36 protein-coding genes (1 of these 36 cut by a window edge) are annotated in these 47,268 nt (G+C 40.2%); 24 read left to right on the forward strand and 12 right to left on the reverse strand.

What is annotated here, in order from left to right; translation table 11 throughout:
* The 15 genes from AACZ87_RS11475 to AACZ87_RS11545 all read left to right on the forward strand — a co-directional run.
* Positions 1–1,176: the 3' portion of an oligosaccharide flippase family protein gene (locus tag AACZ87_RS11475; RefSeq protein ID WP_339867276.1), read on the forward strand. The gene continues 330 nt to the left of window position 1, outside the view; 1,176 of the gene's 1,506 nt are visible here — the last part of the coding sequence; its start codon lies beyond the left edge, outside the window; its stop codon occupies positions 1,174–1,176.
* 159 nt (positions 1,177–1,335) lie between these two features.
* Positions 1,336–3,063 carry a tetratricopeptide repeat protein gene (locus AACZ87_RS11480; protein ID WP_339867278.1) on the forward strand — a complete coding sequence of 576 codons (1,728 nt, stop codon included), beginning with the start codon at positions 1,336–1,338 and terminating at the stop codon, positions 3,061–3,063.
* A complete protein-coding gene (locus AACZ87_RS11485) occupies positions 3,056–3,796 on the forward strand; it encodes a DUF4292 domain-containing protein (protein WP_339867280.1) in 741 nt (246 codons plus the stop codon). The genes AACZ87_RS11480 and AACZ87_RS11485 overlap by 8 nt, the downstream gene beginning before the upstream one ends.
* 5 nt (positions 3,797–3,801) lie before the next feature.
* Positions 3,802–5,049 (forward strand): peptidoglycan DD-metalloendopeptidase family protein, encoded by a 1,248-nt coding sequence (locus tag AACZ87_RS11490; protein WP_339867282.1) that lies wholly within the window; start codon positions 3,802–3,804, stop codon positions 5,047–5,049.
* A 111-nt stretch (positions 5,050–5,160) separates the two neighbouring features.
* The gene (locus AACZ87_RS11495) at positions 5,161–5,361 is read left to right on the forward strand and encodes a twin-arginine translocase TatA/TatE family subunit (RefSeq protein ID WP_111322719.1); all 201 of its coding nucleotides are present in this window, start codon (positions 5,161–5,163) and stop codon (positions 5,359–5,361) included.
* 18 nt (positions 5,362–5,379) lie between these two features.
* Positions 5,380–6,807, forward strand: a complete 1,428-nt coding sequence (gene gatA, locus AACZ87_RS11500; protein ID WP_339867286.1) for an Asp-tRNA(Asn)/Glu-tRNA(Gln) amidotransferase subunit GatA — start codon at positions 5,380–5,382, stop codon at positions 6,805–6,807.
* A gap of 14 nt (positions 6,808–6,821) precedes the next feature.
* Positions 6,822–8,210 (forward strand): LysM peptidoglycan-binding domain-containing protein, encoded by a 1,389-nt coding sequence (locus tag AACZ87_RS11505; protein ID WP_339867288.1) that lies wholly within the window; start codon positions 6,822–6,824, stop codon positions 8,208–8,210.
* Between the two features lie 123 nt (positions 8,211–8,333).
* Entirely contained in the window at positions 8,334–9,431 is a 1,098-nt protein-coding gene (locus AACZ87_RS11510) for a DUF4837 family protein (protein WP_339867290.1), read from the forward strand.
* A gap of 22 nt (positions 9,432–9,453) precedes the next feature.
* Positions 9,454–11,724, forward strand: coding sequence for an NADP-dependent malic enzyme (locus tag AACZ87_RS11515; protein WP_339867292.1), 2,271 nt, complete (start codon positions 9,454–9,456; stop codon positions 11,722–11,724).
* Positions 11,721–12,317 (forward strand): Holliday junction branch migration protein RuvA, encoded by a 597-nt coding sequence (gene ruvA, locus AACZ87_RS11520; RefSeq protein ID WP_339867294.1) that lies wholly within the window; start codon positions 11,721–11,723, stop codon positions 12,315–12,317. The genes AACZ87_RS11515 and ruvA overlap by 4 nt, the downstream gene beginning before the upstream one ends.
* 141 nt (positions 12,318–12,458) lie before the next feature.
* Entirely contained in the window at positions 12,459–19,460 is a 7,002-nt protein-coding gene (gene sprA / locus AACZ87_RS11525; protein WP_339867339.1) for a cell surface protein SprA, read from the forward strand.
* A gap of 56 nt (positions 19,461–19,516) precedes the next feature.
* Complete coding sequence (gene gcvH / locus AACZ87_RS11530) at positions 19,517–19,894, forward strand: glycine cleavage system protein GcvH (RefSeq protein WP_339867296.1); 378 nt, start codon at positions 19,517–19,519, stop codon at positions 19,892–19,894.
* A gap of 10 nt (positions 19,895–19,904) precedes the next feature.
* Entirely contained in the window at positions 19,905–20,273 is a 369-nt protein-coding gene (locus tag AACZ87_RS11535; RefSeq protein WP_339867297.1) for a VanZ family protein, read from the forward strand.
* 69 nt (positions 20,274–20,342) lie between these two features.
* Complete coding sequence (locus tag AACZ87_RS11540) at positions 20,343–21,020, forward strand: energy transducer TonB (protein ID WP_339867298.1); 678 nt, start codon at positions 20,343–20,345, stop codon at positions 21,018–21,020.
* Positions 21,021–21,177: 157 nt separating this feature from the next.
* Positions 21,178–21,849 carry an energy transducer TonB gene (locus tag AACZ87_RS11545; RefSeq protein WP_339867300.1) on the forward strand — a complete coding sequence of 224 codons (672 nt, stop codon included), beginning with the start codon at positions 21,178–21,180 and terminating at the stop codon, positions 21,847–21,849.
* Positions 21,850–21,895: 46 nt separating this feature from the next.
* Here AACZ87_RS11545 and AACZ87_RS11550 read toward each other — a convergent pair whose 3' ends face one another.
* The 3 genes from AACZ87_RS11550 to AACZ87_RS11560 are packed head-to-tail and all read right to left on the reverse strand — an operon-like array spanning position 21,896 to position 27,147.
* A complete protein-coding gene (locus AACZ87_RS11550; protein ID WP_339867301.1) occupies positions 21,896–22,777 on the reverse strand; it encodes a YicC/YloC family endoribonuclease in 882 nt (293 codons plus the stop codon).
* A 14-nt stretch (positions 22,778–22,791) separates the two neighbouring features.
* Entirely contained in the window at positions 22,792–26,079 is a 3,288-nt protein-coding gene (locus AACZ87_RS11555) for a biopolymer transporter Tol (protein ID WP_339867303.1), read from the reverse strand.
* A 21-nt stretch (positions 26,080–26,100) separates the two neighbouring features.
* Entirely contained in the window at positions 26,101–27,147 is a 1,047-nt protein-coding gene (locus AACZ87_RS11560) for an FAD-dependent oxidoreductase (RefSeq protein WP_339867305.1), read from the reverse strand.
* A gap of 56 nt (positions 27,148–27,203) precedes the next feature.
* Between AACZ87_RS11560 and AACZ87_RS11565 the strand changes: the two genes are divergently transcribed.
* From AACZ87_RS11565 to AACZ87_RS11585, 5 genes are read left to right on the forward strand one after another with little or no spacing between them, the layout of a single operon-like run.
* On the forward strand, positions 27,204–27,857 hold the full coding sequence (locus AACZ87_RS11565; protein ID WP_339867307.1) for an MBL fold metallo-hydrolase: 654 nt from the start codon (positions 27,204–27,206) through the stop codon (positions 27,855–27,857).
* On the forward strand, positions 27,854–28,546 hold the full coding sequence (pssA, locus tag AACZ87_RS11570) for a CDP-diacylglycerol--serine O-phosphatidyltransferase (protein WP_339867309.1): 693 nt from the start codon (positions 27,854–27,856) through the stop codon (positions 28,544–28,546). The genes AACZ87_RS11565 and pssA overlap by 4 nt, the downstream gene beginning before the upstream one ends.
* 50 nt (positions 28,547–28,596) lie before the next feature.
* Positions 28,597–31,797 (forward strand): type IX secretion system sortase PorU, encoded by a 3,201-nt coding sequence (gene porU, locus AACZ87_RS11575; RefSeq protein ID WP_339867311.1) that lies wholly within the window; start codon positions 28,597–28,599, stop codon positions 31,795–31,797.
* Entirely contained in the window at positions 31,794–33,011 is a 1,218-nt protein-coding gene (gene porV, locus AACZ87_RS11580; protein ID WP_339867313.1) for a type IX secretion system outer membrane channel protein PorV, read from the forward strand. The genes porU and porV overlap by 4 nt, the downstream gene beginning before the upstream one ends.
* A 2-nt stretch (positions 33,012–33,013) precedes the next feature.
* Positions 33,014–34,285 (forward strand): pitrilysin family protein, encoded by a 1,272-nt coding sequence (locus AACZ87_RS11585; protein WP_339867314.1) that lies wholly within the window; start codon positions 33,014–33,016, stop codon positions 34,283–34,285.
* Here the strand turns inward: AACZ87_RS11585 and AACZ87_RS11590 are convergent, their stop codons facing one another.
* Genes AACZ87_RS11590 through AACZ87_RS11600 form a run of 3 tightly spaced genes read right to left on the reverse strand, consistent with a single transcriptional unit; the run spans position 34,286 to position 36,564 of the window.
* Positions 34,286–35,236: a glycosyltransferase gene (locus AACZ87_RS11590; RefSeq protein WP_339867316.1), complete on the reverse strand. Its 951-nt coding sequence runs from the start codon at positions 35,234–35,236 to the stop codon at positions 34,286–34,288.
* A gap of 1 nt (position 35,237) precedes the next feature.
* Positions 35,238–36,086, reverse strand: coding sequence for a hypothetical protein (locus tag AACZ87_RS11595; protein ID WP_339867317.1), 849 nt, complete (start codon positions 36,084–36,086; stop codon positions 35,238–35,240).
* Positions 36,087–36,138: 52 nt separating this feature from the next.
* On the reverse strand, positions 36,139–36,564 hold the full coding sequence (locus tag AACZ87_RS11600) for an FdtA/QdtA family cupin domain-containing protein (protein WP_339867319.1): 426 nt from the start codon (positions 36,562–36,564) through the stop codon (positions 36,139–36,141).
* Positions 36,565–36,667: 103 nt separating this feature from the next.
* On the opposite strand from AACZ87_RS11600, the gene AACZ87_RS11605 reads away from it, so the two are divergent.
* The gene (locus tag AACZ87_RS11605; protein WP_339867321.1) at positions 36,668–37,294 is read left to right on the forward strand and encodes a YigZ family protein; all 627 of its coding nucleotides are present in this window, start codon (positions 36,668–36,670) and stop codon (positions 37,292–37,294) included.
* On the opposite strand, the gene AACZ87_RS11610 is transcribed toward AACZ87_RS11605, so the two are convergent.
* The 3 genes from AACZ87_RS11610 to AACZ87_RS11620 are packed head-to-tail and all read right to left on the reverse strand — an operon-like array spanning position 37,287 to position 40,524.
* Entirely contained in the window at positions 37,287–37,886 is a 600-nt protein-coding gene (locus AACZ87_RS11610) for a 3'-5' exonuclease (protein WP_339867322.1), read from the reverse strand. The genes AACZ87_RS11605 and AACZ87_RS11610 overlap by 8 nt on opposite strands.
* On the reverse strand, positions 37,883–39,346 hold the full coding sequence (nhaC, locus tag AACZ87_RS11615; protein WP_339867324.1) for a Na+/H+ antiporter NhaC: 1,464 nt from the start codon (positions 39,344–39,346) through the stop codon (positions 37,883–37,885). Before nhaC ends, AACZ87_RS11610 begins: the two co-directional genes overlap by 4 nt.
* Before the next feature lie 50 nt (positions 39,347–39,396).
* Positions 39,397–40,524, reverse strand: a complete 1,128-nt coding sequence (locus AACZ87_RS11620; protein ID WP_339867326.1) for an FAD-binding oxidoreductase — start codon at positions 40,522–40,524, stop codon at positions 39,397–39,399.
* A 75-nt stretch (positions 40,525–40,599) separates the two neighbouring features.
* On the opposite strand from AACZ87_RS11620, the gene AACZ87_RS11625 reads away from it, so the two are divergent.
* Positions 40,600–41,079: an Mpo1-like protein gene (locus tag AACZ87_RS11625; protein WP_339867328.1), complete on the forward strand. Its 480-nt coding sequence runs from the start codon at positions 40,600–40,602 to the stop codon at positions 41,077–41,079.
* Here the strand turns inward: AACZ87_RS11625 and AACZ87_RS11630 are convergent.
* Complete coding sequence (locus AACZ87_RS11630; RefSeq protein WP_339867330.1) at positions 41,073–43,358, reverse strand: patatin-like phospholipase family protein; 2,286 nt, start codon at positions 43,356–43,358, stop codon at positions 41,073–41,075. The genes AACZ87_RS11625 and AACZ87_RS11630 overlap by 7 nt on opposite strands.
* Positions 43,359–43,576: 218 nt before the next feature.
* Between AACZ87_RS11630 and AACZ87_RS11635 the strand changes: the two genes are divergently transcribed.
* The gene (locus tag AACZ87_RS11635; RefSeq protein ID WP_339867332.1) at positions 43,577–44,092 is read left to right on the forward strand and encodes a DUF4494 domain-containing protein; all 516 of its coding nucleotides are present in this window, start codon (positions 43,577–43,579) and stop codon (positions 44,090–44,092) included.
* A 63-nt stretch (positions 44,093–44,155) separates the two neighbouring features.
* Here AACZ87_RS11635 and AACZ87_RS11640 read toward each other — a convergent pair whose 3' ends face one another.
* Positions 44,156–45,160, reverse strand: coding sequence for a DUF6515 family protein (locus AACZ87_RS11640; protein WP_339867333.1), 1,005 nt, complete (start codon positions 45,158–45,160; stop codon positions 44,156–44,158).
* A gap of 20 nt (positions 45,161–45,180) precedes the next feature.
* Entirely contained in the window at positions 45,181–45,888 is a 708-nt protein-coding gene (locus AACZ87_RS11645) for a DUF2092 domain-containing protein (protein ID WP_339867334.1), read from the reverse strand.
* 221 nt (positions 45,889–46,109) lie between these two features.
* Between AACZ87_RS11645 and AACZ87_RS11650 the strand changes: the two genes are divergently transcribed.
* Positions 46,110–47,171 carry a PAS domain-containing protein gene (locus AACZ87_RS11650; RefSeq protein ID WP_339867335.1) on the forward strand — a complete coding sequence of 354 codons (1,062 nt, stop codon included), beginning with the start codon at positions 46,110–46,112 and terminating at the stop codon, positions 47,169–47,171.
* Positions 47,172–47,268 lie beyond the last annotated feature (97 nt).

Consider the following 47,268-nt stretch of genomic DNA (forward strand, 5'->3'; position numbering starts at 1 on the left):
GAATATCCAGGACAGGCCTATTTATTCCGATGGACCGCGTTGATCTTGTCCTTTGATGCGATTCTGGCAATTCCATTTGCTAAGCTCCGCTTAGAAAACAAAGCCTTGATCTTCGCAGGAACGAAGATTTTGAATATATTAATTAACATTTTCTTCAATCTCCTTCTGATCGTTGGGTTTCCTTACTTGATCTCAACTGGAACGATTCCTGAAGGGTTTATTGGTTACCGATCCGATTGGGGAGTGGAATATATTCTACTTTCAAACCTATTTGCGAATGGCCTGATCATTCCATTTGTATGGTGGAAAGCCGGTTTCTTCAAGTTTCAGTTGGAAAAAACCATCATCAAGCCTATGTGGTCATACTCCATTCCACTCCTATTCATGGGATTAGCAGGAGTTACGAATGAGCTATTTTCCAGATTCTTGTTTGAATATGTACTACCTCCAAATTTCTATGCAGGTCTTTCTGCCCGGGAGGCAGGTGGAGTTTTTGGAGCCAATTTCAAGCTTGCAATCTTGATGAATTTGGTGATCCAGGCATTCAAATATGCTGCAGAACCATTTTTCTTCAAGCAATCTGCAGATAAAAATTCTCCTATGCTTTACGCCAAAGTAATGCATGCCTTCATTCTATTTTGTACCGTATTAATGATTGCTATTTCTGTAAATCTGGAATGGATGGGACCACTATTTTTGAGACAGCCTGGATATGAAGAAGGGCTCTACATCGTTCCCACACTTCTGATGGGTTACCTACTTCTTGGAATCTATTTCAATCTTTCGATCTGGTTCAAAATCACTGATCAGACTAAATATAGTTTCTGGATCACCTTAGTTGGAGCGATACTCACCATTGTGATAATCTTCGTTTTCGTGCCGATCTGGGGATACATGGGTGGAGCGCTCAGTACGATTTCCTGTTACTTGGTGATGTGCCTATTATGCTACTTTTATGGTCAAAAACATTACCCCATTCCTTATCAGACAGCAAAAGGCGTCTTTTATCTTTTAATCTCTTTTGCCGTGAGTTACTTGGGTTTTTATTTAAATCTGGGCGTGCCTGCATTGAATTTCTTAGCGAAAAACAGCCTTATTCTACTTTATATCGGGCTAATTTTCTTACTGGAAAAAGATCAGATTATGTCCTTTTTGCCAAAAAACAAAAAACCATAGTATTTAATTTTAGTGATTGGGATCATTTATGAAACAATTATCGTTAGCAAACCAAATGACCCAAAAAACACTTTAAGTATTTCATTCCTACTTACAAACAAACTCGAATTGCATAAAAGGCATTATGTTTGTGAATTCAAGCTGCAGTCCCTATTTCCCGTGAATTTCAAAAGAACCATCCTCATATTTCTACTTGTCGCACTAGGCTCTTCAGCAAGTTTTGCGCAAGAAAAGCTTTCCAAAAAAGAGCGTAAGGCACAATTGAACGAATCTCAAGGCACTCGCTATTTCATCGAAGGTGAGAAAAACCTAGTGCTTGATGATCTGGAGAAGGCATTTTTCTACTTTCAGAAGGCAATGGAGTTTTCCCCTGAGGAGCCAGCCATTCATTATAAAATAGCAGAGATTTTAGTGAAGGCTAATCAAGCTGAAAAAGCAATGCCTTACGCAACTAGAGCTGCTGAACTAGATCCCGAAAACAAGTACTATTCCTTAATGCTTGCTGAGATCTACACGAATCTTAAGCAACCACTCAAAGCAGCTGAAATACTTGAACAATTGACTGCTGATGGGGAAAACAATCAGCAATACAACTTAGACCTAGCTTCTATTTACCTCAATACCTCAGAGCTTGACAAAGCTTTAATTGTATTGGATCGAGCAGAAGAATTCTATGGCGTAATGGAACCGATCACGATTCAAAAGCAGCGGATTTATTTGAACAATAATAACCTGAGTAAAGCGATAGATGAAGGTAAAAAGCTCGTAGAGGCTCGTCCAGGCAACCCTGCCTATGTCATGAACCTAGTTGAGATTCTCTACAACAACAATCTTGTGGATCAGGCGTTAGACTTGGTTTTTGGTGAAATAAAAAAATATCCGAATCAACCAGAATTGCAGATGGCGGCTCACACGCTATTGAAAGACAAAGGAGACATAGAAGTATCAAACCATCATTTATATACGGCATTTGCCAGTCCTGATCTTGACCCTGAAGTCAAATCAAAGGCTTTTGTGAGCATTCTGAATGAAATAAAAACGCAGGAGCGAGAGTTTTTACTAGATAGTTTGGAGACGTTGATGACAAGCTCAACTCCAGAAAATGCAGCTATTTATGAAGCATTAGGAGAGAGAAAAATAAAAGAAGAGAGGATAGCAGAAGGATTGGAATACTTTAAAAAATCACTGTTGATCAATCCGAAAAATGCCAAATTACTGGAGCAAGTGATTTTAGGATCTTTTGGTGAAGATGCTGACTTTAATGAACTAGAGAAATTCACCATCTTGGGTGTGGATGAATTCCCTCAAAACCCTGAGTTCTGGTTTTATGATGGTGTAGTGAAATCTGCTCAAAAGAAAGATGAAGAAGCTGTAATCTCTCTGAAAAAGGCCATCGAACTTAACTCCAACAAAAATCCTCAATTAGACCAGGTAGCTTTCGGTTCCCTAGGGAATTCATTATATAATCTTGGAGAGAAGGAAGAAGCTTTTCAGAATTTCGATAAGGCTTTGGCTCTCAATCCCAATGACGAGCAGGTGTTAAATAATTATTCCTATTTCCTTTCATTGGAAAAGAAGGATTTAGATAAGGCAAAGACCATGTCTGATAAAGTTGTGAAGAGATTTCCAGACAATGGCACTTTCCTTGATACACATGCTTGGGTTCTATTCCAAATGCAGGATTACGAGGGAGCCAAGAAATTTATGGATTTGGCCATGAAGCATGAAGATCAGCCTAGCGGGGTGATGCTTGAGCATTATGGCGACATTTTATTTCACCTCGGCAAGAAGAATGAGGCACTCAGTTATTGGAAAAAAGCAGAAGGAACACCTGAAGCTTCAGATAAACTTTCACAGAAAATAAAAGAAGGAAAATACCATGAATAAACTTTTTGCAGGATTTGTACTATTCATCGGCTTAGGCCTTCTTTTCTCCTGCTCCAAAAAGACGATAGTCTATCAGGCAGATGGTAAAATGGAAGATTTCTCCCCTGTTTACACGGACTATGACTACATGAGCGCCAAAGCCAAAGTAGTGATCGAAGAAGAATCCGGGAAGATAACCCGAGGAAGTATGAATCTTCGCGCCAAAAAAGATTCAGTACTCTGGTTTATTATTTCACCAGGTATGGGAATGGAAGCTGTAAGAGGCTTAATCACTCAGGATAAAATTCAAATCCAAGACCGAATAGGAAAAGAAAATGTGAATCTCACTTACAAGGAATTTGAGTCAATCTACGGATTGAAATTATCACTTGATATATTCCAAAATGTACTTTTCGCCAATCCCCCCCATCAAGTAGATTACAAAGATCGGTTGGTACGTGTTGGCAAAGCTTTTGAACTTACTCAAGTAAGAGATAAAGTACGCTATTTCTCAAAAGTGGATGTGAACTATAGAAAAGTTTCTGAGTTGGTGAGCAACTCCTTGGATGACAGAGGCTCATTGTTAGCGAGTTACGCCACATTTCAGGATATCGAGGGGAAACCTTTTCCTTTTGAGGTTCTCTACAAACTTGCCTATCAGCTTCCTGAAGGCGGACAAAACACCATTATCCATGTAGAATGGACTTCTGTCGACCCGCGCGCAGAACCACTTAGCTTCCCATTCAAATTTTGAATTGCATGTTCCGCAAACACCTAATTCCATTTAGTTTTCTGATTGGATTACTCTTTTTTTCTGCAGTTGATCTTGCTGCGCAAACTAGCATTACACGTGAGGAACTTGAAAAACAGAAAGCTGAAGTGCAAGCTCGTCTGCAGGAATTTGATAAAATCCTGAAGCAAACCACTGCTACCAAGAAAAATTCTATCGGAGAGTTAAATGCAGTGACTCGACAGTTTCAAACTCAAAACAGATTGGTAAACACGCTTGATAGAGAAGTAAAACTGATCAATCAGGAAATCAACGAAACTGAATCGAAAATTTCCAGCTTAGAAAGTCAGCTAGTAGAATTGAAGGCAGAGTACGGACGTATGATTTATAATGCATCAAAACTGAATCGTGGACTATCAATCGTTTCTTTTGTTTTCAGTTCTGCCAATTTCAATCAGCTCTATTCTAGACTGATGTACCTCAAGCAATACACAGATAGTCGAAAACAACAGGCTGCACAGATCGAGAAATTAAGTCTGGAGCTGATCGATCAACGCGCTTTGCTGGATGATAAAAAAGTAGAGAAGGAAAAAGTACTGGCAGAGGAGCAAAAAGAAAGAGCTGCGTTGGATAAAATGAAGCGGGAGCAACAAGGGCTCGTTAATACTTTGACCAGCAAGGAGAAAGACATCAAGAAGCAGATCACTGCTACCAAAAAGCAACAAGATCAACTGAATAGGATGATCAAAAAGGTGATTGAGGATGAAATCAAACGAGCGGAAGCAGCGGCTAAAAAAGAAAATAGCACAGCTACCAAATCTTCCGGAAGTAGTATGCCAATGACCCCTGAAGTCGCAGCACTCTCCAATTCATTTGCCGGAAACAAAGGAAGGCTGCCTTGGCCTGTAGAAACTGGATTTGTGTCTCAGGGATATGGCACTTACCCTCACCCTACCCTCAAAGGTATCACTATGGAAAGTGATGGGCTAGATATACGAACACAGCCTAATTCCAATGTACGGGCGGTATTTGATGGAACGGTAACAAAAATCACAACTATGCCTGGATTTGGAGGCACAGTCATCATCAAACATGGGGAGTATTATACCATGTATAGTAAGCTGAAAACCATTACTGTAAAATCGGGACAAACTGTAAGTGCAAAAGACGTAATTGGGCAGGTTGCTACAGGTGCAGATGGCGAATCGGAAGTACATTTTCAGACATGGAAAGGCCTGACTGTAATGAATCCTTCCACATGGCTAACATCCAAGTAGCACGGAATTGCGTATATTCATAAAAAAGATGGATTGCTTACCGCTGAACTTTGTGTAAGCGGAACACAATTATATCTTTGTATCCACATTTACCCTTAAACACACACCATCATGACTACATTAGGTTTCATTCAAAACATGGGCGGTGGCTCGATCGTATTGATCGTATTGGTCGTCCTTCTATTGTTTGGTGCTAAAAGAATACCTGAATTGGCTCGTGGCCTTGGCCGTGGTATCAGAGAATTTAAAGATGCTACCAAGGACATTCAGAACGACCTAGAGGAAGGTCTGAAAGACGACAAGAAAAAGTAATCTCTTAAGCCAAGGAAATTGGAAAAATTCATCTCATTCGACGAAATTAAAAAATCGCTCGAAAAGAAGGAAAGTGACTGTCGCGCGATAGTCCAATATTATTTAAAAAACATTCAGACGAAGGCGCATTTAAACGCCTTCGTCGAAGTTTATGAGCAATCCGCTTTAGCGCAGGCTGATCTTATCGATCAGAAATTAGCTAATGGAAACGCTGGTAAACTTGCCGGAATGGTCATCGGCATCAAAGATGTACTTTGCTACTCTGGCCATGAGGCAAATGCTTCCTCCAAAATTCTTAACGGTTTCGAATCTCAATTCACCACGACGGCGATCCAACGATTGCTGGATGAGGACGCTATTATTATCGGAAGACTGAATTGTGATGAATTTGGTATGGGAAGCTCCAATGAGAATTCTGCACATGGAAAAGTATTGAATGCTGCAGATGAATCACGTGTTCCAGGAGGTTCATCGGGAGGTTCTGCTGTAGCTGTACAAGCTAATCTTTGCACCATTTCTTTGGGAACTGATACAGGTGGATCTGTCCGACAACCAGCAGCTTTTACTGGTGTGATTGGCATGAAACCAACATATTCTCGTGTTTCCCGCTGGGGGCTAATAGCTTATGCATCATCCTTTGATTGTATTGGTGTTTTTTCCAGAACGGTTAAAGACAATGCGCTTGCTATGGAAATCATGGCTGGCCACGATGAATACGACAGCACTTCTTCCAGGAAATCTGTACTTCCTTACAGTGAGCTTCTGCATTTTGACAAAAAAGCGAAAGTAGCCTACCTAAAAGAGACCTTTGAATCATCAGCTTTACAGCCAGAAATCAAAGCGAATACAGTCGCAGTTTTAGAAAACCTAAAATCAGAAGGACATACTGTAGAAGAGGTAAGTTTCCCACTTCTTGACTACATTCTTCCTACCTACTATATTCTGACTACGGCAGAAGCAAGTTCGAACTTATCTCGATTTGACGGAGTGAAATATGGCTATAGAACCCCAAATGCCCACAACTTAGAAAGCATGTATAAGCTGACTCGGAGTGAGGGATTTGGAGAGGAAGTGAAGCGCAGAATTATGCTTGGCACCTTCGTCTTAAGTGCTAGCTATTACGACGCCTATTTCACCAAAGCACAGAAGGTCAGAAGATTAATAAAAGACTTCACTGAAGATCTTTTAAATGATTATGACTATATTATTATGCCAACTACGCCATCTACGGCGTTTAAGTTTGGTGAGCATAGTGGTGATCCGGTAGCAATGTATCTGGAAGATTTATTTACAGTACAAGCTTCAGTATCTGGAGTCCCATCTATTTCTCTTCCAAATGGAAAAGATGAGCAAGGAATGCCGATTGGTTTGCAGGTTATTTGCAACTCATTCAAAGAAGCAGAGCTTTACTCATTTAGTAATTACTTGACTGAATTAACATCATAAAACCCTTTTTACCAATGAAAAGACCTTCGTTCAGAACCTTCACACTTGCGCTTACCACATGTTTGATCCCTCTGTCTCAGGCCTTTTCGCAGGACGATTCTTCGGTAGCTGCCGCTCCGCTGTTGGATGAAGAAGTCCTCCCAAATTATCATTACGAATACATTCCAGATTTCACCTATAAGGAAATTGAGACTCGTGTGAAAGCAATGGATCACGAAATGTCATTTGAGTTGAATGACCGTATTTTTTCCTTTATCCAATATTTTACTGTAAGAAATAGAGACTATACCAAAATGGTCTTGGCCCGAAAAGAGCTATTTTTTCCAATGTTCGATGAGACGATGGCAAAACATGAAATGCCACTCGAAATCAAATATTTGTCAATTATCGAATCAGGACTTGACCCGCAAATTCGTTCTCGCGTAGGTGCAATGGGACTATGGCAGTTTATGCCAGCTACAGGCAGGATGTATGGGATGAATACCAATTCAGAAGTGGATGATAGAATGGATCCAGAGCTATCTACGGAAGCAGCGGCTAAGTATTTAAAGTCCCTTTATCGAATGTTCGGCGATTGGGAAGTAGCCATGGCAGCCTATAATTGTGGTCCCGGTAACGTCAGAAAAGCAATTAGAAGATCCGGCGGAAAAAAGACCTTCTGGGGTATTTACAACTATTTACCAAGAGAAACCCGAAGCTACGTACCACAGGTTCAAGCGATGCTATACATCTTAAATCACCTGGAAGAACATAATTTCCACCCTGAAGATCCGACCTACGTAGTGGAATATGAGAAAATCCGTTTTGACAGAGCACTAAGCCTTGATAAGCTTGCTGAGCTCACCAATCTTTGTGTATCTGATCTGAAGACGCTAAATCCTGCCATTAAGAATACAAAGCTTCCGGAAAGTAATAGAACCATGGCATTGCGAATCCCTAAGTCAAAAGTGCCTTACATCAAGGAAAATTTAGCTTGGCTGAACGACTCACTAAACAATGCTCCTACTGTCCTACTTGCATCTAATGTAGCCTTGATGTCAGTAGAAGATCTTGCTCAGGAGATTAAGCAAAGTGGTACAATATATAAAGTGAGATCAGGAGATGTATTGGGATCAATAGCTCAACGACATGGCGTCTCGGTCACACAACTTAAGTCTTGGAACAACCTTTCCTCAAATTTAATCCGCGTTGGTCAGACCTTACACATCAATTCTGGCATGTCAGGGAATATTGCCTCGACCCAAACAAATGCTGCTGGGCAAACTACCTATGTGGTCCAGCCGGGAGACTCATTATGGATTATTTCAAGAAAGCATCAAGGCCTGACGGTGGAGCAAATCAAAAGGCTAAACAATCTTAATTCTAACAATATTAAGCCTGGGCAAAAGCTAATTATTGGCTAATTCTAGGCAGATTCCTCCTTAGATTGTTAATTTTTTTTAACTATTGGCTTTATTTAATCCTAAATAAGGATATCTGTTTTTATGTCATTAATTTGAGGTAACACAAGAACCAAACAACCAAAAATGAAAACCTTTTCATCTATTCTCATAGCCCTAGTTATGGGTGTTTCTCTAGTTTCTTGCGAAACTGATGGAAGCTCAACAGATAGTACAAAGCCAAAAGCGAGGGGATCGATTGGGGAAATCATCTTAGTAATCGACTCCGTCAAATGGGCCGGCCCTGTTGGCGAACAGCTTAAGGAAATCTTCGAATCCGATATACCTGGTATGTTTCGCCCCGAAGCTAGATTCAAAGTAAATACGGTAGACCCAAGAGCGATGACACGAATTCTCAAAATGTCAACGAACTTAGTTTATGTAACCACTTTTGACGACAAAGGCTCAGCTAGTCAAGTGATTAATGCGCAATTCTCAAAAGAATCCAAAGAAAAAGCGATGAACGACCCTTCCATTTATTCCTTGAGAATGGAAGATGAATATGCGATCGGTCAGGAAGTCCTTTACCTGTTTGGGAACACAGAGGATCAACTTATTCAAAATTTGAAGAAGAACAGTGGACGCCTACAAAACCTATTCGAAGTAAGGGAAAGAGGAAGATTGGAAAAAATTATTCTAGCAAGGAAAAATTCTGCAGCTGATTTTGAAGCCAAAAAGAATCTTGGAATAGAAATCAACGTACCTGCTTCATATCAGGTAGCCAAGTCGGAGGATGACTTTCTTTGGGTAAGACAAATCACTCCAACTGCTAATCGAGCTGATATCAGTTTATTTTTTTACGAGACAGATTACACTTCTGAGGAGCAGACATTTCCTGCAAACATCCTCACACTCAGAGACTCTATCACGAAACAGTACATTTTTGGAGATCCAGAAGACCCTACCTCCTACGTGGTATCTGAAAAACAAGTCCCGCCAGCTTTCAGAAACATGGTGATTAATGATAATTTTACCACAGAAATAAGAGGCGCCTGGAAAACAAACAATACAAGCATGGGTGGATCCTTTCTAGGATACATCATGGTTGATCAGAAAAAAGGAAAACTTTATTACATTGAAGGGTTCGTATTTTATCCAAATGAAATACACAGAGATGCCCTCCGTGAGATCGAGACCATTCTTCTCAACACAAATGTGAGTTGGAAAGAGGACCAGGGGGCTTAAAACCCAAATCATACTAGCTTTTATGGCAATCAAAATCCGAAAGGAAGACGCATTAAACTATCATACGCAAGGTTCACCTGGCAAAATTGAAGTAAATCCTACAAAGCCGCTTTCCAGTCAAATGGACCTTGCGCTTGCTTACTCACCTGGAGTAGCAGAACCATGTAAAGAAATCGCAGCAGATGTAGAAAACGTCTATAAATACACTGCAAAAGGCAATCTGGTTGGTGTAATATCAAATGGCACAGCAGTGCTCGGTCTTGGGGACATAGGCCCAGAGGCGTCAAAGCCAGTGATGGAAGGCAAAGGAGTACTCTTCAAAAAGTTCGCTGGTATCGATGTGTTTGACATTGAGATCAATGAAAAAGATCCAAAAAAGATAATACAAATTATAAAATCCCTAGAACCTACTTTTGGAGGGATAAATCTTGAGGACATCAAAGCACCGGAATGTTTTGAAATAGAAACAGAGCTTAAAAAGGAAATGAACATTCCTGTCATGCATGATGATCAGCATGGCACCGCAATTATCTCGGGAGCAGCATTACTTAATGCCCTTGAAATTGTAGATAAAGATATTTCCAAAATCAAATTAGTCGTGAATGGTGCAGGTGCTGCAGCTATTTCATGTACTCGCTTTTATATTTCCCTCGGCATTCTAAAAGAAAACATTGTCCTGTGTGACATTGTAGGGATTCTGCGATCTGACAGAACTGATCTGGATGAGATTAGAAGAGAATTTGCTACAGATAGGGATCTGCATACACTTTCTGATGCCCTTAAAGATGCTGATGTGTTTTTGGGCCTTTCTGCAGGAAATATTGTGAACCAGGATCAATTGAGATTGATGGCTCCAAATCCTATTGTGTTTGCCTTAGCAAATCCAGACCCTGAAATCTCCTACGACCTAGCAATCGCAACCCGCGAAGATATTATCATGGCTACAGGCAGATCGGACCACCCTAACCAAGTGAATAATGTATTGGGCTTCCCATACATTTTTCGTGGAGCTCTAGACGTGCGTGCTACAGGAATCAACGAAGCCATGAAACTTGCCGCCGCACACGCCATCGCTAAACTTGCTAAGGAACCCGTTCCAGATATTGTCAATAAAGCTTACGGTGAGGATAAACTCGGCTTTGGTAGACTATATCTAATTCCAAAACCACTTGATCCGCGATTGATTACTACCATCGCTCCTGCAGTAGCCAAAGCTGCCATGGAAACAGGTGTTGCAAAATATCCGATTAAAGATTGGGACGCTTACGAACTTGAACTTCAGGAGAGAATTGGCATAGACCAGAGACTCATGTCTGTAGTCATCGCCAGAGCAAAGAAAAATCCAAAACGCGTAGTATTTGCAGAGGCAGATAATAGAAAAATCCTCAAAGCCGCTCAGATTATTCGTGATGAAAAAATAGGGGAGCCAATTTTGCTCGGTAACCGCGAGAAAATATTAGCGCTTATCGAAGACAATTCCTTGGATCTAACCAATGTCACCATCATTGATCCGATGGAAGAAAAAGCATTGCTGAAGAAATTCGCAGACATGCTTTTCAACAAAAGGCAAAGAAAAGGGATGACTGTGGGTGACGCCGCTAGGCTAGTGACTCAGAGAAATTACTTTGGTGCACTGATGGTAGAATCGGGTGCAGCAGATGCTTTTATCTCCGGACTTACGCGTGATTATCCAAAAACTATCCTGCCTTCACTTCAGACCATTGGCGTAAAACCGGGTGTAAACCGAGTGGCAGGTATGTATATTATGAATACGCCAAAAGGCCCTTATTTCTTCGCTGATGCTACAGTCAACCTGAATCCAACAGCTGAAGAATTGGTGGAAATCATTGGCTTAACGGCAGATGCGGTAAGATTCTTTAATATGGAGCCAAGAATTGCTATCCTTTCTTATTCCAATTTTGGATCAGCCCAAGGGGATATACCAGGAAAAATGGCCAAAGCCACAGCCATTGCCCAGAAGAAATATCCAGATTTGGTGATCGAAGGGGAAATGCAAGCCAACGTAGCGATCAACGAAGATATCCAACGCGAGATGTATCCTTTCTCCAAATTGATCAATAAGCGCGCGAATACGTTGATTTTCCCTGATCTTAGCTCTGGCAACATTGCTTACAAGCTACTTGCAGAACTTGGAAACTCAGAGGCAATTGGACCAATTTTGCTAGGGATGAACAAACCTGTCCATATTCTTCAGTTAGGTAGCTCAATTAGAGAAATAGTGAATATGGTAGCTGTAGCGGTAGTAGATGCACAATCCACAAACACACTATGATCGACTACCTAAGAGGCAAACTTGTTTTCAAAGACCCTACCTATGTCATCATCGATGTAAATGGAATAGGCTATCATGTCAAAATATCCCTTCAAACTTATTCTGAAATAAAGGATGAGGAGCAGATCAAGCTCCTCACCTACCTTCATATCAAAGAAGACGCACATACACTTTTTGGTTTCAAACAAGAAGATGAAAAGCGACTATTTTTACTATTACTTTCTATCAATGGCGTTGGTCCTAGTACCGGACTGATGATTCTTTCCTCCCTGAGCTCATTGGAAATCGAGCAGGCAATTTTAGCTGGTGACGTAGCTACTATACAGCATGTCAAAGGGATAGGTGCAAAAACTGCTCAACGGATAATTTTAGAACTGAAAGATAAAGTAGGTAAAGGCGGATCAGAAGGTTCAACTACCTCACTTGGATTTTTGAAATCAGGCAATAAAATCCGCGAGGAAGCGTTACAAGCACTCATTACGCTGGGTTTCCCAAAAGCCGCCGCAGAGAAAAACATAGCGGCAATCCTCAAAAAAACCACTGGAGAAATTTCGTTAGAAGATTTAATTAAAGCATCTTTAAAGACATCATAATTTTACGTTGTATTGAACTTTTGGAGTGTACTGACTTTTTTCGGGAGGAGGTTTCTCAGTAGTTGGCCTGAAGTAATATTTCTTTTTGGTCTTCTGCTAGCCTATTCCGCTTCTGAGGCTCAACAAACCAATCCTGACAGTATTCAGTCTCGGATTGATTCTTTGAATCGAAGGAGACTAGCCCCCTCGTATTTGCTTTGGCAAAATCTGAGGACAAATCCCCTATTCCCTTCCCGAAACCCTTTTCTACAGTCTCAAAACCCATTCTTCCAAACAAATCCGATTACACAAAATGTGGAAGTGAAAGTCGATTCCGTGCTTCGATACAATGTAGTCGACCAAATTGACACAGTGAGAGTTGGGAATGAGCAGGAATATGATTTTGAGCAATTTTCAAAAATTCAGGAGTACAAAGTCAGGCAGGACTATTGGCGCAGTAGAGCCCGCGGTGGGGATGGTGAAAGTGCCGTAGAAGGTCGAGGGTTAATTCCTCCGCTTACGGTGAGTCCGTCTTTGGATAGGCTATTCGGTGGTAGTGAAATCAATATTGTGCCGTCAGGATACGTAAACCTTGATTTTGGAGCAATCTTCCGACGTGTAGATAATCCGACCCTACCGATACGACAGCAACAAAACGGAGGATTCAACTTTGATCAGCAAATCCAAATGGCCGTTAATGGCTCATTGGGAGAAAAAGTGAAAATCGGGGCAAATTTCGATTCCAATAATTCCTTCGACTTTCAAAACCAAATGAAGCTTGAATTTGACGGTTTCGAAGAGGATATCATCCAATCCATTGAAATTGGTAATGTCAGTATGCCGACGCAAAACCGATTAATCCAAGGAGCTCAAAATCTTTTCGGAGTAAAAACACAACTCCAGTTCGGTAAATTAACTGCAACTGCAGTAGCGTCCACTCAGAGAGGCCGACGTGATAATTTGACGATTGACGCCAATGGACAAGGCAGATCATTTGACATTCAAGCCTCGAAGTACGATGATAACAGACATTTCTTTATAGGACATTTCTTTCGGGACAACTATGAAAAATGGCTAAGAGGACTTCCTCAGGTGCTTTCTGGAGTGAATGTGACCAGAATTGAAGTTTATATCATGAACAGAGCCGCAAATACTGAAACACTTCGGAATTTTGCCGCTTTCATGGATTTGGGTGAGGGACGAGTGATCTACAACCCCACCAATCCAAACATAGGCACAGGGAACCCAAGCTCAGCTGCTTCCAATTCTGCCAATAACCTGTATTCCAATATTTCCAGCAATCCAGCCTTCCGCCCTTTTGACACAGGATCAAGGGCGATGGAATCCAGTTTAGGCATTAGAAAAGGAGTAGACTTTGAGCAGATTAATGGAGCAAGAAAACTGGATCAAACGGAATATTTTTTCAATCCTCAACTTGGATACCTATCTCTTTTCAGACGTCTTCAAAATGATGAAGTACTCGCTGTATCTTACGAATACACCTACAATGGGCAAGTATATAAGGTGGGTGAACTCACTGAAGACTACCAAAACCGTCAGGAGGACGAGTTGATTTTCCTGAAATTACTTCGTCCAGCAAGAATTAACACCAAGGTTCCTACCTGGGACCTGATGATGAAAAACGTCTACAGTCTGAACGCAAATCAAATCACCCGTGATGGCTTTCAACTACAAGTAATCTACAGAGATGATAGAACAGGCCTAGACAACCCTTCGCTACTGGAGGGGGTGAATGTCAAAGACAAACCACTAATCAGGCTGACCGGACTCGATAATCTTAACCCTCAGAATGATCCAGCTCCAGATGGGAATTTTGACTTTGTTGAAGGACTCACCATACTCACAGATCGAGGATTACTGGTTTTTCCAGTCCTGGAACCTTTTGGTTCAAATCTAGAAAAATACTTCCAGCCAGGCGAAGTGGTGCTGAAAGACAAGTACGTTTATGACACGTTATACAAGACAACTCAAGCCGACGCAGAGCTAGTCACTAGACTAAATAAATATTTCATCAAAGGTCGACTGACAGCAGGGTCCGCCAGCGAAATTCAATTGCCTGGCTTAAATATTTCTCCAGGCTCTGTGATCGTGCAGGCAGGAAATATCCCACTAACAGAAGGAGTCGATTTTACGATTGATTACAATGTGGGCAGATTAGTCATCATTAATGAGGCCATCCTGCAATCTGGCAAGCAAATCAATGTGAGCTTCGAAAAAGCTGATTTGGTATCATTCCAAACCCGAAGCCTCCTTGGGACGCGGCTAGACTACCTTTTCAGTGACAAATTTAATCTTGGCGGAACTTTCCTTTACCTCAACGAAAGGCCGAATGTAACAAGGATTGCCACTGGTAGTGAAACCCTTCGAAATAGCATGTGGGGATTGGATGGGAATTTCAGCGATGAATCCCGCTGGCTGACCAAAATGGCAGATGCCTTGCCTTTTACAAGTACCAAAGAAACTTCCCTTGTCAATATAAGTGGGGAATTTGCTCACTTTATCCCAGGAACTTCAAACCAAGTAGATGGAGAACCTGCCTCATACATTGATGATTTTGAGGCCGCAATTACGCCTTATAACCTCGGAGGCGCAGCCAACCAAAATTGGAAACTTGCTTCTACCCCGCAGACTTTTGACGATAGATTTGATCTTAGCAATCAGACGGAAGATAACCTAGGAGCTGCATACCGAAGAGGCAGGGTGGCTTGGTATAATATTGACAATATTTTCTACAGAGAAAGTGGACCTGGCGTACCTCAGAATATTACAAGAGAGGATAGACAGAACCATTATGTGCGGAGGGTATTGCCTCAGGAGATTTTCCCTCAGCAAGATCGAGATGTAATTGTCACCCCGGAGCCCCTATTTGAGCTAGCTTTCTTTCCAAGTGAGCGAGGTATGTATAATTACAATACCGCGCTGACGACCGATGGCTATCTCCCCAATCCCAAATTGAATTATGGTGGTGTTACCAGAGCAATCACTACCGAAGTGGATTTTGACCGGACGAATATAGAATACATAGAATTCTGGCTATTGGATCCGTTTATTGATGGGGAAAATGGAAAAGTATTAGATGGGATTTTCAACCAAAACAACACGACAGGTGGTAAGTTGACTATAAATCTGGGAGATATTTCTGAAGACTTGATGAAAGACGGAAGACACTCTTTCGAAAATGGTCTTCCTGCTGATGGAGATCCAGCAGAAACTGGACAAGACGAATGGGGAAGAATTACCCGTGAGCAATTCCTACTTCCTGCCTTTGACAATTCGGAGACTTCTCGCCAAAATCAAGACGTAGGCCTTGATGGTCTCAAGAATGAAGACGAAGCTGAATTTTTTGCCAGTAGATTTTTGAATCGTCTGAATGTCAATGCAGATGCGAGGAGCCGGATTCTTGAAGACGTTTCATCGGATTTATTCAACTATTACCTGAGTGACACTTACGACCAACAGGATGCTAAAATATTAGAACGCTACAAAAAATTCAATGGCATGGAAGGCAATACGCCTGTCACGGCCAATGAAAATCTTCCCTATACGCCATCAGGCTCAAACACTCCTGACAATGAGGATCTGAACACTGACAATACCATCAACGAACTTGAGAATTACTACGCTTATGAAATGGATCTCAAGCCAGGTAACCTCGATGTTGGACAACAGTATATCGTAGATAAAACCACGGCAAATGTAAATGGCCAAAATGTAAATTGGTATTTATTCCGTATTCCAATCCGACAGCCAGATCGCGTCGAAGGAGATATCACAGGATTCAAATCCATCCGATGGATCAGAACTTACTTGTCTGGATTTGAGCAACCTGTAGTATTAAGAATGGCAAACTTCCGCATGGTAGGAAGTCAGTGGAGAGTTTTCCAGGAATCACTTTTTGAAAGAGGCCTCTTCGAAATCCCTGAGCCTGACAATTCAAATGTAACCGTGGATGTGGTAAGCATCGAGGAGAACAGTCAGGGAAGTGCGACAGAGAGTCCTTATGTCCTTCCTCCGGGGATTTTTAGAGATCGTGATAACACTTCAACTGTTGAACGTAGGCTGAATGAACAATCGCTGCGGATTTGTGTGGAAGATCTTGCTGCAAAGGATGCACGAGCGGTTTTCAAAAATGTCACGTTGGATTTGGTGCAATTTGAGCGAATCAAAATGTTCATTCATGCAGATAGTGAGGATGCAATGGACGATGAAATTACTGCCTTTTTAAGACTAGGAACTGATAACACGGACAACTATTACGAAATCGAAGTTCCACTTTTGATCACGCCCAAAGGCACAAGAGACCCTACTCAGATCTGGCCGCAAGAAAATGAAATTGACATAGCCATAGAGGACATTGTCGGGGTAAAAGTCGCTCGGGACAACCAGCATGTGCCACTGAATATTCCTTTTTCACAGCAAATAGGTAGATACAAAGTGACTGTGGTGGGTAGACCGGAATTGAGTCAATCTCAATCCTCCATGATAGGCGTGAGAAATCCAGGCACAAATGGAGGCGGAAGCCGAAGCCTATGTATCTGGGTAGATGAGTTGAGAGTAACTGGATTTACTAAATCTAATGGATGGGCTGCAAATGCTTTGATGAACGTAAAAATCGCTGATGTAGCAGTTGTTTCAGGATCTATTAGACACAACTCTATTGGATTTGGAGGATTGGAAACCAGACTTTCCCAAAGGGCAAGACAAGCAACCACCCAATATGATATCTCAACTAGTGTGGATATTCATAAGCTTTTACCCGAAGGGTTGGGCGTCAGCATTCCTCTGTATTTTTCTATCGAAAACAGCACGACTAAACCTGAATATGATCCTTTGAATCCAGATGTGCCGTTTGAGGTAGCGCTACAAAAATATGAAACTGCGGCTCAAAAAGAGGCCTATAGAAAAATCGCCTTAGATCAAATTAACCGTAAAAATGTAAGCTTTAATAACGTACGAAAACTTAAGACAAATCCAGATGCAAAAAGTCATTTCTATGACTTAAGTAATTTCTCCTTCTCGTATGCTTTTGGAATAATGAATCAGACCAATGCTCAGATTCAAGATTACAGCTACAAAACTTATAGGGGAAACGTAACATACAGCTTCCAGCCAAAGGCACTTACTATAGAACCATTTAAAAATGCTGGCTTTTTAGATTCTCCGCATTTAAGACTAATCAAGGACTTCAACCTGAATTTATCCCCTACTCTAGTTTTGGCTAGGTTAGATATTGATAGGAAACACTTAAGATCTCAATATAGAAATGATCAATTGAGTACCGCTGGAGTAGATCCTCTTTTCCAAAAAAGCTTCTTCATGAATCGATTTTATTCGGTGAATTGGGATCTGACAAAAAACCTGAGAGTAGATTATACAGGAAGTATTATGGCTGTGGTAGATGAACCTCAAGGCGATTTGGATACAGAGCAAAAATCTGATTCGGTTCGGTATAATGCGTGGAGATTTGGCCGAAAAACGAATTACAACCATACAGTATCTCTCAATTACACCCTTCCCCTGGATAAATCTCCGCTCACAGACTGGATCAGAGCAGATTATAAATACATCACTACCTACACTTGGCTTACCGGCGCAATCGGGCAAAAGGATACGCTGGGAAATACTATTCAGAACACTAGAGATCAATCACTTAATGGTAAGTTTGATCTTATAAAACTTTACAATAAGAACAAAAAACTGGCAGCTCTGAATGCACCTAAACGACCAAGTATTCCTGGTAGGTCGGGAGTAACTGCTGAAGATACCATTGGAACTCCTTTCACCAATAAACTTCTGAAAGCATTGATGATGGTGAAAGAGGTTACATTCAATTACGGGAAAATTGAGGGCACTTTCTTACCTGGTTACATGCCAAATACTGGACTATTAGGAATGGATCGAGCATTTGACAACCCAGGCTTTGCATTCCTATTTGGAAGTCAAGATCCGGCTATCCGAAATGAATTTGCCCAAGCAGGATTCATGGCTCCTAGTAGTGAGCTTACTCAGACCTTCAAACAAAGTAGCGTGATGAACATGAGATTTGGAAGTATTATTGAGCCTTTCCAAGACTTCAAAATCACGCTGAATGCCACTAAACGGGAAGTGGGAGATTATCAGGAAATATTCAGGAATTCCATGGACAATCCCGGCGTCTATGAATCCATCAGTCCCAATAGACTCGGCGCTTATAGTGTCACTACAATTATGATTGGAACCGCCTTTAGCAAAGATGGATTTGATAACGTATCGCCTCTTTTTGCAGATTTTGAAAATAATAGAGCAATCATCAAAAATCGACTGGATGGAATGACTACAGGTGGGGAATATGCAATCAATGGTCAGGATGTTTTGATCCCCGCTTTCATGGCAGCATACCGAGGTAAAGATGCTGCTACGTTCGATATGAATCCTTTCCCAAAAACACCTTTGCCAAACTGGCGCTTGGATTACAGAGGACTTTCCAGAATCAAAGCGCTAAGCGAGATATTCAGCAGCATCAATATTCAACATATGTATACCTCAACGTATGATGCCAGTAATTTCTCGAATTCACTTCAATACCAACAGGGGTTAGAGCTATACAATACACTTCAGAATATCCCTAGACCAACGCAAGTAAATGAAGAAGGTCAATACATTCCTATTTATGTACTCAACCAAGTTGTCTTAACCGAACGATTTGGCCCGTTGATTGGAATTGATATGTTGACAAAAGACAGATTAAATATTACCGTCAATTACAGCAAGGAGCGTAATCTAGGTTTGAATTTTTCTAACTCTCAGGTGACTGAACAAAAAAGTAGCGACTTTGGATTGTCTCTGGGTTATACCAAAGCTGGGGTAAAAGTTCCTTTTAAATTCCAAGGAAGACAGTCTGTATTGAAAAATGATCTCACCTTCAATTTAGATTCGAAAGTTGTTAGTACGAAACAGATTCAGCGAAAGATCGAGGAAGGTAGCACGGTGACGAGCGGAAATTTGAATATTTCCATCCGTCCTACAATTTCCTATCTCATCAATCAAAACCTAAATCTTACGCTTTACTTCGATAGAACTATTAATGATCCTCGAGTGACGACAGCCTACAAACGAACTTCGACAGCATTTGGAGGTCAACTTCGATTTAATTTAGGTCAATAGATTTTATCCTTACTTGATTCCTATTAATTTTGGCCCCTATATAACAATTTACAAACATGGATTTTCCTCAAGAACTAAAGTACACCAAAGACCACGAGTGGGTTAAAATAGATGGTGATGTAGCAACTATTGGAATCACAGAATTTGCCGCTGGTGAACTAGGTGATATCGTATATGTAGAAGTTGAAACATTGGGCGAAACATTGGATACCAATGAAGTTTTTGGGTCCGTAGAAGCGGTAAAAACTGTTTCTGATCTATTCATGCCTGTGTCAGGAGAGATTTTAGAAATTAATCCGGAATTGGAAGATTCTCCGGAATTGGTCAATGAATCACCTTACGAAAATGGCTGGATGATCAAAGTAAAGATTACCGGAGACTTACCCTCTGATTTGCTTTCAGCTGCAGAATATGCTGAGTTAGTAGGAGAATAAGAGGCATATTTTGAGATTAGGAATTGCGATTATCTGGCTTCTCATTATAGCCGTTGCCATGTTAACTCCAGGTGATAATTTCCCTGAACCCTCCTTTAACTTTGAAGATAAACTTATACACTTTGCCTGTTTTGGAGGTTTGAGTTTTCTTTGGTGTGGAGTAGGTGTCAAACATGCCAATTTAAATGGCTTAGGTGGAAGAGTTTTGACTAACTATTTGATTTTCGGCGTTGCCGCTGGAGTAGTTTTAGAATGCGCCCAGCTATTCATTCCATTCCGAACTTTCGATTATATGGACATGATTGTCAATGAAATAGGTGGAATAGCTGGTTTATTAGCATATTTTAAGATTCCTACTACCAAGATTGGCTTGGATTAATGCCTATTAATTATTAGAATTGTTAGTCTGAAAAAGAAGAAAAATTAACCTTTATAAACCAAACTTATCATGGAAGCAAAAAAGACTCCCAGCGCTGATCTAACCAGAAAGACAGGAATGTTCCTGAATCTTGGTTTGGCAGTGGCTGTAGGTGCTACCCTTGCTGCCTTCGAGTGGAAGTCATTTGATGATGGTTCATTGAAAGACCTTGGTCAAGTAACTGACAACTTCGAAGAATTGCTAGATATTCCTATCACAGAGCAGCCACCACCACCACCGCCACCACCTGTAGAGCAGCCTATCATTCAGGAAATTCCTGATGAGGTAGAAATCGAAGAAAAAATCGAAGTTAACTTCGATGTCGATGTGAAAGAAACTACTGTAATCAAAGAAGTAGTAATCGCTGAAGCTCCAGTAGAGGAGAAAGTAGATGCAATCTTTGATGTGGTAGAAACTCAGCCTGAGCCTCCAGGGGGAATGTCAGGTTGGAATCAATACCTTTCTAAAAACCTGAAATACCCTACTCAAGCGAGAAGAATGGGTGTAGAAGGAACAGTAATCGTAGTATTCGTAGTAAACACGGATGGTTCTATTCAAGATGTTGAAGTTTTGAGAGGAATCGGCGGAGGTTGTGACGAAGAAGCGGTGAAAGTAGTAAGTAGTGCTCCTAAGTGGACTCCTGGTAAGCAAAGAGGACGTGCAGTACGTACTCGTATGAGACTACCAATTAGATTCAAACTTAGCTAATCATAAATTGCTAATGTAGACCCGAGAGATCGGGTCTTTTTTTTGCCTTAAGTTTAACAACTTTTAGCTTAGTTAAATAGTGTTAGTAGATTAGGCTCAGAGGGTTATGTAGTGTAATTTATTAGAGTAGTTTTTTCTAACCTCTAATTTCACACTCATGGAACACAAAAAAAATCCAACGTCAGATCTTAAACGATGGTCTGTTGCATTGTTTAACTTGGGACTGGCAATCAGTCTCGGAATAGTTTTGGTGGCTTTCGAATGGAAAGCATATGATCAAGGAAATATCAAGACCTTTGAAGGCATGGATGATGACTGGGATGACATTGAAATTCCGATCACCATTCAAACTCCTCCTCCTCCCCCACCTCAGGTTCCGATTGAAGTGATCATCAAACCTGATGATGTCGAAATTGACACATTTGAAAAGCTGAACATAGATATCAATACCACTGAATCAGCTGAGATACCTGAAGTAGAAATAAAAGAAGCGCCTATAAAAGAAGACATTGATGTAATCGTAGACTTTGTGGACATTCAGGCGACGTTTAAGGGAGGAATGGACGCTTGGTATGCCTATCTCAACAAAAACCTAAAGTATCCTTCACAAGCAAAAAAAATGGGTATTGAGGGAATGGTCATCGTTAGATTTGTAGTAAATACTGATGGATCAATTCAAGACTTAGAACTAGTAAGGACCATCGGTGGCGGCTGCGACGAAGTAGCTAAGGAAGCGATCGAGAATTCTCCGAATTGGACCCCTGGAAGGATAGGTGGAAGAGCAGTACGATCGCGGATGACAATGCCGATACGCTTTAGACTTAACTAGCTTATCGAATGATACTTTAAAAAATAAAGGGGCGAATGCCCCTTTTCTATAATACGTTGAGCGATTGCTCTTTTACCTTCTCCAACTCGTCCTTCATTAGGATGACATGCTTCTGCATTCCTGCATCATTTGCTTTAGATCCGATGGTATTGATCTCTCTTCCTATTTCCTGAGAAATAAATCCAAGCTTTTTCCCTTGGCTTGATTCTTCGTTTAGGCATTTGGCAAAATACTTTAAGTGTGTATCCAGTCGTACAATCTCTTCAGTAATATCCAATTTCTCAAAATAATAGATCAACTCCTGCTCAAAACGATTGGCATCGAAGGAATTTTCATCTAACCATTCGTTAAAATGATTTCTGATTTTTTGCTTGATTCTTTCCTTTCGATTACCCTCTTCCTCTTCTATTTTCTTCAAGCCACTGGCAATTGTTGCGATATTTCCTTGAAGTTTTTGCTCCAATGAATTCCCTTCATCTTGTCTGAAGGAATCACATTTATTTAATGCAATGGTGAGAACTTTTTTGATTTCTTCCCAATCTGCTTGATCATCTCTATCCTCACCAGTTACCTGAGTAATTACACTTGGAGACTGCAAAGCTAATTTGAAAATATCCTGAGACTGATCTTCTACACTATCAGCAAGTCCTTTATACTTTTGATAAAACAGGTTAAAAAGATCTTCATTGATGCTAACTGGCATTTCGGCTGATCCTTTTGACTGAAAATCTATTGAAATACTCACTTTACCACGGTCTAAAATCGACTGAACCAGGTTTCTAATTTCCAGCTCTTTGTCATTAAACTGTCTCGGGCTGCGAATAGATAGATCTAAGAATTTTGAGTTAAGCGTTCGTACCTCCACTTGGATTACCATTCGCTCATCTTCAAATCCGGCATTGCCGAAGCCGGTCATTGATTTGATCATAATAAAATTTGTTGTTAGAAATTGAAGCCCAAAGTTACATAGAACTTTAAGTCTTCTGCTTCATAATTTCGAATAGGCCGAGCTACATCAAATTTCACATAATAGTTGAGCAAAACGGTGCGCAATCCAGCACCATAGCTTTGAAGCCATGGATTATTGAAATTATTAAGAGTAATAGTGAAAGGAGATCCTTCTGTATTGATCACTTCTGTATTTTGATCATTTATTCTCTCCCATGGAGCCGAATCATTCCAGGCGGATCCTATATCATAAAAACCTACCAATTGGAAGTTTCTGATAAAATTCGAAGTGATGTTTCCTCTCGTCAAATAGGAGAAAACAGGTATTCTAAGTTCAGTTGTGAAGGTAATCATGTTTCGACCTCGAATTTCATCGTAGTCATACCCTCTCAAATCCACAAAGTCCGCGAATAGAATATTTGAATTTTCTACACCAGTTGGATTTCTGATCGGGGAAGATTCCGGTCTATTGGATGGTGGACGATAGAATTCATTGAAAAGCCAATTATCCATCCCTCCCAACATGTAAGTCTGAGGATTATTCCCCATAAAAGATCCAGCATATAATCTTGCAGCGAGTACAATGTTTTTGTGAATAGATCTATACTCTCTCAAATCAACGTAGAAGTTCCCAAAAGAACGTTCCTTATTACCAAAGGATTGATATTGCACGTAGCCAACTTTACCTTTGAATCCCCTCTGGGAATAAAGCCCCAAAGGCTGAGTTCGATCATAAACAAACTCTGCCTTCCCACCTAAATAATTGACATCGTAGCGATTTTGATCCGGATCTTGACCATTTATTAAGGAATCTGGATTGAGATTGAAATATTGAGTTTTTGCTGCAAAAGGAGCAAGAGTAACTCGTGCATTGGCATTTAGTGGATAAGAAAATCCTGCTTCTACTTTTGTCAGAACGTATTTTTGTTCGACCTCAAATTCTGAAACACGAATAGTCTTACGATCAAACCTTCCTTTGAAATCAACTCGGCTTTTCAAATATTCGTATTCAAAGAAAATATCCCCACCTGATCTAAAGTCAAGGGTAGTCATTACTCCTCCTTGGAAAGAGTGATTATCAAGTAAATCGGTCATTTTACCCGTAAACCCAATCCCAAATCCTCTCAATGGATCCACAACAAATCTTGTATTGATATTATTGATGAAAAACTGCGGTTCCATCTGCCTAGGTCCTGTCACTCTTTTTTGCAAACTCTGCTTTCTAAAAGTCTCTAGCAAGTTATTTTTAGACTCGGCAGCTGAAGCTACTGGCGAGGTAAGATTGCCAGGTATGGTGTCAAAAGTATAATTATCAGTGTTCAGCCCATTCTTTGACTCAAATTTAAGTCGTTTGAGATCAATCGATGAGGATGTGTTTTTCGGTATAGTATCAAGGGCTACCATTGGCTGAGTAGCTGGTTCTGGCTCTCTAGTTACCTGAGGCAAATTTTCCCTGGCCTCCTTCTCCTCTAATAATCTACGGGCAGCCAGTCGTTCATTTAGACTTTTAGCTTGTTCTAGCTGTATTCTAGGAGTACTTGGGGTAAATTGATCAGAGGTACTTAGCCCTTCAACCACGAGGTAACTTTCCCTTCCATCTCGAACAGAATATGCCATCCTATTCATCCTACTATTAATATCAAAAGCTTCTATGCTTTTATTAAATGCTGAAATCTGATTCGATACCTGATTGCCTATGCTCATCCGCATTAGGTTATTTATACCGCTGAGATCACTGAGATATACAATTGAATTGCTATTCAATTTCTTTGGCCTGATGTTCTTGCTATTGGAATTAGTAAGCTGCTTAGTAATGATGGTGTCCGTCACTTCCACCATGAAGAGGTTATAATAATTAGGTAGGGAGGTCATCTCTAAATTCTTCCCCATTACCGAATCTGGAAGATTCGTCATATTTGACGAATAAATTATAGTGGAGTCATTTAAGAAAACCGGGGTCAATTCATCAAAGGAATCATTTGTGAGTCTCCTTCCAGCTCCTCGTGCATTCAGTGTAAAAATATCTGATTTCCCATTTGAAATCGCTGATAACACCATGTTTTTGCCATCACTATTAAAATCCAAACTTAGGATCTCCGTGATATTCCTCAGGAAAATTTTATCCTGACTAGAACCATCTAATGACCTCAATCTCAATGTAGTGAATCCTCTTTTAAATGAAGCAATTGCAATATTTGCAGAATCTTTCCAGGCTATTATGGGCGAAGTGAAATTTGCATCTTGATCTTGCAAGGAAGTCCCTCCAGCAAAAATCGTCTGTTCCCTACCTGAGCTAACTTCTCGCACTTGCACTTTATATTTCCCTCCATTGTTGATCACATAAGCGAGGTTCAAACCATCAGGACTAAATTTTATATCATTAATAGCACCAATAAATCTTGGAGAAGTTTCAGCTACAGCAGCCTCTCTGTTAGGCAGTTTAAAATTCGAAGAAACCTGCTTATTCACATCCAGATAATATTTTTTCCAATCCTCTGTAAACGTTTTATAATTCAGACCTACCGTGTTCGCAATACTGTTTTCCTCATTCCTATTGATTCGGGAAAGGTTAAGAATACTCGAAATGTATCTTCTACCATATCTTTCGGCGATGTAATTCCAAACCGACTGCCCTACTAAGGCCGCTTCTTTTTCTTTCAGTTTTAGAATCTTCGGATTCTCATCTTCCTGGAAGTAATGACGTACATAATCATCCATTTCTCTACTCCATCCTTTAGCCAGATATAGGGCGATTCCATCCACATACCATTCTGGGAAGCTATTTGTAAGGTTGGACTGAAAGGCATCTGAGACAGAAGAACCGTAAAGCATCTCCTCTATGATTACTTTGGTGGTCCCATAGATTAGGTCTTCTTTGAATAAATCTATTTCTCCTTGATAGGCGACTTCGGCTAGAAGTCGATTGAAATTAGTTTGTCCTTGCTCGTTATACTCCTCTTTGTTGAGATTGATATTACTTTGCAATCGCTCTTCCGGAGAGTTATAAATGTAAATTTTCGGTTTAGTGTATGCTACATAACCAATCATCTGAGTGAGTCTATTGAACTCACTTTCCAGGTATTCTATGGCCATTTTTGCATTGGCACCACCACGGTCGTAATAGTAAACCTCAAAATTATTTGAGGAATAAAAATACCATTCAAACTGGTGGTGCTGAATTCTGTTTTTTCCAAATCGCTCTTGATCAAACTGAGCGAGGGCGAAAAAAGAGTTCAACCATAACCCAGCAAAAACTAAAACTCTGAAAAGGTGATATCGCATTCGATTTGCTGAAAGATGTCTTTAAATATAATTAAAATACCGAGCTATGTCCACTTCTGGGTCAATAGCCTTTTCATTTAGAAGGTAGGATGTCATCTGCTCGCTAAAATAAGGAACTAACGATACTCCTTTTGCTCCAAAACCATTGAATATGTAAACGCCTACCTCGGTAGGATGTTTTCCCAAAAATGGTTTTCTATCTCTTGTTGCTGGTCTAATCCCAGTTTTATGACTTAGAATTTCTTCAACAGGCAACTTAACCAAATCTGTCAACCGATCTAAAATTTCATTTTTCGCAGTAATAGTCGCCCCCACATCTAAATCATGCTTTGTATAGGTGGAACCTACCCGATGAACCCCATCCCCTAAATGAACTCTGAACACGCCTCTGTTGACCACATAATCTGGTGTGAAATTTTGCTTCACTTCCAAAATCTCACCTTTCACTGGCGCAAAAGGAAGGAAATTAAAGAATCTTGAATTCATAGCTCCTAAGCCATTGCAATAAACCACCGCGTCCACTTTTAACTCCTTGTAAGACCAATAGTTCTCGTCGCGACGTAGCAAGGACTCATCAAATCTCTCAGCGATCAACTCCTCTTTAAAATACGAAGTCATCGCATCAAGCAGATTGTTGATATTCAACCAACCGGAATTGCGAAGCATCACACCTCCATGTGGGTCTTTGAGAAACTCGGACTGACTCTTGGAATAAATCCTCTCTAAATAAGCCTCAAACCCTGGATCGGCGCTATGTCCCATCCATTCGTTTTGCTCTTCTACAGAGAGAAAAGGTCTGTATATTGCCTTTTCTGTCAGAAAATTCTGGCCAGTGAGTGTTTCTAATTCCCGATAGAAAGTTTTAATGACAGGAAAAAGCGAATCTGCTTTCCATGTTTTTACCATCTTCCTTCCAGTCACCGGATTAAAAAGTCCAGCAGCAACTCTACTTGAATTATTAGCCTCTGGCTGATCAATTATCTTAATTTTCTTTCCAGCTTGCTTCAGTCTATAGGCAAGTGCCGTTCCAGCAAGTCCTTGTCCTATGAGCAAAAAATCAATTTCCATAGCCCAAAATAAAGGTTTAATTCCTTATTTTGTTTGATTACCCACATACATTTCCCATGCTTTATATTAAGTCTTTTACATTCAACCCTTTTCAGGAAAACACCTATTTGCTATACGATGAAAATGGCACAGGAACCTTGATTGATCCAGGATGTTTTGATCTGGCTGAAAGAAAAGAGTTACTTGATTTTGTGACGGAGAAAAAGATTCGAATCACCCAGTTACTCAATACACATTGCCATGTTGATCATGTGTTGGGAAACGCTTGGGCTAAAAAAACGTTTGGAGTGCAACTACTTATTCATAAGGAAGAGGCAGCGGTATTGAAAGCTGTAGAAGTCTATGCTCCTAACTATGGATTCGTGGGCTATGAAAGCAGTGAAGCTGATGGATTTCTGGTTGAAGGAGAAAAAATTGAAGTTGGTAAAGAAGTCCTCAAAATCATCTTCGTACCTGGACATGCTCCTGGACATGTAGTTTTCCATCATGAAGCATCTCATCAATGCATAGCAGGTGACACTTTATTTAGAGGAAGTATTGGCAGAACGGATTTACCTGGCGGAAATCATGAGCTGCTCCTGAGTAAAATCAAGTCGGAGCTTTTCACACTTCCTGAGGAGACGGTCATTTATCCTGGCCATGGACCTGAAACGACCATCGCTTTCGAAAAAATTCACAATCCATTCGTGGGCAAAAACGCAAGATCTTGAAAATCAAATCACATATTCCAAATACAATCACGCTCTTAAATTTACTTTCCGGAGTCATCGGAATTATTTGGGTGATTAATGGAAACATCGTCTCTGGAGCTTATTTCATTATTTTGGCTGCAGTTTTTGATTTTTTTGATGGATTTGCGGCAAGACTGCTGAACGTCCAAGGAGAACTTGGAAAGCAACTTGATTCTTTGGCTGATCTAGTTTCTTTCGGCGTTCTTCCTGGAGTGATTCTGTTCCAAATGGCAAGAGTCGAAAGCGAAATAGAATGGCTGCCTTACCTTACACTGATTGTCCCATTATTCTCGGCTGTTCGGCTGGCCAAGTTCAATTTGGACACCAGACAAAGCGATCGGTTCATCGGTCTGCCCACTCCAGCAAATGCCTTATTTATTAGCACATTACCGTATTTCGCAATTAAATGGCCATGGGTTGATACATGGCTCACGTCACCGGTTTTCTTAGTTGCCCTAGCGTGGATATTCGCGATTCTTTTGCTGGTTGAGTTACCACTGATCGCATTGAAATTTAAAAACTACTCTTTAGCCGCCAATAAATTCAGATACGCGCTAATTGCGATCGGGTTAGCCCTTATTTTGACTTTTGGTTTTGCAGGAATTCCGGTACTGATCTTAGTCTATTTAGGCTTGTCTGTGGTGGAAAATGTAATTAGTACAGAATGATATTCCGTTGCCAAAAGCTTGTATTACTACTACTTATCAACTTACTGTTGATGGAAGGAGCTTCTGGACAAAATTCATTTTTCAAATTCAAAATCTCCGATGATGGAATATATAAATTAAGTATTGCTCAAGCTAGAGAGTTAGGAGCGAGTTCCCTGAGTGAAATCGCTTTATTTGGATATCCAGGAATGCTCCCTCAGCTTCTGCAACCCGAAAACCTAGAACTTCAGGAAATCCCAGGACTGGAAAAAGACGAGCATCTCTACTTCTATCTCTCTGGTCCGAATAGCTATGAGTTTACAAACGAAGGAATTTCATACCGAGTGAATCAATTCTCTGATTCCATTAGTTATTTGATTGGTTTTTCGCAAAATCCCAAAAGAATCGCAACAGTATACGGCCAATCAAGTACAGCTACACCAACCCAACTTTATTCATGGAGTTGGCTAAATGAGCAAGAAAATAACATGCTAAACTCTGGCCGCGCTTGGTATTCCAAATCAGTAGCACCTGGAATAACTCGCGGCTATTCTTTCCCTTTGGCAACGACTTCCAATGCAAATTGGAAAATTGCTGCTAAAATAATGGCGAGGTCGAATTCGGCCTCAATTATCAAATTAGCAACTGACGATTTGAGTGTTTCCGAGAGTTCATTCGACGGTGTTCCCAATGGCACTTATTCCATTAAAGGTCAAGAAGTACGTGTATTTGAAAGTTTTGCGCCAGCTGAAAAAAAAGTAGAGCGATTACGGATTTCTTTCGAAGCCTCTAATCCAAATGATGCTGGGTACTTTGAATATATAGGAATAGGAGTTCCGCATTCAAGTGAGCAATTGGGAGAGGGTATTTACGCTTTAGAACAAAAAACTTCGATTTCAATTGATCCTTTGGAGGATTTAACTGTTTGGGAAGTAAGTGATTTTGAAGCTCCACTTGCAGTTAATTTAAGTTCTGGATCGATGATATCAGGGCAGAAATTCATTGTTTTCAATAGCTCAACAGCAAAAGACATTGAACAAATTGAACCTGCAGACCTTTCGCTAAGAAGTCAATCCAGCTGGCCGGATTTGCTAATTATCACTCCCAAAATCCTTCGCAATTCAGCTGAGAAGCTCAGCCTACACAAATTAGGAATGGGAATCTATGCCCAGGTTGCTTATCTCGAAGATATCTATGACGCATTTGGCTATGGTAATTCAGATTTGACTGCTATCCGCAATTATTTAGCATGGCAGTATTACGCAGGAGGCAAACTTCAGAATGTATTGATTTTGGGAAAAGGGACTTTTGACTACAAAGAAATTTTGGGAGGAAGACCAAATCTGGTACCCATCTACACAAGTCGAAATAGTTTGAATCCTTTGACCACCTTCAGTTCAGATGATTACTTTTCCCTACTTGAATTTGGACAAGGAGAATGGGAAGAGACGCGCGAAGGAGATGAATTAATGCAAATTGGCGTAGGCAGATTGCCAGTGATCAGCGCTACAGAAGCTCGACTCGTGGTAGACAAAATAATAGCTTACGAGAGCAATCCTAAACCTGGCGATTGGAAAAAAACAGTTACTTTTTTTGCGGACGATGGAGATAATAATATCCACTTGCGTGATTCTGAGTCTCATGCTAGTTTTTTGAATGAAAAGCATCAAGATTTCAAACAAGTTAAATTGTACTTAGACAGATTTAAACAGGAAAATACTGGAGAGCGACAATCCTCTGCAGAAGCAAAAAATGCACTAGAGGAAACGTTGGAAAAAGGGACATTGCTCTTAAACTATATCGGCCATGGAAATGAAACCACGTTGACAGCAGAAGAGGTTTTCATGACTTCAGATATAGCAAACTGGGCAAATCAAGATCAATTGGCACTTTGGATGACGGCCACTTGCGAATTTGGAAGGCACGATAGCCCTTTCCTGAGATCTGCAGCAGAGGAGCTTTTGATCGCTCCAAATAAGGGCGCTATTGGGTTATTGACAACAGGAAGACCTGTATTCAGCAGTGTGAATTTCTCTTTAAATGAGGCATTCCTAGAAGAGGTTTTTAAAGTGGAAAATGGACAAACTCAAGATCTGGGACGCATTTTCCGAAACACTAAAAACAAAAGTCAAAATGGAGCCCTGAATCGAAATTTTAGCCTGCTTGCAGATCCAAGTCTGAGACTTGCTGCTCCAGAATTCCAAATTGAAATAACGGAGTTTAAAGACCCGTCAGCTCAACTTCTTTTAGACACACTTTCTGCTTTTCAAGAAGTGTACTTTGAAGCAAAAGTAATAAACCCAAGCTCTGAAGGAATCGCTACCAATTTCAACGGATCATATACTATTGAGCTTTATGATAAACCCGCCACGAGCAAAACCTTGGGAGACGAAAGCAGTGCGTCCGAATTTCAAGAGGAAAAAATACTTCTTTTCAAAGGAACTGGGAAAATAGAATCCGGACTCATGAAAGGTAAATTGATCGTTCCCAAAAATATTGCTTTGGAGTTTGGAAAAGGTTCAGTTAGAATAAATGGAGAAAGTCAGGATCCTGATTGGGAAGCTTATGGAGATAGCTTTCCAGTTATTGGGGGAATAGCCTCCATAAGCCCAGATGATAAAGTTGGCCCTGAAATATCTGCCGTTTTTGGAGGAAAAGATATACCTCCATTCAAGTTCCCTTCCACTTCGGTGGATATGGTGGCTACTTTTTTTGATTCAAGTGGCATTAATACTTCAAGTCTCCTGACCTCTGAAATTCTTACCATTCAACTAAATGATAATGAGCCGATCGAATTGAGTAATTATTTTGTCGCAGAAAACGGCACTTTTACATCTGGAAAAGTGAATTTCAGACTAAAAGAACTAAAAGAAGGAAAGAATTTGGTAACTATCAGAGCTTGGGATAACTTAGGAAACGCAAGTATATTTAATCAGGAAATAATTGTAGAAGGAAGTGGTACAATTCAAATCTTAAATCACAAAACTTATCCAAACCCAGCGCAAATTGAAAGTCATTTTGAATTAGAACACAATCAGCCTGGGGAAAACCTTAATTTAACCCTTGCTGTTTACCAAACGGACGGCAAGATACTATTTACAGAAAGTGAACGTTTAGTGAAAGCTGACGCTCAGATAGCTGATTTGTCTTGGTTTTTTTTACAAAAGCAAACCAAATATCCAGCAAAAGGAACTTATATTTACAAATTAACGCTTCAGTCAGAACTTGATAATTCTACAGATTCAGTGAGCGGACTAATCGTGATTCAATGAAAAAAATAGCCACATTAAATAGGAAAAACTTACTCGTTGCGGTTTTTGCCCTGGCTACTTTATCTGCATATGCGCAGAACAGCACAATTATCTCTGGTCAGGATCCTGACCGAAGAGTAATAACTACCGCTGTCCCGTTTTTGAATTTTGCACCAGACTCGAGACATTCAGGAATGGGGGATGTCGGTGTAGCTTTGTCTCCAGATGGAAGTTCAGCACATTGGAATGCTGGTGGTTTAGCCTTTATCGAAGATGACATGGGTTTTTCTCTATCTTATTCTCCATGGCTTGGCAAGCTTGTCAATGACATGTCCTTGAGTTATTTAACAGGTTATTTCAAAATTGATGAGGTTTCCGCATTTGGATTTGATCTACGTTATTTCAATATGGGTGATATCCAATTGACAGATGGAAGAGGAAATCCGTTGGGTGAATTTAATCCTCGCGATATAGCAATTGGAGGCACCTATTCAAGGAAACTGTCTTCCTATTTAGGCTTGGGTATCTCTGCAAGATTCATCTATTCTAATCTTTCCGGAAACATTTCTTCTGCAGGTGGAAGCGAAGCAAAACCAGGAATAAGCGTAGGAACAGATGTAGGTTTGTATTACTCTAAACCAATTTTCGCAGGGGCAAAAGATGCTAACATCTCCTGGGGAGCAAGTATCACTAATATAGGACCAAAGATTACGTATAATTCTGCAGACGATTTGGATTACATTCCTACCAATCTTAAAGTTGGAGTTGCTTATTCTATCGATCTAGACCAAGTAAATACACTTACTTTTGCCCTAGATCTCAACAAACTTCTTGTACCTACCCCACCTATCTACGCTACAAACGAAGATGGAACTTTGGAGACTGATGAAAATGGGAATCTTATAATAAAACCAGGTGACGGAAAAGATCCGAATCGCCCATTACTATCTGGCATGTTTGGCTCATTCGCTGATGCTCCGGGAGGATTCTCAGAGGAACTTCAAGAGGTCATGATTTCATTCGGAGTTGAGTATAGCTACGATGACAAGTTTGCACTTCGCACAGGTTACTTTTATGAGAATCCAAATAAAGGCGGCAGAAAATACTTTACAATGGGAGTTGGTTTTGATCTGAAAAGACTAGGATTTGACTTCTCCTACTTAGTACCTCAAAAGCAAAATCACCCACTCGCTGAGACTTTGAGGTTCACCTTGATGTACAATATTTCCAATTAAAAATGATTTTAGACAGGTCAAAGGCTCCGGAATTTAATGTTCCAGAGGATTTTGAACTATTGCCCCCAATGGAGTTTAACCTTTCCAATGGAGCAAAGTTCTTTTTTATTCCTACACCTGGAATAGACGCCGTCAAAATAGACGTGATTTGCAAAGGTCACAGGGCTTCACTTCCACTCAACCAGACACTTGTTTCTTCCTTCACGTTACAAATGCTTCAGGAAGGCACTACCGCTAAAAGTGCTGGGGAAATAGCTGAACTCTTCGATTTTTATGCTTCAGAAGTTCATCCAATTGTCAGTTACTCTCACGAAGGTCTTGGACTTTTAACTACCAAAAAGCACCTTTCGGCCGTTTTAGAAGTTTATATTTCCCTGTTCACGGAAGCCACTTTTCCGCAGGATATGTTGGATAAGAGAAAATCGCAACGGAAGCTTAGCATTCAATTGGAAAGAGAAAAAACAGCTTCTAGAGCGAGTCAACTTCATAGAAAATGTCTCTTTGGAGCCAACCATCCCTATGGTGTGGAAGTGGAAGAAACGCACGTGGATCTCATCAAGCGAGAGCAACTTATCTCCTATTATGAGAACTTGCTATGGCAAGAATGTGAACTATTCGTAACGGGAAATTTTGATGCTGAAGAACTAGAGAGCCTTCGCGGTAAACTTGGCCAAATTCCAATTCGTGAAGCATCTGAATCAGTATTGTTGCCTGGTATAAATACGCTTTTGGCAGTAACTGAACCTAAAGTAAAATCCGTCCAAAGCAGTATCCGAATTGGCAGCTGGTCTATTCCACAAACACATCCAGACTTCATTGGACTAACCGTTTTCAATACGATTCTTGGAGGTTATTTTGGTTCTAGACTGATCAAAAATATCAGAGAAGACAAGGGCCACACCTATGGAATCTTCTCTTCGCTTGCGGAAATTGGAGTTTCAAACTATTGGGTGATAGCCGCAGATGTGCAAAAAGAATTTTATCCGGAGGTGGTCAAGGAAATCTATCATGAAATCAAGCTTTTGACAGAAGTAGAAATTGATGCAGATGAACTGGAAGTGGTTCGAAATTACCTCATTGGTCAAATGCTCAAGCAATTTGGTACTTCCTTTGACTTGATAGAACGATTTAAAGCTGTTCATCAATCAGGAATGACCTTTGATTATTACGCCCGGAAATTGGCTTATTTGAAAGAATTCACTGCAAAGGACATGATTTCAATCGGTCAAAAATACTTTTCTAACCCGCCATTTATAGAAGTAATCGTGGGCTAATTAGGTCAATTTGACATAAAGCCAAGAGATATCCAGCTTTAATCGAAGCCAAAGCTTATAGAGGTCAAACTCTAAATTTTGAATAGCAAGTTGATTTGCTAAGTCAACGAAACCTGCTGCAATGGTGAAGTTTGCCGACCAAAGTGCGTGTTTTAACTCGTAAAGAACTCGCTCTTGTAGGGCTAAATCTTCACTAATTTCCCGATTCATATTCCTGATTTTTTCGCAAACTCGTAACGTGCTCGGTAGCATTTCTGATTGGTATCTACGGTATTGATTGGCAGATAGTGAGTCCGAATGCTTTCTTTTGAAAACTCCTACGTGATCAGAAAATACAACTGGATAGTTATTCGTCAGGCGGAGTTGGACATCAAAGTCCTCATAAGAAAGTGAAGCGTCGTATCCCCCTTCCTGCTTTAGAATTTCACTTCTAAAAACTACCGTAGGGGAAGAAATAAAACTTCTTCGGATTAACGTTTCATAAAACTCTCTTTCCAAAATTTTTCCTTTCAAATCTGCAATTTCTTGGGTTTGGTAGTAGTTTTTTTTTGCCCCATTCTCTTCCTGAATATGCGCATTTGAAAAAACGAAGGCAGCCTGAGGGCACTCCTTCAAGCACCCGATAGAAACAGAAAGATGCTCCGGATACAAGAAGTCATCACCTGAAAGATCAACAACGTAGGCTCCTTTTGCCTGCTCTAGCATTTCATTAAAAAGTGAACAGTATCCGACTGATTCTGATTTATAGATCGCTTTAATCTGCAATTCTTTCGAATGCTTTTCCACCCAATCACGAATGTGACCAGGCGTTTGATCAGAGCTGCCATTGTCCGCAATAATCAATTCTATCGAGGGGAAAGACTGGCAAAGGACACTATCCAACGCCTTCTTTATCCACTTTTCATGATTGAAGGAAATACAAATTATTGAAACACGATCCACCTGCTCCATATCAGATCTTTTTCATCCAAGTAACCTTATTGCAAATATCATTTGAGAAGCGTGATTTAAAGAACATTAAGCTATGATTAGCTCCATCAAGTAAATTGGAGGAACCCAAGTCTATAAAATCCACTTTTTGCTCTGCAGCAAGCTTAAACAGCTCTCTAAGGATAAGTTCCCCTCCATTCTTAACTGTAACTTTTGGGTTAATAGCGGAGAGAAAATAGTAAAGCGAGTCGGTAGTGAGCTTCACTGCCAGAGAATAACCTATCGCTTCCCCATTTTTGATCAACGTGATTAAAAAATAACGACTTGGGTACTCCGACACTTGCCTTACAATCCTATTCTCATCAATTGTCACTTCATACCCCTTTTCCTTGTTCCACATTCGGATTTCTTTCAAAAAGTTGAAATTCGAAATAGATGAGTGACTAGTTTTCAAATCTGACGAACTACTTTTCTTAGAAGACTTAACTGCTTCTTTTTGAAGGAATTTCTTAATTTTCTTTTTACCGACAAAAAAATGATGGCTCTGCACTTTTGCCTGCTCAAAACCCAAAGTAAACAACAAGTAATTGATTAAATCAACTTGTGGTTCGTATGGTTTGGGAGACTGAGTAAGTGAAATCATGGTGGTTCCAAGCCTTTTCATTTCCTCGATTACTGCCAAAATAAAACATTCCAAAGAAGCTGAACTTAGATTTTCATGAACCCAAAAGCCGCCAAAGGGAACATGAGGAAGTGAATGCGCCTCCCCTAATCTAGTAATTGCAAAAGTGATGGTTGCTTTAGTTTTATGACCTTTCTCCCAAATAAAATCAAGTTGATCTCTATAACCTTCGGATGGAAAATTGCTCAAAAAGTAATCTTTAGCCTCCTTCGAGGCTGAAATCACCCGAAGTTGATGGGATTCACTTATATCTTTCCTGAAGCTTTCCAAAGTAGTCTAAGTCTCTGATGTAATCATCTTCTGAATATGCCCGATCGGACATTCCAAGTAAAACAGAATTAGGAGTAAATCTTGCTATCAACCAGTTCAACGGAGGAATGAAAACTGCCTGCCCAGGTGAATTCAGCTCGAAATTAAAAACTTCTCCATCAGCGCAGTGAAGTTCCAACTCGATTTTTCCAGCCATCGCAACGATTACCTGAGACTCTTTCCAATGTGCGTGATTTCCACGGGTCTCCCCTTCCTGCACATTTGAGATCCAAAAACAACGCTGAATCCCATTTGGGAAAAGCTCAAGATTTTCCCAAAAGTGAATACTCCCAGTATCATTCGATATTCCCGGCAGGGTGAAAGTATAAGGTGTCTGTGCAGTAAGTGATTCGGGCATTTCTACTTATTTCCTCTCGTTAAAATTAAGATATTTAGAATGGATAAACTGTTACCCATTTGTTAATTTTCTAAATTCGCTCCTCATCAATCCATTCAAATCCATGTCAGACCTCGGTGACGAGTCAGCATTCGAAGATACATTTTTAACTGTTTCTACAACCTCTGAAGGCCTCTACAAAGACAGAAGCAGCAAGTTTTTTTACTTTTCATTTCCTGTGAAAAATGAGGAGGAAATAAAAGGGCACTTGGCAGAACTAAGAAAGAAATATTACGATGCAAGACACCATTGTTTCGCATGGGCTTTGGGAAAGGAAGCAGACATATTCCGAGCTAATGACGATGGGGAGCCAAATCATTCTGCGGGAGACCCAATTCTAGGACAGATTAGATCTAATAATCTTACCAATATTCTGATCGTAGTAGTTCGCTATTTTGGAGGCACGAAACTCGGAATGGGAGGGCTAATCCAAGCTTACAAAACCTCGGCAGCCTTGGCGATTGAAGAGAATGAAATCATAGAAGAACAGGTGAAAACTGTAGTTATCATACAATTCCCATATCAAGTGATGAATGAAGTCATGAAGCTAGTCAAAGCTCATGACCTACAAATTGTATCTCAAGAAATGACTCTGGATTGTCAGATGACCTTAGAGTTCAGGAAAGGACTTGAAGAGTTAATCGTAAATTCATTAGGCGAAATCGAGAAATTAGAACTGAATCTCATTTGAACAATTCATCCAAATAGCCTTCCGCTTTCAATTTTTTGAAAATCTCCAAACAGCCCCAGGCATCAGTAGCAGCATAGCGCTGCTGCTTAATCGTCAGCTTTTCTGCTTCCCAATTTGAAACTTGCTCAGACTTGGAAATGCGCATACCAAGCACCATTGCACAAAGATTCCGAACACCAATATTGATAAAACCAACTCTCTTGAGCTCATCATTGAGGTCAAAAAACGAATTAGCATAAAAGGAATCCGTAAGTTTTGCGAGTCCTTTGATATCATCATGCACTGCTGCGCCTACTTTCACAATAGTTTCTTTTTCTAGGATATTGCGGATGGATTCCGGAAAACCTATCTCATTTAACCGAAAAAGAAATGCCTGCGTAGAGGTGGAAAGCTGCAACAAGGAAACCTGATTGGTTACGCCTTTGGTAAAGGCAGGCTTGGTCTCCGTGTCAAAGCCGATCACGCGCTGCTGCACGAGAAATTCTGCAACCTCCTCAACATCTTCTATTTTATCTATTAAAAATATGTCTCCTTCAAACTGTCCAAGTGGAAGGGCATTTACTTCTTCTTTTGTAATCTTAAATGGAATCATGCCAACTTTTCTTCTTCTACTTCATCGTAATATGTGATCCCAATTTTGAAATACCCATATAGAATAGTCATAAAAGGGCTAATAATATTAAAAAAGCAATAGGGTGCATAGGTCAAAGTAGCCACACCTAATACTGAGGCCTGAGTAGCTCCACAAGTATTCCAAGGCACCAACACTGATGTCACCGTTCCCGAATCTTCCAATGTTCTGCTTAGATTTTCAGGAGCCAAACCTCTCTTTTTATACACATCTGCATACATTCTACCAGGAACTAGAATAGCTAAATATTGATCCGAAGTCGTGATATTAAAGAACACACAAGTAGCCACCGTGGAAGCGATCAGTGAACCGATACTGTGAACCTTTTGAATCACAGCTTCAGCAAGAACTCTCAACATCCCACTTTCTTCCATAATCCCACCAAATACCATTGCGGCAATGATCAGCCAAATTGTATTCATCATCCCCCCCATTCCACTTGTTACGAGCAATTCATTAACTACGTCGTTGGTGGTGGAAATACTGATCTCACCGTAAAGCGACATCATTACCGCTTTGAAACTCTGATAGGCATAAGATGCACTTTCATCAGCTATTGTACGGATAATTTCCGGTTGAAATATGATTGCAAAAAGACCTCCCAAAAGCGCACCAGTAAGCAAAGCGGGTATTGCCGGTACTTTCCTAACAATCATCACAATCACCAAGATTGGTACAATGAAGAGCCATCCAGTGACATTGAATTTATCCAAAATCACATCTGAAATCACCTGCACATCATTCACTGTTCCATTGGCTTCATAGTTCAAGCCAATAATAATAAAAATAACCAGGGTGATCGAAATCGAGGGAATTGTCGTCTTCGCCATGTAGCGAATATGAGTAAATAAGTCTGTCCCCGCCATGGCCGGAGCAAGATTAGTAGTATCAGAAAGAGGGGACATTTTGTCGCCAAAATACGCTCCGGAAATAATGGCTCCAGCAATTATTCCTTCTTCAAAACCCAGCGCTTTACCAATCCCCAATAACGCCACCCCCACGGTCGCCACTGTAGTCCAACTACTACCTGTAGCCACAGAAACAATAGCACTTACTGCACAAGCTGCCACCAAAAAAATGGCTGGGCTAAGAATCTGGAGTCCATAATAGATCATTGCGGGAACGATCCCACTAAGGAGCCAAGTACCTGCCAGTGCTCCGATTAGGAAAAGTATCAGAATACTTGACATAGCAGCACTGATACTTTTAATCACACCATCCTGTAAGGTCTCCCAATTGAAACCTAAGCGATAGATTGCTACCAAAGCAGCAACCATGGATGAAAGTATGAGTACTATTTGGTTTGAACCGGAAAGTCCATCTGTACCGAAAACTTGAATATTCAATACCAAAAGGACGATCAAAAAAACCAATGGAATCAGGGCGTCAAAAACTTTTGGAGTACGGGTAAAACCTTGCATTAATCGGGGTTGGGTGAGTTTAGAATCTGAATCTAATCAAAAAAAATTAATTACATCTTGGACAAAAGTACTGAAAGCTCCTCACCTACTTGCCAACCGATGGCAACCCCCATTCCGCCAAGACGTACAGCGGCTACAGTTTTAGGGCCTACCTGCTGAATAAGTGGTAATTTTATTTTGCCAAATGCCATAATCCCAGTCCATTCTACATCCCAATCAATCTTTTTCCCTGGGAAAATAACGCCTGTAGCCAGCTTTTCTAAATGGGATTTTATTTTTGGATTTACTTCGAAATCCGTGCTTTTCTCTCCTTCAAAATCTCTATTTCTCGCTCCACCTAGCAGCAAGCGACCGTCAACTTGACGAAAATATACATAGCCTTTATCCATATGAAATGTCCCTTTCCAAGGAATTTCAAAGTCCACTGGCTTGGACAAAAGAATCAGCCCTCTTCCCGGTTGAATATCCGAATCCGGCCAAAGTTTTTTAGTAAAAGCATTGGTGCAAATGGCAACTTTAGTTGCGATGAATTCCAAAGAGACCTTCCCTACTTTATCTTCAGCTAGCACAATCCCCGCATCTTTCTGTACTTCGCACACCGAAACTCCAGTCAATATCCGTATCCCTTTCTCCTGAGCGAGCTTCCAGAGTGAATTCATATACATCCCCGGGTCCAACTCACCTTCAAATTTATTTTTGACAACTGCTTTTACCTGATCCGAAAAACCCAATTTCTCAGGTTTTTTTACAATTGAAAATACATCCTCTTTGAATACCGGATGAAGAAGTTTGTTTACGCCTTTCAATTCATCCAACGCACTCAATTGACTTTCTTCCAAAAGCTCATATCCGTTCACGTGAGAATAGCTCAGTTTTTTATCCCCAAACTGCCTTCTAATGGACTGTAATCCTCGGTATCGTCGCGCGACTAATGCTACCACTTCATCCTGTGTCATGTGCCAAAAATCATCCAAAATTTCTGTTAAGCTCCCAAAGCAGGCAAAGCCAGCATTCTTGGTACTTGCCCCCGTCGGAAAAACCCCTCTCTCCAGCACTAACACACGTGCTTTTGGATGTTTTTCTTTATAATGAATCGCTGTAGATAGTCCCACAAACCCAGATCCTACGACAATTAGGTCGTAATGAAAAAAGTGTTTTTTCTCCCAATAACTGAACATTTCGCTTTTTAGAAAAAGGAATTAAAATAGATTTAGTATTTTAATTAAATCTAAGCGTTATAATCCCAAAAAACCATGAGAAAAATAGATGCTTTATTCCAAGAGTATGGGCATAGTCATCAAAACATGACAAATAAGCTCATTCACTGGTTTTGTGTACCAGCTATTTTTTTCAGCATAGTTGGATTAATTTTCAGTATTCCGGCAGGGCCATTGCCAGAACTCATGCCATTTCTTGGCAATTTCGCTAATTGGGCGACTATTGTACTCGCGTTAGTCCTGATTTACTACTTAATGCTATCCACTCCCCTTACGTTGGGAATGTTTCTTTTTTCAGCACTTTGCCTATGCGTCGCAAATTTTATAGATCTAAACTTTCCAGGTAAACTTTGGATGATCAGCATTGCTATTTTTGTGCTCTCATGGATCCTTCAATTTTATGGGCATAAGATTGAAGGCAAAAAACCCACTTTCCTTAAAGACCTACAGTTTCTACTAATTGGGCCTGCCTGGCTAATGCATTTTATCTATAAAAAGTGGGGATTTGCTTATTGAATGCTATCAACTACAGCAGGCTGACTACTATCAAACAACTCTTCTAGTCTTCTCAGAGAGCTTTGATTTTTAAGGGTATAGACACTTTCCAAAATGGATTTTTTCTCCCTGGCCGTCAACCTCCAATTTAAAGACGCCCGCTGCATAGTCTCTTGGCTATCTGTCAATTCCTCCGCCTGTACCTTCTCAGGAGCATATTCAAACTCTATTTTTTCAAGATCAAAAGGCATGGATTCAGCCATGTAATTAAAAAGCACCTCATTCTGAATCGTCTGAATATTATCCCAGTTGCCATAAATATTTTTCAGGGGAGTAAATACCTTTTCGAAAATTCTCGGAGGAAAACTCGGTGCAATCTCTGTCACTTTTTCAGAATCTCTGATTGTCACTAAAACCACCCCATCAGTATGCTCATTTATCCAGGATTGAAATACATACATAAATCGCAACGCGTCTTGTATTCCAAAATTATCAGATAGCCCAGTATCCATGGTTTCCATGACTGGGTTTGATGGAAGCTCTATATTTGGAGTAATAAATGGAAAAGTAGCACTCATTCGCAATGCGGTGAGAAATCTCAAGTTTCCAGAATCCTGATTTTCAAAAAACCTAAGAAAATCTATCGTTTGCTTCTTCTCATCACTCCCCATTTTGCCAAGCAAAGAAGTCCCAAAGAACGACATAGAATGTGGAGAAATTACCAGCTTTCTACCATCGTTAGTAATTAAGGTAGACACAGGTAACAAGGGGATACTTCCAGAAAACTCAGGCTCCTTGTAAGCAGCAATAGGTTTATCTAGAATTCCTTCTGTATTTTGATTCAATTGATCTTCAAAAGCAAACCCCCTATCCTTAAGATACTTATGGCCATTGTAATGGAAGTTTTGATTTCGAATCAGTAGATCATTTACCAGCAAAGTGAAAATTATTGGATTGAGATTATCCGCAGAAATTTGATCAAGATATCTTTCATCAAGCGGATTTACAGAAGAGTCAGTCAACGATCTAAGGTACACTTCTCTAAAAAAGGCTTCGCCCAACACACCACCTGATGCGCCGGTGAGCAACTCCGTATGTTTTAATACTTCACCTTTTTCAATCTCATAGATGCTTTGCAAAATCTTCACAGTCCAAAGCGCAGCACGCTGTCCTCCCCCACTTGCGGCCACCATGACTAACTTAGGCTTGCTTTCCGCTGGGAATTTAGCACGCCAATTATCAAGAATAGCAAGGACGTTATCTCGATCTTTTTTCACTAAATCCGGTGCCAACAGTGAGTCCATATGAGCTAGACTGTAAGTGGCGGAAGGCACTGAGTAATCCAAACCGTAGGCCTCGTGCGGTCTATTTAGAAAATTGAAATTGCTGAAATAATTGGCAAGAATCAGGAATGTAAAGACAGCAAATGTCGACCACCTCCTAAGCCAGAAACTCACTGCTCCTACGAGCATAATCAGAATAGCAAACAATAAAGTAGAACTCATTGCCGCTGGTAATTGGAGATAAGGGTTCTCTTTAAAAAATCCCAAAAACAGGACAAAAAGAATCAATCCTACCTGAATAATAAATAGATTAAGATGATTCTGATCAAAAACCCTGAGCAACATTGGGGCTTCAAATCTGGAAATATCAGGTCTAACCTTCTGTGGCCTAAGGTTAATATTTAAGTAGTATAGAACCTTGTAATTTTGAGTTTTCTGGTCTTTATATTGACCTAAAACATTTGCCCGAGTAAGACGGACTTTACGAAGTCTTTTATCTACAGTTCCTGCAAAGAGTATAAAAAAATCCTTATTAGTAAAAGCAAAGTACGCGAAGATCACCGAGTAGGTAATGATTCCTCCTCCTAGAAAACCTAGAAAATAATACAAAACTTCCCAGTCATTTGAGAGATCATTCCCGAGCTGGAAACTAATAAATCGCGTAATATAGACTATGTAAAAAACCAAGGGGATTATGCCGTTGTTCACACAATAATGAATGAAAGGCTTATTCAGGATTGCCAAAAATGGAAAATGCCTACCATCCATAATGTAGGTAGACATGTGAAATGCCATCGTCAATACTGCAAATCCTACCCCCATCAATAAGAAACTAACCCAAGACACTTGATGTAAATATTCAGGATCTAGAAAAAGAAATGGAATTCCAAGCACCACTCCGAAATATTCCAAAATCACACCTAGCAGCATTACCCATATTAGCGTAAGGCCTAGATTTTTTCTTAGCTGAAGAAATAATAATTGTATAGGGAAGCTATACCAGATTTTATCCCACATGTATCCCGTTTTGCGATAATTTACTTCTTTTCTCCTAATGCCCCACAATTCAGGAAGCTTTCAAAGAGCCAATTTCCAACCTTATTTTACCCAAAAATAAATCAACTTGACAGTCAGCGACTTACTAACAACACTACCTGATTACTCATTTCTTTGGTCAGAAATTCTCTTGTCCTTCTAAGTATAAATTTTACCTTCGAAATTCAATATAGAAAGTTATGAGAACCTGGTTTTTGTGCAAAGTCAAGTACGCGAAAGAAAATGAACAAGGGTTGCTGAAGAATATTTCTGAGCAATACCTTGTGGATGCAGTATCCTTTACCGAGGCTGAGGCTATCCTATATGACAGGCTAGCTTCTCAGATTCGAGGGGATTTTCAAGTGACAGGGATTAGTAAGAGTAATATCGTAGATGTCTTTTTCTATGAAGATGCAGATATCTGGCATAAGTGTAAAATCTCCTACATGGTCGCCGATGGCGAAAGTGGCAAGGAGAAAAAAGTAACACAATACATGATTGTCACAGCAAACGACGTCAAAGAAGCTTACGATAGAATTCAGGAAAGTCTGGGTAATATGTTGGTAAGTTTTAGAGTACCTGATATTGTAGAAAGCGCGATTATTGAAGTATTCCCTTTTGAAAGAGACGAGGTAGCTGATCAATTGCCTGAAGGTAATTTCAGACCAGTTTCTGAAGTGAAGCAGGAATCAGAGGTCCCTCAGGACGAGGAATAGTTCTTTAAGTTTAACAACAAAAAAGGCCGCGAATGCGGCCTTTTTTGTTGTTAAGGACAAATCCTATTTGGCATCATCTTCCTCTACTTGGACGATCTCATAAGCATCTTTGCCATCGACCTGAACTGGCTGATAATACGTATCGCCATATTTCACGTATGTCTGATCTCCTACTTTAACTTCCTCTGCACCATCTGGCAGTTGATCGACTATTGCTCCTGCAGGAGGAGCTACCACCGTATACTCGCCATTGTCCTTCTCATAATACGTACCACCGTAATAGTAATTATTTACGGTAGGACTCACTTCTACAGTCTGAGCATCACTTGGTATTACTTTCACCGTAGCACCTTGAGGAGCTTCGACTACCACGTATCCACCATCTGACTCTTCATAGAATACACCTTGATCATAATGATATTGCTGACTTTCTACCGAAACTATGATAGCAGTAGTAGCTAAAGTAGCAATAAAGAATCCCCACGGATGCCACATTGGCCCCCAATAGAACGGTCTGAACGGGTGATAGTAATAAGGTCTAAACGCATAAAAACCAAAACCACCATACCTGTACGGAGGACGAACATAAGGTCTGTAAGGTGGTCTATAGCCTACATTTCGATTATTTCTGACATTGATATTATTTCGATTATTGACATTGACGTTGACATTTTTGCTGTTGTCTATGTTCACCCTGTTGCCAACATTTGTATTGTTGCCAATTTTGTTTCCTGAATTATTTCCAACCTTGTTATCCTTGATATTTGCAACCCTACTATTGTTGGTTGTCTTATTTGTGACACGATTTGCCCCACCATTCAATGTTGCTCTTGAACTGCTATTTGAGGCGCGGCTTTGAGTAGCTGTTCGGGTAGATGTAGTTGGACGTGATTGAGTTCGTGCGGGGGCTGATCTACTTGGTGCAGGACGCGATACTGCTGGGCGTGCAGCTCCACCACCACGAGCTCCTCCTCCTCGCATACGCTGAGCCTCTACCATATCAGGCATTAGCATCATCGCTACCATGCCTATAAATAAAAATGACAATCTTATATTCTTAGCTTTCATAGTCTATAAATTAATGCGTGTTAATCTTTTTTCAACCAGGTGATTTGCTTTGCTCCAGGAGGTGGCAAAAACTCAAAAATTGGTGCTGGATATTCTTGATTCAATTCCCAGTTTGCAAAATCCGTCTCGAATTGATGGGCGTATTGACCTTCCAAGTAGGTGATTAAAGTCTTTTTTGGTAAATAATAGGCATCGTCAGAAATCCAAAGCTGAACCGTCATAGTAGAATTCGCTCCACCAATATGGTAAACGCGCTCTCCATCGATATGCGTAACTCCTAAAAACTCAATATAGTCCATATGTTCTGCCAAATCAGCAGCAAAAGATGGATACATCACGTCTGCGGATGTAAGCTCAATATTAAAATCAGTATAGAGCCAATCAATCGTTTCAATCAAATTATCAGGTGCATCAGCTACAGTATATATGTTGTTTTTGAAAGAATAATAAACGACCTCACTTCCGTTGTATGCATACAAGTCATCCTTACTTTCTCCCAAAACATGGATTGAAAATTTATTCGGACCAGTAATTCTCACCTTGCTTGAGGTAAACTCTTTAATGTAAAAATCGTCTGCATAGGCCACATCCTTAGCTATTTTCGATGTAAAACCTACAGATTTCAGTTCACCGAAAACACTGCTCATTTTATCCAAAATCATCAAGGCAGTGCTATCCATTTTTGCCTCTTGGGCTTGGGCTATCACCACTGATAAAAATAGCCCCATTGATAAACAACATTTTTTAAACATAAAACTATAGTTTGATTAAAAATAATTACTAAATGTAATAAAAAGAATAAACAATTGGGCTTATCAAATAATTTTAAACCCATGATTTCGAATAATGAAGATGATCAGGAAATTTAAATTAAACTTTTTGAATATAAATTTATGTATTTTAACATGTTTATAATGCATTATAAAAAAGTATGACCTAAATTTGGACCATGAACAATTACGATGCTATTCAGGCACTAAGTCACTTAGCAGTAGTTTCTGACTACTTTCTTCAAGTCACTTTGGACAAAACTGGTAGAGTCATCACATCTGACTCGGGCATCGGACCCATACCCTCATTTTTCGATAATAAGGAGAAGCCTATCTATTTTGCTGACTGCTTTGTAGCCTCCAACTGGGGCAAATATGAAAACCAGAGGATAAAAGCGTGGAAAAACTCCCATCAATCTTTTACTGTAGATCTGCAAAAAATAGTGCATCCACAAGGAGATATCGTAGACACTAAGTGGGAATTCTTCTTTGTGACAGAAGATTTTGGAACTTGCCTAGGTATTGGCCATCCAGTTAGTCAAGCAATGCCCTATAATATAGGATTAGGTGATTTCTTTGATAGTGCAACTAGTGAAGGAAAGGAAATTATCGACAGTATTCTAGAGGATAAATTGATTGGGTTTTGGGAATTTGACATTACAAAAAAGGGAGATAATATCAGTCAAGGACTTGGCCAAATGCTTGGATACACCCAAGACGAACTTTCCAGAACAACCCCTATTTCCTGGCAAAAGCACATACACCAAGAAGATTTCCCTGAACTATTGCGTGATTTAGGTAATCATTTTAGAACCACTGGGAATATTCCTTTTAAGAAAGAGTTCAGAATAAATCAAAAAACCAATCAGACAGTGTGGGCGCTAGGTTTTGGAAAAACGATTGAATGGTCAACAACAGGTCATCCCACAAAAATTCTAGGATGTATTCTGGATATTTCTGACAGGAAAAAGCAAGAAATCTGGCTTAAAGAACATCATTATTTCCTAAAAGAACTTGCCTTTGAGCAATCCCATACACTACGCGCACGAGTAGCAAATATCCTGGGAATTCTAGAAATTCTTGACAGCGAACCACAAAACAATGAATCAAAGCGACTGGTCCAGCTAATCAAAAAAGAAACCAAAATGCTGGATCAATCCCTGAAGAAAAGCATCAAAGAATCTGTCCAAAAAAACAAATCTATTGAAAATGATTTCTCAACCGACACGACAGAGTCGTGACAGTTGAATTCAAAGATTTCTAATCTTCCACTTAGCTTTCAGATGAGGCTGTCTCATATTGATTTTCATAATTTAAAATAGCCTTTTCTATTCAATA

Origin of the sequence: uncultured Algoriphagus sp., assembly GCF_963974365.1 — a bacterium.
Classification (GTDB): domain Bacteria; phylum Bacteroidota; class Bacteroidia; order Cytophagales; family Cyclobacteriaceae; genus Algoriphagus.

Bases quoted from the DNA above. Each gene is read 5' to 3' on its own strand.
- AACZ87_RS11585 (WP_339867314.1), top strand. From the start codon at position 33,014: ATGATTTTAGACAGGTCAAAGGCTCCGGAATTTAATGTTCCAGAGGAT.
- gcvH (WP_339867296.1), top strand. From the start codon at position 19,517: ATGGATTTTCCTCAAGAACTAAAGTACACCAAAGACCACGAGTGGGTT.
- AACZ87_RS11635 (WP_339867332.1), top strand. From the start codon at position 43,577: ATGAGAACCTGGTTTTTGTGCAAAGTCAAGTACGCGAAAGAAAATGAA.
- AACZ87_RS11510 (WP_339867290.1), top strand. From the start codon at position 8,334: ATGAAAACCTTTTCATCTATTCTCATAGCCCTAGTTATGGGTGTTTCT.
- AACZ87_RS11550 (WP_339867301.1), bottom strand. From the start codon at position 22,777: ATGATCAAATCAATGACCGGCTTCGGCAATGCCGGATTTGAAGATGAG.
- AACZ87_RS11645 (WP_339867334.1), bottom strand. From the start codon at position 45,888: ATGGGGCTATTTTTATCAGTGGTGATAGCCCAAGCCCAAGAGGCAAAA.
- AACZ87_RS11605 (WP_339867321.1), top strand. From the start codon at position 36,668: ATGTCAGACCTCGGTGACGAGTCAGCATTCGAAGATACATTTTTAACT.
- porU (WP_339867311.1), top strand. From the start codon at position 28,597: ATGGAAGGAGCTTCTGGACAAAATTCATTTTTCAAATTCAAAATCTCC.
- AACZ87_RS11555 (WP_339867303.1), bottom strand. From the start codon at position 26,079: ATGCGATATCACCTTTTCAGAGTTTTAGTTTTTGCTGGGTTATGGTTG.
- AACZ87_RS11515 (WP_339867292.1), top strand. From the start codon at position 9,454: ATGGCAATCAAAATCCGAAAGGAAGACGCATTAAACTATCATACGCAA.
- AACZ87_RS11630 (WP_339867330.1), bottom strand. From the start codon at position 43,358: ATGTGGGATAAAATCTGGTATAGCTTCCCTATACAATTATTATTTCTT.
- AACZ87_RS11565 (WP_339867307.1), top strand. From the start codon at position 27,204: ATGCTTTATATTAAGTCTTTTACATTCAACCCTTTTCAGGAAAACACC.
- AACZ87_RS11560 (WP_339867305.1), bottom strand. From the start codon at position 27,147: ATGGAAATTGATTTTTTGCTCATAGGACAAGGACTTGCTGGAACGGCA.
- AACZ87_RS11490 (WP_339867282.1), top strand. From the start codon at position 3,802: ATGTTCCGCAAACACCTAATTCCATTTAGTTTTCTGATTGGATTACTC.
- porV (WP_339867313.1), top strand. From the start codon at position 31,794: ATGAAAAAAATAGCCACATTAAATAGGAAAAACTTACTCGTTGCGGTT.
- AACZ87_RS11600 (WP_339867319.1), bottom strand. From the start codon at position 36,564: ATGCCCGAATCACTTACTGCACAGACACCTTATACTTTCACCCTGCCG.
- AACZ87_RS11610 (WP_339867322.1), bottom strand. From the start codon at position 37,886: ATGATTCCATTTAAGATTACAAAAGAAGAAGTAAATGCCCTTCCACTT.
- nhaC (WP_339867324.1), bottom strand. From the start codon at position 39,346: ATGCAAGGTTTTACCCGTACTCCAAAAGTTTTTGACGCCCTGATTCCA.
- AACZ87_RS11505 (WP_339867288.1), top strand. From the start codon at position 6,822: ATGAAAAGACCTTCGTTCAGAACCTTCACACTTGCGCTTACCACATGT.
- AACZ87_RS11495 (WP_111322719.1), top strand. From the start codon at position 5,161: ATGACTACATTAGGTTTCATTCAAAACATGGGCGGTGGCTCGATCGTA.
- AACZ87_RS11625 (WP_339867328.1), top strand. From the start codon at position 40,600: ATGAGAAAAATAGATGCTTTATTCCAAGAGTATGGGCATAGTCATCAA.
- AACZ87_RS11540 (WP_339867298.1), top strand. From the start codon at position 20,343: ATGGAAGCAAAAAAGACTCCCAGCGCTGATCTAACCAGAAAGACAGGA.
- AACZ87_RS11485 (WP_339867280.1), top strand. From the start codon at position 3,056: ATGAATAAACTTTTTGCAGGATTTGTACTATTCATCGGCTTAGGCCTT.
- AACZ87_RS11545 (WP_339867300.1), top strand. From the start codon at position 21,178: ATGGAACACAAAAAAAATCCAACGTCAGATCTTAAACGATGGTCTGTT.
- ruvA (WP_339867294.1), top strand. From the start codon at position 11,721: ATGATCGACTACCTAAGAGGCAAACTTGTTTTCAAAGACCCTACCTAT.
- AACZ87_RS11640 (WP_339867333.1), bottom strand. From the start codon at position 45,160: ATGAAAGCTAAGAATATAAGATTGTCATTTTTATTTATAGGCATGGTA.
- AACZ87_RS11620 (WP_339867326.1), bottom strand. From the start codon at position 40,524: ATGTTCAGTTATTGGGAGAAAAAACACTTTTTTCATTACGACCTAATT.
- AACZ87_RS11650 (WP_339867335.1), top strand. From the start codon at position 46,110: ATGAACAATTACGATGCTATTCAGGCACTAAGTCACTTAGCAGTAGTT.
- AACZ87_RS11590 (WP_339867316.1), bottom strand. From the start codon at position 35,236: ATGGAGCAGGTGGATCGTGTTTCAATAATTTGTATTTCCTTCAATCAT.